At 49.0% G+C, this 57,671-nt stretch carries 55 protein-coding genes (1 of these 55 running past the window's edge); 25 read left to right on the plus strand and 30 right to left on the minus strand.

What is annotated here, in order from left to right; translation table 11 throughout:
- Nucleotides 1–299 precede the first annotated feature (299 nt).
- A complete protein-coding gene (locus BM359_RS11305) occupies nt 300–1,976 on the minus strand; it encodes a cyanophycinase (protein WP_054490264.1) in 1,677 nt (558 codons plus the stop codon).
- Between the two features lie 298 nt (nt 1,977–2,274).
- Here BM359_RS11305 and BM359_RS11310 point away from each other — a divergent pair, with 298 nt between their 5' ends.
- Complete coding sequence (locus tag BM359_RS11310) at nt 2,275–3,594, plus strand: hypothetical protein (RefSeq protein WP_054490265.1); 1,320 nt, start codon at nt 2,275–2,277, stop codon at nt 3,592–3,594.
- Nucleotide 3,595: 1 nt separating this feature from the next.
- Here the strand turns inward: BM359_RS11310 and trmL are convergent, their stop codons facing one another.
- Entirely contained in the window at nt 3,596–4,060 is a 465-nt protein-coding gene (gene trmL, locus BM359_RS11315) for a tRNA (uridine(34)/cytosine(34)/5-carboxymethylaminomethyluridine(34)-2'-O)-methyltransferase TrmL (RefSeq protein WP_054490267.1), read from the minus strand.
- Nucleotides 4,061–4,114: 54 nt separating this feature from the next.
- Between trmL and fieF the strand changes: the two genes are divergently transcribed.
- On the plus strand, nt 4,115–5,044 hold the full coding sequence (fieF, locus tag BM359_RS11320) for a cation efflux pump FieF (RefSeq protein ID WP_054490268.1): 930 nt from the start codon (nt 4,115–4,117) through the stop codon (nt 5,042–5,044).
- Here fieF and BM359_RS11325 read toward each other — a convergent pair.
- From BM359_RS11325 to glnA, 6 genes are all read right to left on the minus strand, one after another.
- Nucleotides 5,034–6,038, minus strand: a complete 1,005-nt coding sequence (locus BM359_RS11325; protein ID WP_054490270.1) for an alpha/beta fold hydrolase — start codon at nt 6,036–6,038, stop codon at nt 5,034–5,036. The genes fieF and BM359_RS11325 overlap by 11 nt on opposite strands.
- Complete coding sequence (locus tag BM359_RS11330; RefSeq protein ID WP_054490272.1) at nt 6,035–7,396, minus strand: sensor histidine kinase; 1,362 nt, start codon at nt 7,394–7,396, stop codon at nt 6,035–6,037. Before BM359_RS11330 ends, BM359_RS11325 begins: the two co-directional genes overlap by 4 nt.
- The gene (locus BM359_RS11335) at nt 7,393–8,073 is read right to left on the minus strand and encodes a response regulator transcription factor (protein ID WP_054490274.1); all 681 of its coding nucleotides are present in this window, start codon (nt 8,071–8,073) and stop codon (nt 7,393–7,395) included. The genes BM359_RS11330 and BM359_RS11335 overlap by 4 nt, the downstream gene beginning before the upstream one ends.
- 75 nt (nt 8,074–8,148) lie before the next feature.
- A complete protein-coding gene (gene ntrC, locus BM359_RS11340; protein ID WP_054490276.1) occupies nt 8,149–9,555 on the minus strand; it encodes a nitrogen regulation protein NR(I) in 1,407 nt (468 codons plus the stop codon).
- A complete protein-coding gene (glnL, locus tag BM359_RS11345) occupies nt 9,545–10,618 on the minus strand; it encodes a nitrogen regulation protein NR(II) (protein WP_054490278.1) in 1,074 nt (357 codons plus the stop codon). Before glnL ends, ntrC begins: the two co-directional genes overlap by 11 nt.
- Before the next feature lie 73 nt (nt 10,619–10,691).
- On the minus strand, nt 10,692–12,101 hold the full coding sequence (gene glnA / locus BM359_RS11350; RefSeq protein WP_054490281.1) for a glutamate--ammonia ligase: 1,410 nt from the start codon (nt 12,099–12,101) through the stop codon (nt 10,692–10,694).
- Nucleotides 12,102–12,404: 303 nt separating this feature from the next.
- Between glnA and typA the strand changes: the two genes are divergently transcribed.
- A complete protein-coding gene (gene typA, locus BM359_RS11355; protein WP_054490284.1) occupies nt 12,405–14,246 on the plus strand; it encodes a translational GTPase TypA in 1,842 nt (613 codons plus the stop codon).
- Nucleotides 14,247–14,320: 74 nt separating this feature from the next.
- Here the strand turns inward: typA and trhA are convergent, their stop codons facing one another.
- Nucleotides 14,321–14,989, minus strand: a complete 669-nt coding sequence (trhA, locus tag BM359_RS11360; RefSeq protein ID WP_054490286.1) for a PAQR family membrane homeostasis protein TrhA — start codon at nt 14,987–14,989, stop codon at nt 14,321–14,323.
- Nucleotides 14,986–15,267: a DUF3081 domain-containing protein gene (locus tag BM359_RS11365; protein ID WP_054490288.1), complete on the minus strand. Its 282-nt coding sequence runs from the start codon at nt 15,265–15,267 to the stop codon at nt 14,986–14,988. The genes trhA and BM359_RS11365 overlap by 4 nt, the downstream gene beginning before the upstream one ends.
- 177 nt (nt 15,268–15,444) lie before the next feature.
- On the opposite strand from BM359_RS11365, the gene BM359_RS11370 reads away from it, so the two are divergent.
- Nucleotides 15,445–16,059: a TetR family transcriptional regulator gene (locus BM359_RS11370; protein ID WP_054490291.1), complete on the plus strand. Its 615-nt coding sequence runs from the start codon at nt 15,445–15,447 to the stop codon at nt 16,057–16,059.
- Here the strand turns inward: BM359_RS11370 and BM359_RS11375 are convergent.
- From BM359_RS11375 to BM359_RS11395, 5 genes are all read right to left on the minus strand, one after another.
- Complete coding sequence (locus tag BM359_RS11375; RefSeq protein WP_054490293.1) at nt 16,056–16,556, minus strand: MgtC/SapB family protein; 501 nt, start codon at nt 16,554–16,556, stop codon at nt 16,056–16,058. The two genes, BM359_RS11370 and BM359_RS11375, sit on opposite strands and share 4 nt — an antisense overlap.
- Before the next feature lie 3 nt (nt 16,557–16,559).
- Nucleotides 16,560–17,075, minus strand: coding sequence for an NADPH-dependent FMN reductase (locus BM359_RS11380; protein WP_054490296.1), 516 nt, complete (start codon nt 17,073–17,075; stop codon nt 16,560–16,562).
- A gap of 15 nt (nt 17,076–17,090) precedes the next feature.
- A complete protein-coding gene (locus BM359_RS11385) occupies nt 17,091–17,738 on the minus strand; it encodes a DUF2959 domain-containing protein (RefSeq protein WP_054490298.1) in 648 nt (215 codons plus the stop codon).
- Nucleotides 17,735–17,974 carry a hypothetical protein gene (locus tag BM359_RS11390; RefSeq protein ID WP_054490299.1) on the minus strand — a complete coding sequence of 80 codons (240 nt, stop codon included), beginning with the start codon at nt 17,972–17,974 and terminating at the stop codon, nt 17,735–17,737. The genes BM359_RS11385 and BM359_RS11390 overlap by 4 nt, the downstream gene beginning before the upstream one ends.
- 70 nt (nt 17,975–18,044) lie before the next feature.
- The gene (locus BM359_RS11395; RefSeq protein WP_054490301.1) at nt 18,045–18,767 is read right to left on the minus strand and encodes an SDR family NAD(P)-dependent oxidoreductase; all 723 of its coding nucleotides are present in this window, start codon (nt 18,765–18,767) and stop codon (nt 18,045–18,047) included.
- Nucleotides 18,768–18,836: 69 nt separating this feature from the next.
- Here BM359_RS11395 and BM359_RS11400 point away from each other — a divergent pair, with 69 nt between their 5' ends.
- The 3 genes from BM359_RS11400 to BM359_RS11410 are packed head-to-tail and all read left to right on the plus strand — an operon-like array spanning nt 18,837 to nt 21,092.
- Nucleotides 18,837–19,691: a virulence factor BrkB family protein gene (locus BM359_RS11400; protein WP_054490303.1), complete on the plus strand. Its 855-nt coding sequence runs from the start codon at nt 18,837–18,839 to the stop codon at nt 19,689–19,691.
- Nucleotides 19,692–19,746: 55 nt separating this feature from the next.
- The gene (dtd, locus tag BM359_RS11405; RefSeq protein WP_054490304.1) at nt 19,747–20,184 is read left to right on the plus strand and encodes a D-aminoacyl-tRNA deacylase; all 438 of its coding nucleotides are present in this window, start codon (nt 19,747–19,749) and stop codon (nt 20,182–20,184) included.
- A gap of 5 nt (nt 20,185–20,189) precedes the next feature.
- Nucleotides 20,190–21,092, plus strand: a complete 903-nt coding sequence (locus tag BM359_RS11410; RefSeq protein ID WP_054490306.1) for a bifunctional GNAT family N-acetyltransferase/hotdog fold thioesterase — start codon at nt 20,190–20,192, stop codon at nt 21,090–21,092.
- A 9-nt stretch (nt 21,093–21,101) separates the two neighbouring features.
- Here the strand turns inward: BM359_RS11410 and hutH are convergent, their stop codons facing one another.
- Genes hutH through hutC form a run of 3 tightly spaced genes read right to left on the minus strand, consistent with a single transcriptional unit; the run spans nt 21,102 to nt 25,028 of the window.
- Nucleotides 21,102–22,637 (minus strand): histidine ammonia-lyase, encoded by a 1,536-nt coding sequence (hutH, locus tag BM359_RS11415; protein ID WP_054490308.1) that lies wholly within the window; start codon nt 22,635–22,637, stop codon nt 21,102–21,104.
- Nucleotides 22,638–22,646: 9 nt separating this feature from the next.
- Entirely contained in the window at nt 22,647–24,323 is a 1,677-nt protein-coding gene (gene hutU / locus BM359_RS11420; RefSeq protein WP_054490310.1) for a urocanate hydratase, read from the minus strand.
- Nucleotides 24,324–24,326: 3 nt separating this feature from the next.
- Nucleotides 24,327–25,028 carry a histidine utilization repressor gene (hutC, locus tag BM359_RS11425; protein ID WP_054490313.1) on the minus strand — a complete coding sequence of 234 codons (702 nt, stop codon included), beginning with the start codon at nt 25,026–25,028 and terminating at the stop codon, nt 24,327–24,329.
- Between the two features lie 122 nt (nt 25,029–25,150).
- Between hutC and hutI the strand changes: the two genes are divergently transcribed.
- Nucleotides 25,151–26,377: an imidazolonepropionase gene (gene hutI, locus BM359_RS11430; RefSeq protein WP_054490314.1), complete on the plus strand. Its 1,227-nt coding sequence runs from the start codon at nt 25,151–25,153 to the stop codon at nt 26,375–26,377.
- Here hutI and BM359_RS11435 read toward each other — a convergent pair.
- Together BM359_RS11435 and rraA are read right to left on the minus strand one after the other, a co-directional pair.
- The gene (locus BM359_RS11435) at nt 26,328–27,374 is read right to left on the minus strand and encodes a formimidoylglutamase (RefSeq protein WP_054490316.1); all 1,047 of its coding nucleotides are present in this window, start codon (nt 27,372–27,374) and stop codon (nt 26,328–26,330) included. The genes hutI and BM359_RS11435 overlap by 50 nt on opposite strands.
- Nucleotides 27,375–27,376: 2 nt before the next feature.
- Nucleotides 27,377–27,862, minus strand: coding sequence for a ribonuclease E activity regulator RraA (gene rraA, locus BM359_RS11440; protein ID WP_054490318.1), 486 nt, complete (start codon nt 27,860–27,862; stop codon nt 27,377–27,379).
- Nucleotides 27,863–28,020: 158 nt separating this feature from the next.
- Between rraA and BM359_RS11445 the strand changes: the two genes are divergently transcribed.
- Nucleotides 28,021–30,093: a putative bifunctional diguanylate cyclase/phosphodiesterase gene (locus BM359_RS11445; RefSeq protein WP_054490320.1), complete on the plus strand. Its 2,073-nt coding sequence runs from the start codon at nt 28,021–28,023 to the stop codon at nt 30,091–30,093.
- 10 nt (nt 30,094–30,103) lie between these two features.
- On the opposite strand, the gene hslU is transcribed toward BM359_RS11445, so the two are convergent.
- The 5 genes from hslU to priA form a co-directional block, all read right to left on the minus strand.
- Nucleotides 30,104–31,456 (minus strand): ATP-dependent protease ATPase subunit HslU, encoded by a 1,353-nt coding sequence (gene hslU / locus BM359_RS11450; protein WP_054490322.1) that lies wholly within the window; start codon nt 31,454–31,456, stop codon nt 30,104–30,106.
- Nucleotide 31,457: 1 nt separating this feature from the next.
- On the minus strand, nt 31,458–32,015 hold the full coding sequence (gene hslV, locus BM359_RS11455; RefSeq protein WP_054490324.1) for an ATP-dependent protease subunit HslV: 558 nt from the start codon (nt 32,013–32,015) through the stop codon (nt 31,458–31,460).
- An 83-nt stretch (nt 32,016–32,098) separates the two neighbouring features.
- Complete coding sequence (locus BM359_RS11460) at nt 32,099–32,665, minus strand: SPOR domain-containing protein (protein WP_054490326.1); 567 nt, start codon at nt 32,663–32,665, stop codon at nt 32,099–32,101.
- A 6-nt stretch (nt 32,666–32,671) separates the two neighbouring features.
- Nucleotides 32,672–34,414 carry an arginine--tRNA ligase gene (gene argS / locus BM359_RS11465; protein ID WP_054490328.1) on the minus strand — a complete coding sequence of 581 codons (1,743 nt, stop codon included), beginning with the start codon at nt 34,412–34,414 and terminating at the stop codon, nt 32,672–32,674.
- 92 nt (nt 34,415–34,506) lie between these two features.
- Nucleotides 34,507–36,717: a primosomal protein N' gene (gene priA, locus BM359_RS11470; protein ID WP_054490331.1), complete on the minus strand. Its 2,211-nt coding sequence runs from the start codon at nt 36,715–36,717 to the stop codon at nt 34,507–34,509.
- A gap of 167 nt (nt 36,718–36,884) precedes the next feature.
- Between priA and rpmE the strand changes: the two genes are divergently transcribed.
- Both rpmE and BM359_RS11480 read left to right on the plus strand, forming a co-directional pair.
- The gene (rpmE, locus tag BM359_RS11475) at nt 36,885–37,097 is read left to right on the plus strand and encodes a 50S ribosomal protein L31 (RefSeq protein WP_054490333.1); all 213 of its coding nucleotides are present in this window, start codon (nt 36,885–36,887) and stop codon (nt 37,095–37,097) included.
- A gap of 247 nt (nt 37,098–37,344) precedes the next feature.
- Nucleotides 37,345–38,589, plus strand: a complete 1,245-nt coding sequence (locus BM359_RS11480) for a malic enzyme-like NAD(P)-binding protein (RefSeq protein ID WP_054490335.1) — start codon at nt 37,345–37,347, stop codon at nt 38,587–38,589.
- Here the strand turns inward: BM359_RS11480 and metJ are convergent.
- A complete protein-coding gene (metJ, locus tag BM359_RS11485; RefSeq protein ID WP_082332159.1) occupies nt 38,586–38,909 on the minus strand; it encodes a met regulon transcriptional regulator MetJ in 324 nt (107 codons plus the stop codon). The genes BM359_RS11480 and metJ overlap by 4 nt on opposite strands.
- Before the next feature lie 174 nt (nt 38,910–39,083).
- Here metJ and BM359_RS11490 point away from each other — a divergent pair, with 174 nt between their 5' ends.
- Nucleotides 39,084–41,525, plus strand: coding sequence for a bifunctional aspartate kinase/homoserine dehydrogenase II (locus BM359_RS11490; protein ID WP_054490338.1), 2,442 nt, complete (start codon nt 39,084–39,086; stop codon nt 41,523–41,525).
- A 30-nt stretch (nt 41,526–41,555) separates the two neighbouring features.
- Here the strand turns inward: BM359_RS11490 and BM359_RS11495 are convergent, their stop codons facing one another.
- Nucleotides 41,556–44,018: a penicillin-binding protein 1A gene (locus BM359_RS11495; RefSeq protein ID WP_054490340.1), complete on the minus strand. Its 2,463-nt coding sequence runs from the start codon at nt 44,016–44,018 to the stop codon at nt 41,556–41,558.
- Nucleotides 44,019–44,173: 155 nt separating this feature from the next.
- Here BM359_RS11495 and BM359_RS11500 point away from each other — a divergent pair, with 155 nt between their 5' ends.
- The 13 genes from BM359_RS11500 to BM359_RS11560 all read left to right on the plus strand — a co-directional run bounded on the left by BM359_RS11500 (nt 44,174) and on the right by BM359_RS11560 (nt 56,043).
- Nucleotides 44,174–44,992, plus strand: a complete 819-nt coding sequence (locus BM359_RS11500) for a hypothetical protein (RefSeq protein WP_054490342.1) — start codon at nt 44,174–44,176, stop codon at nt 44,990–44,992.
- Complete coding sequence (locus BM359_RS11505; protein WP_054490344.1) at nt 44,980–45,501, plus strand: hypothetical protein; 522 nt, start codon at nt 44,980–44,982, stop codon at nt 45,499–45,501. The genes BM359_RS11500 and BM359_RS11505 overlap by 13 nt, the downstream gene beginning before the upstream one ends.
- Complete coding sequence (locus tag BM359_RS11510; RefSeq protein WP_054490346.1) at nt 45,494–46,315, plus strand: hypothetical protein; 822 nt, start codon at nt 45,494–45,496, stop codon at nt 46,313–46,315. The genes BM359_RS11505 and BM359_RS11510 overlap by 8 nt, the downstream gene beginning before the upstream one ends.
- Nucleotides 46,315–47,589 carry a type IV pilus secretin PilQ gene (locus tag BM359_RS11515; protein WP_054490348.1) on the plus strand — a complete coding sequence of 425 codons (1,275 nt, stop codon included), beginning with the start codon at nt 46,315–46,317 and terminating at the stop codon, nt 47,587–47,589. Before BM359_RS11510 ends, BM359_RS11515 begins: the two co-directional genes overlap by 1 nt.
- Before the next feature lie 137 nt (nt 47,590–47,726).
- Nucleotides 47,727–48,260, plus strand: a complete 534-nt coding sequence (gene aroK / locus BM359_RS11520; RefSeq protein WP_054490350.1) for a shikimate kinase AroK — start codon at nt 47,727–47,729, stop codon at nt 48,258–48,260.
- 18 nt (nt 48,261–48,278) lie between these two features.
- Nucleotides 48,279–49,352, plus strand: a complete 1,074-nt coding sequence (gene aroB, locus BM359_RS11525) for a 3-dehydroquinate synthase (RefSeq protein ID WP_054490352.1) — start codon at nt 48,279–48,281, stop codon at nt 49,350–49,352.
- A 45-nt stretch (nt 49,353–49,397) separates the two neighbouring features.
- Nucleotides 49,398–50,993 carry an AAA family ATPase gene (locus BM359_RS11530; protein WP_054490354.1) on the plus strand — a complete coding sequence of 532 codons (1,596 nt, stop codon included), beginning with the start codon at nt 49,398–49,400 and terminating at the stop codon, nt 50,991–50,993.
- A gap of 81 nt (nt 50,994–51,074) precedes the next feature.
- On the plus strand, nt 51,075–51,947 hold the full coding sequence (locus BM359_RS11535) for a Dam family site-specific DNA-(adenine-N6)-methyltransferase (protein ID WP_054490356.1): 873 nt from the start codon (nt 51,075–51,077) through the stop codon (nt 51,945–51,947).
- On the plus strand, nt 51,944–52,396 hold the full coding sequence (locus tag BM359_RS11540; RefSeq protein ID WP_054490358.1) for a GNAT family N-acetyltransferase: 453 nt from the start codon (nt 51,944–51,946) through the stop codon (nt 52,394–52,396). The genes BM359_RS11535 and BM359_RS11540 overlap by 4 nt, the downstream gene beginning before the upstream one ends.
- Entirely contained in the window at nt 52,393–53,184 is a 792-nt protein-coding gene (locus tag BM359_RS11545) for a class I SAM-dependent methyltransferase (RefSeq protein ID WP_054490360.1), read from the plus strand. Before BM359_RS11540 ends, BM359_RS11545 begins: the two co-directional genes overlap by 4 nt.
- Nucleotides 53,168–53,659, plus strand: a complete 492-nt coding sequence (locus BM359_RS11550; RefSeq protein ID WP_054490362.1) for a peroxiredoxin — start codon at nt 53,168–53,170, stop codon at nt 53,657–53,659. The genes BM359_RS11545 and BM359_RS11550 overlap by 17 nt, the downstream gene beginning before the upstream one ends.
- Nucleotides 53,659–54,840, plus strand: coding sequence for a BaiN/RdsA family NAD(P)/FAD-dependent oxidoreductase (locus BM359_RS11555; RefSeq protein ID WP_054490364.1), 1,182 nt, complete (start codon nt 53,659–53,661; stop codon nt 54,838–54,840). Before BM359_RS11550 ends, BM359_RS11555 begins: the two co-directional genes overlap by 1 nt.
- A 177-nt stretch (nt 54,841–55,017) precedes the next feature.
- On the plus strand, nt 55,018–56,043 hold the full coding sequence (locus tag BM359_RS11560; protein ID WP_054490366.1) for a phospholipase A: 1,026 nt from the start codon (nt 55,018–55,020) through the stop codon (nt 56,041–56,043).
- A 60-nt stretch (nt 56,044–56,103) separates the two neighbouring features.
- On the opposite strand, the gene BM359_RS11565 is transcribed toward BM359_RS11560, so the two are convergent.
- From BM359_RS11565 to BM359_RS11575, 3 genes are all read right to left on the minus strand, one after another.
- A complete protein-coding gene (locus tag BM359_RS11565) occupies nt 56,104–56,763 on the minus strand; it encodes an SDR family oxidoreductase (protein ID WP_234972498.1) in 660 nt (219 codons plus the stop codon).
- Between the two features lie 132 nt (nt 56,764–56,895).
- Nucleotides 56,896–57,105 carry a cold-shock protein gene (locus tag BM359_RS11570; RefSeq protein ID WP_054490368.1) on the minus strand — a complete coding sequence of 70 codons (210 nt, stop codon included), beginning with the start codon at nt 57,103–57,105 and terminating at the stop codon, nt 56,896–56,898.
- 215 nt (nt 57,106–57,320) lie between these two features.
- On the minus strand, nt 57,321–57,671 hold the end of the coding sequence (locus BM359_RS11575) for a sensor domain-containing diguanylate cyclase (RefSeq protein WP_054490369.1). Its footprint extends 1,038 nt past the window's final position; only the last 351 of its 1,389 coding nucleotides appear in the window; its start codon lies off the right edge, out of view; its stop codon occupies nt 57,321–57,323.

Consider the following 57,671-nt stretch of genomic DNA (forward strand, 5'->3'; position numbering starts at 1 on the left):
AAAGCGCGCACCATAAACAGGCCGAATATATGCGAGCGCCCCGACATTTACCACGAGTTGCCGTTGCAAAACGGGAGGGGACCATATATGACGTTTACGTCAGGTCCAATATCTCACCTGACATGAATGTCAGGCTACCGCATCAGTTGGGATACCGGGGAAATAAGAGTGCGCCTGACGGTTGCAAGGGGTCTTATGGAGGTGTGCAGCGCCATGGATGGCGCTGCTCAAGCCCTACAGGGAGGTATTCACGGGCGGCCTCCAAAAGACCCCTTGTAACCTCAGCACTCGTTTTCCCGCTACAGCTGTTCCTGTGGCTGCCAGGCAATACCAATGCTGCCATTTATAACCTGACACTCACCACCTGAAGACTGTACCCGGCTGGATTCACCACGCTGGGCAATTAAACGGTAGTCCTTATTCAACAAGCTAAGCTGCTTACGCTCTCCACACAGAATGCGCATAGAATCAATTAAGCCACGGTCAGACAAGAAGTTTGTGGTTGGCTCTGTCTGTACTACGTCATCACCTTCAGCAAATTCTGCGGTTTGCAGGCCATAAGGGGAAATCACACCTGAAGCACCGGCAACCAGGTAATGGAAAGTACCGGCTACCGCTTTGTCGGTGCCCTGTGCATCTTCTACAAAGAAAGCACCGCGCTCGCCAATAATATCAAACGCCCCAGTTTCAAGATTCACTTCCATCGCGGTGTTTTCATCAATACCAATCGACAAAGGTGTTGAGCTTGCCGCAGCTAAGCGCATTAAGCGACCATGCCGGCCTCGCTCAGAAAAGTGCGTATCTAAGGTTGCATAATGGAACAGGCTCAAGCCACCTAACGGATGGTAAGTCAGGCTGTCCGGTCCGACATTCGGCGGACAAGTGGTGTCTAAATCACACCCAAACGGTGGTGGATCAGAAGCAATCGCCCCTTCTTTTATCGCCTGAGCGGTCGTACCGTTAGAGATCATCGGCTTAGAGGTCATGACCGCCGTACCTGCGCTGGTTCCACCAACAACCACTTCTTTTTGCTGAACAGCGGCAATAATCGTTTTCAGCACATCGCCAGGCTGATTATTCGCCTTAACAAAGGTCGAACGAGTTAAGTTCTGATCGCCACCATTAAAAAACAGTCCGTCGGCCTTCGCTATCATTTCTGCGGCGGCATCAGGGTCTTTGCAAAACGCGACCTGCTCTTTATAACGGTCTCTGTGCACACGGTCACGTTCGTAGGCACCCAGTTCTTCCTGCTGAATTTTTGCTAGTTCATCGCAACGGCCCTCACGCTGAGCTTTGACTAACGCCGAATCCAAAGGCAGCCAACGCGCTTCAGCTCCCAATTGCTCAAATACACTGCTGTAAAAATCAATAGCGTCATAAGGGTTACGTGATGCAGAGGTCAGAAAATAAATGGTCGGCTTCTGATCATTTCCGGCAACAGACTGAGCCATTTCAACAAACCGCTGAAAAATTGCTTTCGATTCACCTTTCAGGTTTTCATCCAAGTTAACGACTTCGCGGGCAGAGTCAGGAACAGGAAGCTCAATTAAATCGATAATCCGGTTCCATTCCGCGTCTGACAATGCGTTATAAAGCTGCTGTGTCGCACGACGGGTAAATTCACGCAGAAAAACACGTTCAGGAACAATGTCTTCTTTTAAACGCTCATGAATCAATTCCAGCGCATCAGCCACCTTCTTGCGAGTTTCTTCACGGTAAGTTGGCCAAGCCGACTCCGCCGTTGCTTTGGAGCGAAACTTTTTTGACAGATTGAGGTATCTGTCGGTGCGCATGGTGTCCTTATCTATCCAGTCAACGTTGTCGCAATTGTCCGACGCGAAACTGGAACAAGCCTCTAATCCGCCGCCGGCAAGTAATAGATGTCGATAGCTACCATCTTCCTCCGCATTTGAAGGCGCTGTAAAGAGAGACGCCAGCACCGCCAAAGAGAGCAAGGAAAACAACGACTTAACCATAAATAGAACCCCTTTTTACCGACGGCGTGCGCCGCTTAAGTATTTCAATTGACATAGTATAAGACTGCAACGCTAGAGTGTCTGCTACCCAACTGTCAAATTTAAGACAACAAATTAATGTATTTATTATAGATGCGTCTTGAATTCTCGTTGCACTAACTTATGTAATAGCCACTAGTGACACCGTTGTTAATGGCAGTAACCTTTTGAAAATAAATAGTTTTCAGGGCTCGTGATAGCCATTCTAACACTGCTATACTAACCCCTGATTCACGAAATAAGACCACACTTATAAGCTATGAATTCATCGCTACGTTTTTGCGTCCTGCTACTGTTTCTGGGGAGTCTCCTAACAACCAGTCTCGCGCTCGCTCAGGAGAAACTGGTCTTTCGTGCGCCTGACGAAGGCCCTTTTACGCAATACGTAACAGCAGTTCTTGAAGAAGCTTATGCCAAACTGGATATTAAGCTTGAATATATTGAGCTACCTCGCGCTCGTGGTGAGCAGCTAGCGACTGAAGGTACCATTGCTGGTGAGCTTGGAAGAACTGCCATGCTTGAGAACAAGCGTCGCGACCTTCGCCGTATCCCATTTCCATTATTCACTTTCGACATCATAGCTGTCGCTGACAGGCGCGACTGCGGTTACTGCCCATTGTCGAAAATAGAAAGTCTGGCATACGTCGATGGTATGGATTCCATTACTGACGTCGTTGAAAGTCTTCCTCACCAGCCGTCTATAGTAACGCCTATTGATCTCGAACAAGTACTAAAGTTGCTTGAATCGGGACGCATTCAGTTTGCTTTTATGGGGGACTTCCAGTTTCAAAGTTCGGAATTAAGCGATAACCCACACTTTATTACCCACAAACTGTCCACCGAAACTGGCTTCCATTATCTAAACGAAGAACACGCCCGACTTATTCCTCAGCTCACTTATCAGCTGCAAGAGATGCATGAGAATGGTCGTATGAAAGTGCTTCGTGAAAAGTATGGAATAAAGCCCGAGCCTGCGGTGGAGCCTATTAAACGTCCGGAGCAACTGACGGTTGTTGGCGCCATACACCCCGGCTTACTGAATGCCGACGGCACCGGTAAACTTTGGCAAATAGCAAAGTCAACGTTCCCGATGTTTACTTCTCAACTCAATACCGTTGTCAGTAGCTGGCAACGCAGTATTCAGCTGATCCAGGAAGGCCGTGCTGATGCCCTCATCGGTGTTCGTCCTGATCAAAGAATAGAGAATATTATTCTGTCAAAATACCATGTCGCTTATGACGACAGTGTTTTTCTCTTTACTCTGGAAGAGCCCAACGAAGGCCCTATTTGCATTGCAGGCCCTCGTTTTATGGAAAATTTAGTTGATACTGAGCGCCCTTTTTATCGCGCATCAAACTCTCTTGATTGTTTTGCGCTGCTCGATATGGAAAGGGTGAGTGCGGTTGTGGACTACAAGGATAACCTGCCAGACTGGACAGAGCAGCCTTACAAAAAACAAAAATTATCGGATCCTCTGCCACTGTTTGTGGCGTTTTCAGACACGCCACGAGGCCGCTCACTTAGAAGCTTATTCGACACCGTTCTGGCTCAGCAAAGCCCAATAGCCATTGATAAATAAGTTAACAGGCCCCTTTAAAACCATTTTGGCGCCACGCTTCATAGGCAAAGATAGCAACAGAATTTGACAGGTTAAGACTGCGGCTGCTGTCCGCCATAGGCAACCTCAACCAGTTCTCTTCTGGAAAGGTTCTCAGCACTTCCATAGGCAATCCACGGGTTTCAGGGCCAAAAAGCAGAACATCGCCCGCTTCATAATTTACCTCAGCATAGCTAGTCTTACCTTTTGTCGTGCAGGCAAATATACGATTAACCTTCGTGTTATCTAAAAAGCTTTGCCAGTCTTTGTGAATTTTCACAGAAGCCAGATCATGATAGTCCAAACCGGCACGCCGAACCTTTTTCTCTTCCAGCTCGAAACCCAGGGGCTCTATCAAATGCAGGGACATTCCGGTATTCGCCGCCAGACGAATCACATTGCCCGTATTAGGGGGGATTTCAGGCTCAAACAGTACAAGGTGCAACATGGTCGTTTTCATCGCTTCAGTAAAAGCGGTAGAATAGCAGAATATTTTTTAGAAATGTGTACCGGCGCTGTGGCAAATCAGAAAAATTACCAACAAAATTACGCTTTTTGGGTGCGTCTGGCCAGCACGGCATCCGTTGTTGTTGCAATAACCCTCATAAGCATTAAGCTTTTTGCCTGGTTTCAGACAGAATCGGCCAGTATGCTTGCCTCTCTGACAGACTCCATTCTGGACAGTGGCGCCTCAATTTTTAGTTTTTTTGCCATTCGCTATGCGTTACAACCCGCAGATGAAGAGCACCGCTTTGGTCATGGTAAAGCGGAATCACTGGCCGCTCTGGCGCAAAGCGCGTTTATTGCCGGTTCCAGCATGCTGCTTATTTTTCACAGTGTGCAGCAATTTATGCAGGGTGGTAGCGTTCCGAAAGTGGGTTACGGCATCGCTGTTTCTGGCATCGCCATTGTCATTACCTTTGTCCTGATTGTTATTCAGCGCATGGCCATTCAGCATACCAATTCTAAAGCCGTACAAGCCGACAACCTTCATTATCAATCGGACATACTGCTGAACTTAGCGGTTATTGTTGCCTTAATTCTCAGCAGTTACGGTTGGCTCTGGGCCGACAGTATTTTTGCCATTGGTATTGCCGTTTACTTAATTATTGGTGCTGTTCGCATTGGCTGGGATGCCTTTCAGGCACTAATGGACAGAGAGCTTTCAGAGGATCTGCAAGAGCAAATTGGTCGCATTACTATGGCGGTGGATGGTGTTAGAGGCTTTCACGGTTTGCGCACGCGCGAAGCCGGCCCGGTACGCTTTATTCAATTACACATTGAACTGGCTAACGAGTTGTCGTTATTGCGCGCCCACGCCATAGCTGACGATGTTGAGGCGCAGCTTATGAAAGCCTTCCCGGGAGCCGACATCATTGTGCATATGGATCCTGAAATTGTCGCCGTGGTGGAAGGTTCACTTAAGCGTTAACAAGCTCCCGAGTCTCTTCAATGATGGCATCCAACACTGGCTGGCGGAATCTGTCCGTTTCCATCATCAGCTCATGCGATGCGCCCTCAATGGTTTCAAACCGAAAATACTGCCGAGTGACTGCCGCGGCGACTTTTCTCTGCCCGGCAGCAGAAACAACCTGATCATTACCAGCCTGAAATAAAATGACCGGAATGTGAACATCACTCGCCAGTTGCTGCGCCTTCATGGCTGCACTAACCGCTTCGTAAAGCCAGTTAAAAGTTGGCCCGCCCAGCTGCACCTCAGCGACATTATCGTATACCCTGCGAAAGGTCTGGTAACGCTGTTTGCTGTGAGTAAGAACGTTTTCTTCAAAGGGTACCGCCTGGTAGTCACCCATACCAAAAAAATACCAGGGCTTAGCCAAGTACCGGTTAATACATGCGCCTGCGGCAACTACCCAGCGCGCCAGCCAATAAGGGACTTTACCGGTTTCGATAGAGAACATGGGAGCGGATAAAATCAGCTTATTGTATGGGTGGCTACAAGTCGCACAGTAAATTGTCGCAATGGTGCCACCCATTGAATGAGCAAATAAGGTTTTAGGGACATTACCAAATAGACTTGTTAATTGTTCGGTAAAATCTGAGAAATCGCGGACAAAATCGTCAAAGTTGTCGACATGTCCCTGATGATGATTGGCCGTCAACCGAGCCGATAAACCCTGGCCCCGATGGTCCAGCGCCGCCACGGAAAAGCCTTGCTGGGCCAACTCCCAAAACAGCTCCTGATATTTAAGAGCCGACTCTATCCGACCCGGAGCAATGACCACTAATGGTGCATCGGCGCTATGTTTATAGTAAGCGAAATGTAACTGGATACCGTCGAATGCCTTGAAGTATTCAGAGATAACCTGTTGTTCCCAAAAGGGTTCGACCTGATTTTTGAAAAACTCCGGCCACTCAGGGGTATCATCTGCAGGCCGCTGATGTTGTCTATCGGGTTGCTTCATGTATTTGGTTCAGGCTGACTTTTAGGTAAGTCTAACACGACTTCCAGTCCTCCTTCAGAGTGATTACTGGCTTTTAATTCGCCCCCTAACACAGCTGCAGCACGATGACTTAAGGCCAACCCAAGACCAACTCCGGCCTTATGGTGACGAGCCGGATCGCCGCGGTAAAAGGGTACAAACAGTTTTTCTAATGTACTTTCATCCACACCCGGGCCATGGTCACGAATACGAATGCGGCACCCTTCGCCATAATCATCATAAGAAAGTTCGACATTATCGTCAGTGTAATGCAACGCATTACGAACAATGTTTTCCAGCACCAGCCTGAGCAATTCAGAGTCAGTATCAATAATAGGCCAGTCGCCATCTTGCTGAATCAGGCGTCCACTAACCTCCGGGTTCTGATAGCACATATCACCAATAAGTTGTTGCACTAGCTCACCGCTGTCCAGATTCTCATGGTTAAGCTCTACCAGGCCGTTCTCTAACCGCGATAATGATAAAATACGTTCAATGATTACGCTGAGACGCTCAGTATCGCGACGTAACTGCTGCCAGTTTGGGTCATCCTCATTGCAGTCAGCTAAATCAAGGGCAACCTGCATACGTGCCATCGGTGAGCGTAGCTCATGCGATACATCACTCAGTAAACGCCGTTGGGCATCGCGCGATGTCGCTAAATCGACAGCACCCTGGGACAGCGCTCGCGCCAGTTCGCCAATTTCATCACCGCGTTTTGGTAGTCGCTTTAACTCAGGAGTTGCGCTACCGTCTGCTACCTCACGCATAGCCAAAATCATTCGTCGTATTGGGCGGATAAGCCAAATGCCCAGTAAAACCGCAAGTAAACCACTACCCACTAACAAGGTAAGTAAGCGCGCCCGGGTTGACTCTCTTTCTAACTGCTCCCGGTTAACTTGCTCATCAATACCCAGAGGTTTAGTGACCAATATTTTATTACCGTCCAGCTCAAACGGACCCATCAGTAAACGTTCGTCCAGAGGTATTTGTTGAGGTGAGGTTTGTCCCAGCATACGCAACAAGGTTGAGCCGTGACTGACTCTCAGCATTTCGTCCATCAACAGCTTTTCACTGCCTTCCACAGACAGCTGAGCAGCCACGCGGTAGTCGCCTGCGATTAAACGCCCAGGTTGCAAAGACTTAAAAGTTAAAGCATCGCTGAGTAGCGGTTGTAGAGTTTGATAAATATCCGGCTCCAGCGGCTTTAACTCTGCTTTCGGCTTATTCCAAACCGCTAACAGATAACCGCTGGCCGCTGTGACCGACAGCAACGCCCAGAAAATAAAAAGTAACCTTAGGGCTAGCGATCGATACCACCGCGTACGCCGGTTTCTCATAAGCTGGCGATCAGTCGATAGCCACGGCCGCGAATGGTTTGAATACGATCAGGTTTCGTTGGAAACTTTTTACGAATGTTACTGATATGAACATCCAGGCTGCGATCAAAAGGCTCCATTTTACGCCCCAGCGCTGCAACCGATAATTGATCTTTACTGACCATTTGACCCGCTTGCTGCATTAAGCAGCGCAGAATATCGAATTCAGTGGGGGTCAGTATCAGTTCAGCATCGTCGCATTTCACTTCCGTTGTGGCCGGATCTAATACAATACCGCACACGTTCAGGCTTTCGTTTTGCATGGTGGTGTTAGGTGTACGACGCAGTAAAGCTCTCACCCTGGCAACCAGCTCACGCGGGTTAAACGGTTTTGGAAGGTAGTCATCTGCACCCAGCTCCAGACCCATAACGCGGTCGTCGTCATCACCACGGGCCGTCAGCATAAGCACAGCAGTATCGCGGTGTTGTTGGCGCAAACGCTGCAACAACTGCATACCATCAATGCCGGGTAACATGACATCCAGCAAAATAAGCTCGTAGTCGCCGTTAAGTGCTTTGTCGAGGCCGGTCACGCCATCTTCGGCAACGCTTAAATCTACGGATTCACGTTTAAACAATTCTGTCAGCATGACAGACATTTCAGTATCGTCATCAATGAGTAGTACGGAATGTCTCATAACTTACTGTTCTCTCCAGAAATAAATCCATGATCCAAAATGCCGGGCATCGATACGACCCCCTTTACATAACTTTTACTTTAGCAGAGTTTTCAGCTTTCGGGTTAAGGTGTTTCGTCCCCAGCCCAGCCATGTCGCCGCTTTTTGCTTGTGGCCGGAAAAACGTTGTAAAGCAGTTTGCAAAGCAATTTTTTCCAACTGATGCTGATAACTTTGCAAAACATCCTGCGCCTCTAACGGGTGTTTTTCCAGTTCTCTTTTGAGCCAATGCAGCCAGGTAAGTTCCCCGGTAAAATTTTCAGGTTCTGAATCAGCCGGCACCAGAATGTCTTCTGGCAAGTCATTAACACCAATGCGCTGCCCGGGTGCCATAACAGTTAACCAGCGACAGGTATTTTCCAGCTGTCTTACATTACCGGGCCAAGAATAACCCATTAACTTGCTAAGTGTCTCATTTAACAACGTTTTTGGTGTAACATTCAACTCTTCAGCCGACTTTTTCAGAAAATGCTTTGCCAAAGTCGCTATATCTTCTGTTCGCTCGCGCAAAGGGGGTAAACGCAACCGGATAACATTAAGCCGGTGATATAAGTCATCACGGAATTGTCCTTTATCGACTAACTGCTCCAGCTCCCGGTGTGTCGCTGCAATAACGCGAACATCAACTTTAACTGGCTGATGCGCCCCGACTGGATAAAACTGCCCTTCGGCCAGAACTCGTAACAAACGTGTCTGAACCGGTAATGGCATGTCGCCAATTTCATCCAGAAACAAGGTTCCGCCATCGGCTTGCTGAAAACGGCCCACACGCTTTCTGTCAGCTCCGGTAAAAGCACCGCGTTCATGCCCGAACAACTCCGACTCAATTAAGTCAGCCGGTATGGCCGCCATGTTAAGTGCAATAAAAGGCTTTTCCGCGCGCGGACTGTGTTTATGCAAAGCTCGTGCAACCACCTCTTTACCGGTTCCGGTTTCACCGGTCAGCAAGACGCTGACACTGGAACTCGACAGCCGGCCAATGGCGCGGAAAACATCCTGCATGGGAGGTGCCTCACCGATAAGCTCCGGAACGCTATTATCAATAGGCTCATTCGACGCGGTTTCGCTTTGCCTTGCATGTTGCAGCGCCCGGTCCACTGCTGTTATCGCTTCATCAATATCGAAAGGCTTCGCTAAATACTCAAAAGCCCCACCTTGAAATGCCTTTACCGTGGTTTCAAGGTCTGAATGTGCGGTCATCACCACCACTGGCAATTGCGGCTGCTCACGGCCTAATTTTTCAAGCACGGCCAGACCGTTTTCGCCGGGCATTCGAATATCCGTCAGCACCACAGTCGGAGCATCGGCTTTTAATGCGGAAAAAAAGTCTTCTCCGTTAGCAAAACTGCGAACATGATAGCGACTGTCGGCAAAAGCTTTTTCCAAAACCCACCGAATTGAGTCATCGTCATCAATGATCCATAACTGAGCATTAGTGGTCATCTATTACCTCATTACCATTGTCTGCAGTAAGGTACGGCAAATAAACTGAGAACCGGGTTTTGCCCGGGCTTGAGTCAAATTCAATTTTGCCCTTATGCTGGTGCACAAGGTTTTGCGCCAATGAAAGACCCAGGCCGGTTCCCTCTGCACGTCCGCTAATTAAAGGGTAAAATAATGTATCGCGTAACTCCGCCGGTATGCCGGGTCCGTTATCGGTAACGGTCACCACCGCGCACTGCCGATAACGCAGACCAAACAACGTCAATTGGTGCTCGACCCGAGTCTTAATGACAATAGTGCCAGCACCAGACATAGCTTGCGCCGCATTCTGGGCAATATTCAGGAACACTTGCTCACAAGCTTCAGGCACCACTCGAATGTCCGGTAAAGAAGGGTCATAGTCCCTGGTCAGCTTCAGTGATTCGCCGTATTCATAAGTTAGTGTCCGGACCACACGCTCCAGTACTTCATGAATATTGGTCAGCTTTGATTCACCACGCTTGGTTGGCCCTAACAGCCTGTCCACCAGATACCGTAAACGGTCAGACTGACTGATAATCAAGTCGGTATACTCGGTCAGTTTCTCATCGGGAAGCTGTCTTGCCAGCAGCTGCGCAGCGCCGCGCAAACCACCTAACGGATTCTTTATTTCGTGAGCCATACCGCGTAGTAAATGCTGTGTCGCAAATAACTGATTACGCTGCTGATCTTCCTGGTTGATGCGTCGCAATTGATCAACTTGTTTGAGTTCCAGCAACAATGCCCGGCCAAATTCTTGATCAACTGTCTGAATACTGGTTTCCACACGAATATCGTGACCAGAATGCAGTGCAAAATGAACTTCCGCATTCAGCACAGTCTGCTCACTATTCAGGCATTCTATTAATGTTTCCGACGCCAGAGAACAATGATAAAACGCGGCGCTAAACAGTTCACCTAATAGTCGCTTGGCGCTGTGATCCAGCAACGATTCCGCGGATGAATTGACATAACGAATGGTCAGGCGGTCATCAAGGATGAGTATGCCTGTGAGTAATTGGTTAAGTAGCGCGTTGTTATTCACGAAGGCAGGAGAGGGTTATGCACCGTATTGGTGCAATCGGGCAAGGCTAAAAGCCTCACCCGATAATTCGCCATTAAACGCTGTAGTACATATCGAATTCTACCGGGTGGGTAGTCTTCTTCAATGTCTCTACTTCGTTATATTTCAGATCGATGTAAGCATCAATCATGTCGTCATCCATAACGCCGCCCTGTTTCAGGAAGTCACGGTCTTTATCCAGAGCTTCCAGAGCCATTTCCAGGGAGTGACAAACCGTCGGGATGTCTTTCGCTTCTTCAGGAGGCAGATTGTATAAATCTTTGTCCATTGCATCGCCCGGGTGGATCTTATTACGGATACCGTCAAGACCCGCCATTAGCAATGCAGTAAAGGCCAGGTAAGGGTTGGCACTTGGGTCAGGGAAGCGCACTTCAATACGACGACCTTTGGCGCTGGAAACCAATGGAATACGAATAGAAGCCGAGCGGTTACGCGCTGAGTAAGCCAGCATTACCGGAGCTTCAAAACCAGGAACCAGACGCTTGTACGAGTTAGTTGAAGCATTCGCAAAGGCGTTAATAGCACGAGCGTGCTTGATAATACCACCAATGTAATACAATGCCGTTTCGCTAAGCCCTGCATATTGGTCGCCGGCAAATAAGTTCTCGCCACCTTTATTCAGAGACATATGCACGTGCATACCAGAACCGTTATCACCAACCAGTGGCTTCGGCATAAAGGTTGCTGTCATGCCATAAGAGTGCGCTACGTTATGCACAACGTATTTGTAAACCTGCATCTCATCAGCTTTAGATGTCAGAGTATTAAAGCGAGTTGCTACTTCGTTTTGACCAGCAGTGGCTACTTCATGATGATGCGCTTCAACAACAAGGCCCATGTCTTCCATAACCAGGCTCATAGTGCCGCGGATGTCATGTGCAGAGTCAACCGGAGGTACCGGGAAATAACCGCCTTTTACGCCAGGACGGTGAGCCAGGTTACCTTCTGAATATTCACGACCAGAGTTCCATTTCGCTTCTTCTGCATCAATTTTGTAGAACGAACCACTCATATCGGTGTGGAAACGAACGTCATTGAACAGGAAAAATTCTGGTTCAGGGCCAAAGTAAGCTTCGTCGGCAATACCTGACGAGCGCAGGAATTCTTCTGCACGCTTAGCAATTGAACGAGGGTCACGGCTGTAACCTTGCATGGTTTCAGGCTCAAGAATGTCACAGCGGACATTCAGGGTGATTTCATCAGTAAACGGGTCCAGAACGGCAGACTCATTATCGGGCATTAGCACCATGTCCGATTCGTTAATCCCTTTCCAGCCGGAAATAGATGAACCATCAAACATTTTGCCTTCTTCAAAGAAGTCTTCATCGATTTGCGACACCGGAATAGTGACGTGCTGCTCTTTACCTTTGGTGTCGGTAAAGCGTAAGTCGACGAATTTTACGTCGTGTTCTTTAATGGTATCGAAAATCTTATTAGCTGACATGTTGTCCTCCGTAGACAGCGTCTAAAAATACAGCCTAAGTATAGCAAAGCCTGTGCCAACTGAACTTTCTCTTTATATTCATACTCTTAAGTTAAATTCAGTCTTCTTTTAAAAGTTTATATGCACCAGTATAGCGCATATCGCACATTTTTGGTGCAAAACAAAAAGAAAGGAAAAGAAAATATAATGGACAAAAAACAATCAGCCCTTTCTTAATCCAACTCAAAAAGGTAGAATACGCCGCTATTTTTCACAAAACCCCTTGGACGGGTTTCGCTCCCGGACAACTACAGGCAGTTCTTAATGACAATTCAGGTATTTGATATAGAAAAACTTCGCAACATCGCGATCATCGCGCACGTTGACCATGGTAAAACCACCCTAGTTGACAAGCTGTTGCAACAATCCGGCACCTTAGAAAGCCGTGGTGAGATAGAAGACCGTATTATGGATTCCAACGATCTTGAGAAAGAGCGTGGCATTACCATTCTGGCCAAAAATACCGCGGTTAACTGGCAAGATTACCGTATTAACATTCTGGATACTCCAGGACACGCCGACTTTGGCGGCGAGGTTGAACGCGTACTTTCTATGGCGGATTCTGTATTGTTAGTGGTTGACGCCGTTGACGGCCCTATGCCTCAAACTCGATTTGTCACGCAGAAAGCCTTCTCTCACGGTCTTAACCCAATTTTGGTTATCAACAAAGTTGACCGTCCTGGTGCGCGCCCAGACTGGGTTATGGATCAGGTCTTCGACTTGTTTGACAACCTCGGCGCTACCGACGAGCAGCTGGACTTCCCGGTTGTTTATGCATCAGCACTTAATGGCTGGGCATCACTAGACGCAGACGACCAGGATGGCGACATGACGCCATTGTTCGAAACTATCGTTAATAAGGTAAGTCACCCGGACGCAGACCCCGAAAGTGACCTGCAGATGCAGGTGTCACAGCTGGACTACTCAAGCTACTTAGGCGTTATCGGTATCGGCCGTGTTACCCGTGGTAGCGTTAAAGTTAACCAACCAGTTACTATTGTTGGTGCTGACGGCAAAGAACGCAGCGGCAAAATTGGTAAAGTCTTTAGTTACTTAGGTCTGGACCGAATTGAAGCCGACAAAGCAGCAGCAGGCGACATTTGCGCTATTACCGGTCTGGGCGAATTAAAAATCTCCGACACCGTTTGTGCGGTTGGTAAAGCCGAAGCAATGAAGCCGCTAACCGTCGATGAACCTACTGTAACCATGACCTTCCAGGTCAACACCTCACCTTTCGCGGGTAAAGAAGGTAAGTTTGTTACCTCTCGTCAAATTCTTGAGCGTTTGCAGCAAGAGTTGGTTCACAACGTCGCACTGCGCGTTGAAGAAACTGATAACCCGGACCGTTTCCGTGTATCAGGCCGTGGTGAGCTGCACTTAGGTGTTCTTATCGAAAACATGCGCCGTGAAGGCTTCGAGTTAGCCGTTTCTCGTCCGGAAGTTATTATCAAGCACGAAGATGGTAAGAAACTGGAACCTTACGAAACCATGACGGTTGATATTGAAGAACAGCATCAGGGTGCCGTTATGGAAAAATTAGGCTTACGTAAAGCCGAAATGACCAACATGACACCAGACGGTAAAGGTCGCGTTCGCGTCGACTTTGAAGTACCGAGCCGTGGTTTGATTGGCTTCCAGACAGAGTTTATGACATTAACCTCTGGTACTGGCCTGATGTACCATACGTTTGACCACTACGGCCCGCACAAAGGCGGCACCATTGGTCAGCGTAGTAACGGTGTACTGATTTCAAATGCCCAGGGTAAAGCTCTGACTTACTCACTGTTTAATCTGCAGGAACGCGGTAAGTTATTTGCGTCGCACGGTGATGAAGTTTATGAAGGCCAGATCATTGGTATTCATAACCGTTCAAACGACCTGACAGTAAACTGTCTGAAGGGTAAGCAGCTAACCAACGTTCGTGCCTCTGGTACGGATGAAGCGCAAACGCTGAGTACGCCTATTCGTTTAACACTGGAACAGGCGCTTGAGTTCATTAACGATGACGAACTGGTTGAGGTAACACCACAATCTATTCGTATCCGTAAGCGTGCTCTGACAGAAAACGATCGTAAACGTTTAGGTCGTGAACCGAAGAACGGCTAATTCATTTTAGTTAGATAGTAAAAAGCCCACTTCATCATAGTGGGCTTTTTTATTGTCTATTATCCGGCTCATGCTCATCCGTTCACTGACAATAAGTCCGGTTGAGGCAACACAAAGTAGAAAATAGAAAAGAAGTGAAAAACACTGCCGGCTAATACAAATAAATGCCAAACAGCATGATGGTACGGCAAGGTTTTCCAGACATAAAAAATAACACCAAAGGTGTATGCCAGACCACCGGCAACCAGTAGCATCAGACCTCCGGAATCCACATTATCAATCATGGGTTTAATCGCTATAAGTGCCATCCAACCCATGCCAAGATACAAACTCAACGACAGCCACTTTATTCGCTTTTTCATACCAAGTTCAAGAACGACACCCAAGAGCGCAATACCCCAGGCTACGCCTAACAGCGTCCAGCCCCAGGCTCCCCTCAGGTTAATTAATGCAAACGGCGTATAAGTACCGGCTATCAGTACATAAATAGCGGCATGATCTAACTGCTGAAACACCGCTTTAATTTTTGGCCAGGGAAATGCGTGATATAGCGTCGAGGCAGTATAAAGCAGAATAAGGCTCGCACCGTATATACTCACCGCCACAACATGAAAAGCATCGCCATGAGTTGAAGTCCACACCAACATGACAATCAAAGCAACGACACTTAGAACGGCCCCCACGCCATGAGTTAGCGCGTGAGCAACTTCTTCCATTGCCGTATAGGCTTTATGTTGAGTCATCCTCTCTCAAGCCCCGGTGTTTCATACCCTTTACTGATATTTTTAAGTGCCCGTATAAACTGGTCATATTGTCTTTCGTTGTCGTAGTCTAAGTGATACGAGTTATGGAATTGTAATGTCAGCTTAACGCCATGTCCTTCCAAAAAAACGGTATACCCATCATGGTCGGTATAAGCTTCAATTCCTTCTAAATAGTGACGCCCCTGACGAGCTTCACCATGAGTGTGGATTTTTTCGTACGCATCCAACATCAGTTTGTTATCGAGTTCGTTTTTCATCACACACCTCAGCGTTTTACTTAATGTATACCTTTATTATTAGGGCGGAAATCCCATTCCACAACCGCTTTTACCCAATTGTTTCGAAAACCTTGTATTAGAATATACATACATTGATGCATGATTAAACAAAAACCGTTATAATAATGAACGAATGTTAAGAAACTGGAGCCCCAAATGGTTCGACGCACAAAAGAAGACGCAATGGAGACCCGCGCCAAATTATTAGATGCTGCTGAAGCTCTATTTAGTGAAAACGGTGTAACCCATACGTCTATGATGCAAGTGGCTGAAAAAGCAGGTGTCACTCGCGGTGCTATCTATCACCACTTTGAGAACAAGATGGATCTCATTGAGTCGCTGATGGGACGCGTCAAACTCCCCATTGATGAAATGCGTGAGCAAATCGCTGAAGGCTCCGAGTTTGATCCTCTGGAGGAAATTAAAGGGCGCTCGAAGGAATTTATCAGCCGCGTTCAGGAGGACCCGCAAGTACGCTCACTGGCCAGTATTTTACTTCATAAATGCGAATACATTGACGAAGTAAACCCAATTAAACTACGACATGTAAGTGGTCGTAATGAGTGTATCTGCGATATCGAAAAGCTTTTTGAATCAGCTATTGAAAGAGGCGAATTAGCAACAACAGTGGATGCCCGAATTGCTGTAATTGGTCTTTTTTCTTTGGCAGACGGGCTCATTTACAACTGGTTGCTCGCGCCTGACTATTTTCCTTTAGTCGAGTACGGGAACCAGGCCATCGACAGTTACATCAATGGCTTAACTCGTTAAGGCTCATTACTGTCTCCACGACGGCGGCGCCAGCCGCTGTATTTTCGGTGTACGCCACGGGTTAGTGACTGAAAAGTGTCTTCAAGTAGGTCAACGCCAAGCAACACGCCAACAATAACCAACGACAACACAATACCCACACCGTACATTCCCAAGCCTACGGCAATACCAATGGCCGCCAAAGCCCAGATAGTCGCAGCGGATGTTACGCCAACCACCACGCCATCACGCGCCAGCATGACACCGGCGCCAAGAAAGCCAATACCAGTAATAATCTGACCTATCACTCGCGATGGATCGCCACCTTGGTTAACGACGGAAGAACCACCCACCAAAAACAAGTAAGTTCCCAGAATAATCAGGGCAGAAGTTCTTATACCCACTGGTTTACCACGAATTTGCCGTTCTAGCCCGACAATGGCACCGCACAACAGCGAGGTGCCAATGCCACTCCAGGAATATGGGCCCAACTCCTGAACAATTTGCCAGTCAATCACTAATCAGCCCTTTCCTTGTTCTAAAAAGCTCTTTAAAAAACTTTCATCCATTGCAGCAATAGCCTCATCACTGGCATTAGGACAGCTTGCGCACATAGGGGCCGTCCAGGCTTTCACATTCGCGAGAATGTCACGCAAGTGACTGACGGCGCGCAAGCCACCCAAACCACCAGGGGAAGCCGCAGCTAATAAAACCGTTTTACCTGACCATGCGCCCATATCAAGCCGTGACACCCAGTCGATGGCATTTTTCACTAACGGCGATACCGACGAGTTATATTCCGGGCTTACCAAAACTACTTTCGATGCAGCTTGGATTTTCTCACCCAGTCTTTTCATTGGCTCAGGTACGCCGTCGGCGGCTTCTAAGTCACCGTGGTAAATTGGAGCATCCAGCGCATCAGCATCAACCAGCTCATAGCGAATACCGTGTTTATCCGCCACTTCTGCTAAACGGTGCTTGAGCTTGGTATTAAGCGAGTCTTTACGGCGACTGCCACCAATAAATAAAACTGTCATATCATCTCCTGATCGTTAAGATTGGGAATCTTTCATAGCTTCGATAAAGCGGTTCGATTCAGCTACTGCCGCTTCCATGTCTTTTATGAGTACGGAAATATCATTTTGCAGATTACTGAACTCACCGCGAATGGCATCAATCGCCTTGGCGTTCAGGTTATGCTTCAGATAAAGCACATTGTCCTGCATTCTATCCAGAACCGGCTGCATCTTATCCGCCGCGCGCTCCATAACTCTCAGTAACTCAGCGTAACGCCGTTCAGTTTCGCGCAACTGACGCTCGCTTTCGCGACGCATATTGTCATTGCTGTACTCGCCTAACTCCTCACTCCATTCGTCGAACAAGTCATTCGCAACTTCATCAACTTCATCGATACGACTGCGAACTTTCTCAGCAGCGTCTTTACTGTCTTCATAGTCGTCCCGTAGCGCATTGTATTGCTGTTCCAACTCGCCACCATCAATGTTCAGCATGGTATCCAGACGCTCAAGCGCTGAACGGAACTCCTCCTGCGCATCAGACTGCGAGTCACGAGCGTCATCCACTCTGTCGACTAAAATGTCGCGCTTTTCTACACCAAACTTTTCCATGGTGCCGTAGTAAGCACTTTGGCAGGCTGACAGTATGAATACCGCAACAATTGGTAAAGTCCATTTCATCATTTGTCACCTCGTGCCGCTTTAATTAAGCGTTCGTCGCGTTTCGTCTGACGGTAATCATGCACGGCGATAATAGCGTGAATAATAGCGACCAGATAAATAACACCTAACGCACCGAAAGATACAATAAAAAGAACCACACCAATAATGGCGATGATCGCATTAAATATTGCCTGAAATATTTTCCCGGTGAAGAGAATTGCAATCGGCGGGAATAAAATCGCTAAAATATATAACATCGTGTTCTCCTTGCACTGCATTGTGCCCCATACCAATTAAGAGACATTCCTTAACGAAAAGCAAATTAAATCAATAAGGTAAAGCTGAGCCGTCCCAGTGCCATAACCCACCGGACTGCTCGGGTTTTAAGTTTTTCACGACTTCGACTATTCGTTTTGCTGACAATTCCGGCGAATACAACTTGTCGGCTGAAATACGCTGCTGAAAAGGTTTCGATAAGTCGGTATCTGTTGTCCCCGGATGCACCGCTGCTATCGCTAATTTTTTATGGGTTCGTTTTAATTCTACAGACGCCGTTTTCAGTAGCATATTTAACGCCGCCTTGCTCGACCGGTATGCATACCAGCCACCCAGATAATTATCTTCGATGCTGCCCACTTTTGCCGACAACTGCACCCAAAACCGGGTGTTTTTACGGTCAAGAATAGGTAAAAAAGCCTTCAGCGCTAATAGCGGCTTTATTGCGTTAACAGAAAACAACTTAGTCAGATTGTCCGCAGTAATGTCTGACAACTTTTTCTCCGGAAACGTCTTTTCATCATGCAGCATACCAATAGTTGAAATGACTCCCGTCAGCTGCTTGTCGCCACTTTTAAAGTCACTCACCCACGCATTCAACGAGTCTTCACTGTAGTCATCAATTTGGCAATAGGTTATTTTACCCGAGTCAAATAGCCCTGTTTGAGGCTGACGAGACAACGCAATAATTTCTTCATCAGGAAACTGATTTTTTAATTCCAGTGTTAAGGCCTGGCCTAATCCACCACCGGCACCCAATACCACCATTGCCATTTGCGCTACTCTCTATCATGATAGTTTATACTTCCCTACGTTATTTAAACTGGATTAGCTCAGTACATCATGATGCAACTTGACTGGAAATCGTATTTCGAACATACCTTAGGCTTTCTCAAGTACTTTGGTAAGAGGTTTAACAGTGACAATACGAACATTACCGCTGGTCATTTAACATACGTCAGCATGCTGTCGTTAGTCCCTCTGTTAGTGGTCATGTTTACTGTTTTTTCCGCTTTCCCCATGTTTGAGGAGTTACAGGAAAACCTTGAACAGGCCTTGTTCGCCAACTTACTTCCCACTTCGGGCGAGCAACTTGAGCAATACCTGAATGAGTTTGTAACCAACGCCTCGAAAATGACAGCCATTGGCGTTGGCTTTCTGTTCATTGTGGCCATTATGCTCATGTCAGCCATTGATAAAGCACTGAATAATATCTGGCGAGACTCCAGCAGCAGACACTGGCTTGTCTCTTTTGCGGTTTACTGGATGCTGCTTACACTCGGCCCGGTACTGATCGGTTCCGGTCTGGCAGCGACGTCTTATTTGATATCACTCAGCCAGTTTGCTGATGAATATGTTTCCGGTGTACAAAACTTTGTCTTATGGTTCGTACCCATTGTCACCTCCTTTGTATTCTTTGTGCTCATGTATCAGCTGGTACCTAACCGTCAGGTTAAATTCCGCTATGCCGCCTTTGGTGCGGTTATCGCGGCACTTTTATTCGAGCTGAGTAAACAGCTATTTTCACTGTACATCACCTTCTTCCCAACCTATCAGGCCATTTACGGCGCGCTGGCCACTATTCCTATTCTTATTGTATGGATTTACCTTTCCTGGTTGATTGTACTCATTGGCGCTGTTTTAACCGTTAGCTTAGAGGAATATCAGTTACAGCTGCCTGAGCCGAAGTCTGATTGACCTGCTGTGAATTTTCACCGACCATAGCGGTTCTCTTTTTTAAAGGTAAGTACTCATGATCGGACTGATTCAGCGCGTTAGCCGTGCCAAGGTCACCGTTGCCGATGAAGTCGTCGGTGCCATTGACCATGGGCTGCTAGTTTTGCTGGGAGTGGAACACCAGGACGACGAAACCAGTGCCGAAAAGCTGGCAAAACGCATTGCTCATTATCGGATTTTTAGTGACGCCGACGACAAAATGAATAACAGTGTCATTGATCAACAAGGCAAAGCCCTGGTTGTTTCTCAATTCACCCTGGCAGCAGATACCCGTAAAGGCCGTCGCCCCAGCTTTTCATCTGCAGCAACACCCGACCAGGCTCAACACTTATATCAGGTGTTTTGTGAAAAGCTGAAAGCTCAGGGCGTTCCGGTAGAAACCGGTCGTTTTGCGGCCGATATGCAGGTTGAACTGGTCAATGACGGCCCGGTTACATTTGAATTGAAGGTATAACTGTCATGTATCGCGTTATTACTCCTGAAACCGACGAGCAACTCGAGCGTTATTATTACCTTCGCTGGCGGGTTCTGCGTGAGCCCTTTCAACGGCCACTGGGCTCTGAACAAGACGAATACGATCAAGTGGGTCATCACCGAATGGTCGTGAATGAAGCTGACGAAGCCGTTGCCGTTGGCAGGCTTCATTTTAATAGCCCGGAAGAAGCTCAAATACGCTTTATGGCCGTTGCACCTGAATACCGTGGCGAAGGCCATGGGGTTGCTATTATCTACGCACTGGAACTTGCTGCGCGTAAAGAAGGCGCAACTCATGTCGTGATCAACTCACGCGACAATACCATCGGCTTTTACAAGAAGTGTGGTTACGAAGTATCAGAAGAGGCCGATACCGTGAATAACCCGATGGCAGAACATCACTTACGTAAGTCCTTTACTGAATATAACCGCATAATTTATCGACCCGAGTGGTGTACTGAGCTACAGAAAACCTGGCAGGAAGACATTCCGATTTCCGATGCCATGGGCATTAAGATTCATCAATACACAGGGCGTGTTTTCGAAACCCGCGCGGTTCTATCACGGAACATTAATGTACACGGCACCATGTTTGCAGGCAGCATTTATTCACTGGGCACCTTAACCTGCTGGGGGTTGTTGCATTTGCAATTGTTGGAGCGGGAACTTGAAGGGTCAGTCGTACTGGGCGATGGCAACATCCATTACCACAAACCGGTGACTCAGGAGCCTCGGGCAGTAGCACGGTTAAGTGATGTTACCGGTGACTTTTCTGCGTTAAAACAAGGCAAAAATGCCCGGTTAACACTAAAAGCTCAAATACTTGACGAAGAGCAGCCGGTAGCAGAATTTACCGGCCGCTTCGTGGTTCTTGCTAAACGGGATTAACCCGTAGATTTAAGCTTCAGATAAAATATGCGGTAGTTGCACCACTGCCGCTAACTCGCCATTTTGAATCAGGTCACTGGCGGCTTTAATATCCGGCGCAAAGAAGCGGTCTTCCGCATAATACGCCACTTGCTCACGCAGGCAGTTAAAAGCCGTTTCAACCGCAGCCGCACCTTTTAAAGGACGACGGAAATCCAGACCCTGCGCCGCTTCTAACCACTCAATAGCAATAATATCGCTGACGTTCTTAGCAATGTCCGTTAACCGGCGTGCTGCAAAGGTTGCCATCGACACATGGTCTTCCTGGTTAGCAGAGGTTGGCAGGCTATCCACCGAGGCCGGGTGCGCGAGAGTTTTATTCTCTGACGCCAATGCCGCGGCAGTAACCTGCGCCAGCATAAAGCCCGAATTAACCCCACCGTCATTCACCAGAAACGCCGGCAATTTGCTTAAATGGCTGTCTATCAGCAGCGCACTCCGACGCTCTGACAAAGCGCCAATTTCGCTGGCCGCAATAGCCAGAATATCCGCCGCCATAGCAACAGGTTCGGCGTGGAAGTTACCACCGGAAATAATGTCCTGCTCTTCGCTGAATACCAGTGGGTTGTCAGTAACACCGTTAGCTTCGCGTACCAGAATGCCCGAGGCATGCTCAATTTGGTCTAATACTGCACCCATTACCTGAGGCTGACAACGCAGAGAATACGGATCCTGCACTTTCTCGCAGTCTTCGTGGTCTTTGGCAATTTCAGAACTGTCAGTCAGCACGTGACGCAGCATTTCCGCCGCTTTAATTTGCCCCGGCTGTCCGCGCACGGCGTGTACACGTTCGTCAAATGGCGCCCGAGAGCCCATAGCGGCTTCCACAGAAGTCGCACCCACCACAATGGCCGCATGGAAGTTACGTTCAATTCGGAACAAGCCTGCCAATGCCAGTGCAGTTGATGCCTGAGTGCCGTTTAATAAGGCCAGACCTTCTTTCGGTGCCAGTTCAAAGGGCTCAATACCGGCTATTTTTAAACCTTCCTCAGCGTTTAGTACCTCGCCATTATGGCGCACCGTACCTTCGCCTACTAACGGCAATACCATGTGCGCTAACGGGGCTAAATCACCAGATGCGCCTACGGAACCTTTTTCCGGTATGCAGGGATACACCTCGGCGTTCAACAGTTTAATCAACGCATCAACCAACACCGGACGCACACCGGAAAACCCGCGCGACAGAGAGTTAATTTTCAACAACAACATTAGACGCACCACGGCGTCTTCCATTAAGTCACCGGTGCCGGCGGCGTGCGACAACACAATGCGGCGCTGTAAATCAGTCAAACGTTCTGGTGGAATACGTGTATTCGCCAGTAGTCCAAAACCGGTATTAATCCCGTAAACCACTCGCCCTTGCTCCAGTACATCCGCAACGGTTTTTGCCGAAGTCGCAATGTTGTCTTTCGCTTCATCAGAAAGCTTTAGCGTCTGATGCTGATAAAACCAGTGGCGCAGTTCGCTTAACTGCAACTGTCCTGGCTGTAATTCAAAATGACTCATGCAACCTCCTTACTTCGTATCCAGCATCGGTAAATCAAGCCCTTGTTCGCGGGCGCAGTTTTTCGCAATATCGTATCCGGCATCAGCATGACGCATAACACCTGTGCCCGGGTCGTTCCACAGCACCCGGCTTAAGCGCTTGTCGGCTTCTTCGGTGCCATCGGCCACAATCACCACACCAGCGTGCTGTGAATAACCCATACCGACGCCACCACCATGGTGCAGGCTGACCCAGGTAGCACCGCCGGCTGTATTCAGTAACGCATTCAGCAGCGGCCAGTCAGAAACTGCGTCTGAACCGTCCTGCATCGCTTCGGTTTCGCGGTTAGGGCTGGCAACTGAGCCAGAATCCAAATGGTCACGACCAATAACCACAGGAGCTTTTAACTCACCACTTTTAACCATGTCGTTAAACGCGCGGGCAATGCGGGCACGGTCTTTCAGCCCTATCCAGCAAATACGTGACGGCAAGCCCTGGAAGCTAATGCGTTCTTTGGCCATATCCAGCCAGTTGTGTAAGTGCTCGTTGTCCGGAATCAGCTCTTTGACTTTCTGGTCGGTTTTGTAAATGTCTTCCGGGTCACCCGAAAGCGCCACCCAGCGGAATGGGCCAATACCTTCGCAGAACAGCGGACGGATATAAGCGGGGACAAAACCCGGGAAGTCAAAGGCGTCATCAACGCCAACGTCCTTGGCCATCTGACGAATGTTGTTGCCGTAATCCAGTACAGCTGCGCCTTTTTTCTGGAAGTGCAGCATAGCGCGAACCTGCACAGCCATAGATTCTTTCGCGGCGGCTACCGTGCCACTGGGATCGCTTTCCTGCTGCTCTTTGTACTCGTCCAGTGTCCAGCCTTGTGGCAAGTAACCGTGCAGAGGGTCGTGGGCAGACGTTTGGTCAGTCACCACATCTGGCGTCACACCGCGTTGCTGCAATTCAGAATAAACGTCAGCGGCGTTACCCAGTAAGCCCACTGAAATGGCTTCGCCCTTTTCCATGGCGTCGTTAATCAGCTTTAACGCATCGTCCAGGTTGGTGGCTTTATGATCCACATAGCCGGTGCGCGAACGGAAATCGATGCGCGACTCATCACACTCCACCGCTAACATGCAAAAGCCGGCCATGGTGGCCGCCAACGGCTGAGCGCCGCCCATGCCTCCAAGACCGCCAGTAAGTACCCACTTACCTTTAGCATCGCCGTCGAAGTGCTGACGCGAAACCGAGCCAAAGGTTTCGTAGGTACCCTGCACAATGCCTTGCGAGCCAATGTAAATCCATGAACCCGCGGTCATCTGCCCGTACATCATCAGGCCTTTTTTATCGAGCTCGTTAAAGTGCTCCCATGTTGCCCATTCGGGCACCAGGTTAGAGTTCGCGATCAATACACGCGGCGCGTCTTCATGAGTCGGAAATACACCCACCGGTTTACCCGACTGAATCAACAGAGATTCGTTTGGCTTCAGGCGCTCTAAAGTTTCAATAATTTTGTCATAGCATTCCCAGCTGCGCGCAGCACGCCCAATACCACCATAAACGACCAGTGCCTGTGGGTGTTCGGCAACTTCGTCATCCAGGTTGTTCATTAGCATCCGCTTTGCAGCTTCTACCTGCCAGTTACAGGTGGTTAGCTCGGTTCCATGAGGTGCGCTTATTTTGCGACTTTTATCCAAACGGGTGAATGACATGACTTACTCCTTAAAGGTTAAATGGCCGCCTAACTTAAACCGGGAGCCAGGGTGAGTCAGTGTGGCAAAGGTGACCACACCGCCTGAGCTCCAGGTACGGCGCAAAATTCTGAGACAAGGTTCGTGACGGTCGATATTTAAGTATTGGCATATCGTGCTGACCGGCAGAATGGCTTCAATTTGATGACTGGCTTCGGTTAGCGGACTGACTACGCATAAATATTCATGCGGAGTGACCTTACTGTAGTCCTGCTTAAGATAATCGGGTACCAGCTTCGGATTCACAAAACGCTCTTCAAGCTGAACCGGCTGGTCATTTTCATAGTGGGTGATCAACGAATGAAAAACCGGATTCCCTTCTTCCAGCTCCAGTGCTTCCGCAATTTGAGCGCTTGCCGGCTGTTCTTTTAGCAAATGCACTTTGGCGCGGTAGTCGTGTCCCCGCGAACGCACTTCGTCGGCTATGTTGCGAATGGCCATAAACGAGGTTTGCGACTTGATGGGGGCAACGTAAGTACCGGACCCCTGCGTTCTTATCACCAAACCTTCATCCGCAAGCTCCTGCAAGGCTCTGCGAGCCGTCATACGACTGACCGAGAACTGCGTCGATAATGCGTTTTCCGAACTGACAGGGTGGTTTTCAGGCCACTCACCGGACTCTATCTTCAGATAAATGTGCTGTTTTATCTTTGAGAATTTATTCATCCCGACCCCAACAATGAATGATATGACACGGTACTTTTGAGGGTAAAAGTCTAGTCCAGAATAATTGTCTATACAAGTTACTTTTGCTATTCTTTTATCAGAACTCACCTTTAAGGACTGCTATGCAACGTATAGAAAACATCAACGCAGCAACAATGAACGATGATCAGGGCTATGGTCTGATCCACGACGCTACAGTCATTATTAATAAGGGAAAAATTGAATTTGTAGGTGCAGCCTTTGACGCTCCCGCCACTCCCACGGCGGAAGTCATTGACGGTAACGGCGGTTTGCTGACCCCTGGATTAATCGACTGCCATACCCATCTGGTATGGGCAGGTTCACGGGCTAATGAATTTGCTCAACGTTTGCATGGCGCCAGCTATCAGGAAATTGCCGAGCAGGGCGGCGGCATTAAAAGTACCGTTAAGTCCACTCGCGAAGCTTCACAGGAGGAGCTGCTTAAATTAGCTTTAGAGCGAGCGGAAACCTTAATGTCACAAGGCGTTACCACCGTTGAAGTGAAATCCGGTTACGGGCTGGACCTAGAAAACGAGCGCAAACAGTTAACCGTAGCGCGTCAGTTAGCCGAACAGTTGCCGGTGAACATAAAGACCACGCTACTGGCAGCGCATGCCGTGCCGCCAGAGTTCAAGGATAACGCCGACGGCTATATTGATGAAATTATCCAAAACATTCTGCCGACTCTGGCGAACGAAGGGCTGGTCGATGCCGTTGATGCTTTTTGTGAAAGCATTGGGTTCAGCCCGGCACAAACTGAAAAAGTGTTTGAAGCAGCGAAGAAGTTAAGGCTTCCCATTAAGCTTCATGCTGAACAAATTACTAATCAGCAAGGCGCGAAGCTGGCCGCGGAATATCAGGCGTTATCGGCTGATCATCTTGAGCAGCTAGACGAAGACGGCGTTAAAGCCATGGCCGAAAATGGCACAGTAGCGGTGCTATTGCCGGGCGCATTCTATTTTCTGCGCGATACCCAAAAGCCGCCGGTTGAATTACTGCGAAGACACGGCGTTCCCATGGCCATTGCCACCGATGCAAACCCGGGCTCTTCGCCTATTCACAACCTACCGTTAATGCTGCAAATGGCCGCTACCTTCTTCCACATGACACCGGAAGAATGCTTGCGCGGGGTAACAGTTAATGCGGCCAAAGCCTTAGGTGAACAGAAGCGGGGCGTTATTGCCGAAGGCTGTTACGCAGATTTAGCGCTATGGAATTGTCAGGACGCCGCTGAGTTAACTTACCAATTTGGCGTAAACCCGCTAAAAACCTTGTGGTTTAACGGCGTCGCTCACGACCGTGTAAGTAAGCCGTGGTCAGCTCACTAAGCAGCTGTCCGCAAATTTTCATGCCTTCGTCGAAGCCCGCACTGCATAATGACGGTGCGGCTTCCGCAAGGTGCAGGTAACGTGCCTCGCTAACCTCTGCCAGGCGTTTAACGTACTGAAAGCCTTGTCCAAGGCTCAAGCCAACATAATTCACCGCACTGGCAGGCACAGCATTTAAGGCATCCACGTCAACCTCAATGCCCAGTGGACGCTGCCAGGACACTGCTTTTGCCACCACTTCGTCCATCACTTCATTAAATGGGCGCTCGTATAAGCGGTGCAGCGTATGGTAACGCATTCCTGCGTCCTGCAACTGGCGAAGACTGCTGGCGGAGTTTTTCCCCTGATGCAGACCAACAATATGATAAAACTCCAGCGCGCCTTCCATATAGGCATAGCTAAAGCCATTACCAGAGTGGCGACCTTCGCGCGGGCGAAAGTCTGCATGCGGGTCTAAATTCACGGCTCCACAGGCTTCACCGGTCACTTTATGCAGGCTCTTCAAGAGTGGATACGCGTTATTGTGACCACCACCAATAACAATGACTTCAAAGCCTTGCTCGAACAGCGGCGTCAGCACCTTTTCCACCCGCGCATCGACCTGTGCGCAAAGTTCGCGTAACGTCGCTAGTTCATGCGGGTTCGAAGTATCCAGCTCCTCAGCTTTTTCATTCAAATCATCACAATTAACAGCACCAATCAGCAACAATTCATGGGTAGAAAGCAAGCCGGTTTTCTGCAGGTTCAAAAAGCTCTTGAGAAAGGACTGCCAGCCATCGTCGGCACCTGCCCGCCCAAGATTCGCGCGCACGCCAATACTTTCCGGAACTCCCACTAAAGCTACGCGTTGGCCGTCTTCCCAGGCTGCAGCCAGGCTTTCTTCATAAGTTCCCTGCTCAGAAAGAACCCGAATAGCCTGACCAATTTTTGTTTCCTGCTCGCGCACCGTTACCCATTTAGCCGGATCGGTTAATTCTAAAAAAGAAATCTCACTCATAGTTATTCAATATCTAGTGGTTCCGGAGACAAGATGACACCCGTGGTATCAATGTAGAGATGATCATCGGGTAAAAAGGTGACGCCGCCAAAGTTAACAGGCACATTCACTTCACCCACACCTTCACTAATTGCCCCCACAGGAATAGAAGCTACGCCAAGAATACCAATGTCCAGTTCTTCCAGCGCATCAACTTCACGCACAGCCCCATAACAGACAATGCCTTCCCAGTCGTTATCCATAGCTTGTTCAGCTATAGCAGCATCAAGCAGAGCACGACGTGCCGAGCCACCACCATCTATCAGCAATACTTTGCCGCCACCGTCTGCCGCCACCGTTTCTTCAATGAGCCCTTTGTCTTCGTGGCATTTAATGATAACCAGACGACCGCCGAAAGAGCTACGGCCTCCATAAGACTCAAACATGGGCTCAACCACATCGACCATATCGGGGTATAAATCGCAAAGTTCTGAAGTGTTGTATTCCATGATTGTGTTCCTGACGTTGCTATAGCAGTGACTGGCAGTATACCTGCTATCCGGCAAGGACAAAAGTAAGCCCGACAGAGGTAACGAAACCCTTGAATTATAGAATAAAAACCCGTTTAATCTAACTAACTATAATAATAAAGTGAATCGCTATTTTCATGCCGCAGCTTGACCTAATGACAAGTCTGGCAATAGAGACCTTTGCGCACGCCATACAAGCCGTTTTTCTTATCGGTTTCGCGTCGCTGCTTATGTATTATCACCGTTATTATCGACGTGACTACTTAAGTTACTGGTCTTTTGCCTGCTTTGCCTTTGGCCCCAGTGAGTTAATTCGCGCCTTTCTTGCAGGCAGCGCAATGGTTGCACCCGAGTCTGCGCTTAACTGGTCCGGCGGCTTACAAGGCATTGCCTTAACCTTCCAGTACCTGGCAATTTGCTTTATTGCTTTGGGGGCGTCCTGTGCCGCCTTTAACAGCAAACCACAAAAATACTGGCAGTATATTGCTTACGCCGTTTCACTCATTGGTGGGGTTATCTCCTACTTCTGGCTGGAGCCAACTATCAGCTCTGTCGGCAGCACCCCCAATGCCGGGTTTATGCGCTTTTTAGTCACAGGCTTAGCGCTTATTGCTATCGGCTTTTTCATGTGGCGTAGGCTAGGCGCAGGTATCGGCCCCAAGTTAGTATCAGGTGGTTTTCTGAGTATTGGCATTAAAAACTTTCTGGTGCTGGCCGGAATGTTCTCGTTGTCAGCCAACGCCATCGACTGGGTTTTAAGCTTCCAGGCTCTGTTAACGGTTATTATCATTGCCGTTGTTATTGTTGGCGTCATTATTTGGCTGCTGGAGTCAGAGCGCAATACCGCAGTGCGCGCTATTCAACGCGCCGAATATCTTCACACTCATGACGCTCTGACAGGGGTTTCTAACCGCGATCAACTGGTCAGTAAAATTCCGTTGTTTATTGAATATTGCCGTAGCAACAATCGCCACTTAACCATGATGCTAATTGGTGTCAGCCGTTTTAAAGTGGTGAACGAAAATATCGGTATTCGCGGCGGTGACCAGGTTCTCAAGGAAATAGCCAGACGCCTGCAAAATTTTACAAAGCAACCTCTGACCGTTTCGCGTATCAGCGGTGACGTTTTTGCTATTGCTTTTGACCATTTAAAAAACCGAAGCCTGATACAAGACTTAGCCACAGAACTTCAGGAAGCATTGACCCTGCCCATTGATATTGGTGAGAAAACCGTAAATATTGCAGTAGGCATTGGTATTTCGCGCTACCCTCAGCACGGCAGCCGATCGGAAGTCTTGCTCAATAAGGCAACCATAGGTTTAACTCAGGCCAAGCAGTCGCACCAGCCCACCATAACCTTTTATGAGCGCGGCATGGACGAAATGTACTCCTATCTGGTTGATATGGAGCCAGTGCTTCGTAAGGCAATGCAAGAAAATGAATTCACTTTATACCTTCAGCCTCAGTTCGACTTCGACCATCAACAGCTTTGTGGGTTTGAAGCACTCATACGCTGGCAACATCCCGAACGGGGCTTGCTGAGTCCGGCAGAGTTCCTGCCTTACATAGAACAACTCGGCCTTTCTACCGATTTAGATGACTGGGTGCTGAATCAGGCCGCTGCGATTCTTAGCTCCTGGCAACAAAAGTTTGGCGTATGCTGGCCAATTGCGGTAAACCTCTCTGCACCTCAGTTTCAGCATTTCCAGTTGATTGAAAAAATGCAGCGGCTGCAGGAAGACTACGGTATATCGCCGGAATGGCTGGAATTAGAAATTACTGAAAATGTCGCTATGTCTGACTTGCATAATGGCATGAGTGTCATTCAACGTTTGCGGGAGATGGGCTTTGGTATATCCATCGACGACTTTGGTACAGGACATTCTTCTCTGGCTTATTTACGGTCCTTGCCTATTAACAAAATTAAAATTGACCGGAGTTTCATCAGTGAACTTCAGCAAAATAATAACGATGCGACCATTTTAAAAGCCATGATCCGGCTGTCTCATGGTTTAGGGAAACGCGTTATTGCTGAAGGAATTGAAACCGAAGAACAGCAGGATATGTTGCAAAAACTTGGCTGTGACATGATGCAGGGTTATTTCTATTCACCGCCAATGCGCCTGCAATTCGCCGAACAATTTATTGAACGCCAAATTAAGAGCAATAAAAAGCCGCTGCCTCCCGGGGAGTTTGCAACGGCTTTTTAACGGTAATGTATTACAGGATAAAGCGACTTAAGTCTTCGTCCTGCGACAACTCACCAACATGTTCGTTGACATAATCTGCGTCTACGGTCAGCTTCTCACCGTTGTGGTCTGTTGCATGGAAGGAAATTTCTTCCATCAAGCGCTCAAGCACGGTGTGCAGCCGGCGGGCTCCGATATTCTCGGTCGTCTCATTCACATGGAATGCAACTTCAGCTATGCGCTGAATACCGTCTTCAGTAAAGTTAACCTCTACGCCTTCCGTGTTCAGTAACGCATGGTATTGCGTCGTCAGTGAAGCACTCGGCTCAGTCAGAATACGGACAAAGTCGCCGCTGGTCAGCGCTTCCAGTTCTACCCGAATCGGCAAACGACCCTGAAGCTCGGGAATAAGATCCGATGGCTTACTCATCTGGAATGCACCAGAGGCAATGAACAGAATATGGTCGGTCTTTATCATGCCATGCTTGGTGTTCACCGTTGTACCTTCAACTAAAGGCAGCAGGTCACGCTGTACACCTTCGCGTGAAACATCCGGCCCGCTGGTATCACCGCGCTTACAAATCTTGTCAATTTCATCTAAAAAGACAATGCCGTTTTGCTCAACCGATTCAATCGCTGCTTCTTTGACTTCATCTGGGTTCAGCAGTTTCGCCGCTTCTTCTTCGACCAGTTGTTTGTAGGCGTCTTTGATACGCATCTTACGGGCTTTGGTTTTATCGTTGCCCATGTTCTGGAACATGTTCTGCAATTGAGATGTCATCTCTTCCATGCCCGGCGGTGCCATAATTTCAACACCCATTTGTGGCATAGCTAAATCAATTTCAATTTCTTTGTCGTCTAACTGGCCTTCGCGCAGCTTCTTACGGAATACCTGACGTGTACCACGCTGGTCATCGTTTTCTGGTGTTTCTTCCTGTTGTTGAGCCCAACCGGAGGACGACTTCTTCGCCGGAGGCAACAGCACATCCAGAATACGCTCTTCCGCCGCTTCTTCAGCGCGGTAACGTACCTTTTGCATCATCTCTTCACGAGTTTGCTTCACTGCTACATCGGTCAAGTCTTTAACAATAGACTCAATTTCTTTACCCACATAGCCAACTTCGGTGAACTTAGTGGCTTCTACTTTAATGAACGGTGCCTTTGCCAATTTTGCCAGGCGACGGGCTATTTCCGTTTTACCAACACCCGTTGGGCCAATCATTAAGATATTCTTTGGCGTCACTTCCTGACGCAGTTCATCGTCCAGCTGCATGCGGCGCCAGCGATTACGCAAAGCAACGGCAACAGCGCGTTTGGCTTTATCCTGGCCAATAATGTGTCGGTTTAATTCGTCAACAATTTCTCTTGGGGTCATCTCAGACATCTTATTCTTTCCCCTGCTTTGTTTTGTCTTCAGCAATAGACTCTTCTTCTTCAATGGTCTGATTGCCGTTGGTGTATACGCAAATATCACCCGCAATAGTTAATGCTTTTTGCACAATGTCGCGGGCATTCAAGTCGGTGTTTTCCAGCAACGCTCTCGCCGCTGACTGAGCAAAAGGACCACCCGAGCCAATAGCTATAAGGTCATTCTCAGGCTGAACAACGTCGCCGTTACCCGTTATAATCAGTGAGGTTTCTTTATCAGCCACTGCCAACAGAGCTTCTAACCGGCGCAACGCCCGGTCAGTACGCCAGTCTTTTGCCAGTTCCACAGCAGCACGCATCAGGTTGCCCTGATGTTGCTCAAGTTTGGATTCAAAGCGTTCGAACAGTGTGAAAGCGTCAGCGGTTCCGCCGGCAAAACCTGCCAGCACTTTGTCGTGGTAAAGGCGACGCACTTTACGTGCATTGCCTTTCATTACGGTATTACCTAAGGAAACCTGGCCGTCTCCGCCAATTACAACTTTATCGCCGCGGCGAACAGATACGATAGTAGTCAAATCAAGACCCTCTTTTTTGTCTTTGTGACATCAATGACAAGTATTTGAGGGTCTATATCGTGTTTTTCAATGGTGGGTATGGATTAATCGATGTTCCAGTTCCAAATTGCGCAACCAAACACCTGATTCCGCTGCAGTTTATGGCGATCACGTTCGGCGTCACGTTTTGTTTCATAAGGCCCTAAAATAACCCGGTACCAAAGACCATTACTGCCGTCCGTTGCTCTAACCTGAGATTCCAGACCAGCCATAGCAATTTGCGCACGCAGCCTTTCTGCGTCAGCCTGCTGACGAAAAGAGCCACATTGCATAAGCTTAGGTGGACCCACTTCGCGTTCGGGTACATCCACTTCCACTTCTTTGCTTTCCAGCTCTTCAATATAACGCCAGCGTTCGGCCGACTTTTCCGGCAACAGATCGGCCGGTGGTTGCTGCACATGCGGTTGCTCAACTTCCTCGGACTTACCGCTAATTTGCACCAGAATATAAGTAAATAAGGCGATTAAGCCAATGGCAATAATAACCACGAACCAAGGGACAGCTTTACGTTCACCAACAGGTTTTGCTCCACGTTGCTGCTTTTTATTGCTTCCCTTTTTCTTAGCCGGCTTACGTTTCGGCGATTTTGGCTTACGATTCGCGTAATCCATAGTGCGTTACATCTTCTCCAGGGTTGGAATGCCCAGCAAATCCAGGCCTTGCTTCAACACGTTAGCCGTTAACATCGACAACTTAAGGCGGCTGTTACGAAGGGCTTCATCTTCCTGATTCAAAATAGGGCAGGCTTCATAAAAACTGGAAAAACGCCCGGCCAGATCAAACAGATAGCCGCATAAGAAGTGCGGCATGGCTTTATCCTGAACCTGATGCAGCACTTCATTAAAACGCACCAGCTGGTTCGCAAGCGCCAGCTCACGCTCGTCATTAAGAATAATGTCTGCATCACGGTCAAAAGCGGTATCGCCGAGTCGGTCAAAAATGCTGTTCACACGGGTGTAAGCATAAAGCAGGTAAGGCGCTGTATTACCTTCAAAGGTCAGCATGTGGTTCCAGTCAAAAATGTAGTCACTGGTGCGGTTTTTCGACAAGTCGGCATACTTCACCGAGCTAATACCCACCACTTCAGCAACGCGTTTCTGCTGCTCGTCTGTTAAGTCGGTCGTTTTCTGCTGAAGCAACTCGAGTGCGCGGCGTTCGGCTTCATCTAATAAATCAGCCAGTTTAGTCACACCCCCGTCACGGCTTTTGTAAGGTTTTCCGTCTTTGCCCATCACCGTACCAAAACCGTAATGGTCTAGCTGTATCTCACCCTCAACAAAGCCTGCTTTACGCGCCAGGGTAAAAATTTGGTCAAAATGCAGTGCCTGACGGGCGTCTACAAAATACATTAAGTGGTCACCGCCTAACACTTTCTGACGGTATTCAATGGCGGCTAAATCGGTGGTGGCATACAGATAACCACCGCCTTTTTTCTGCACAATAATTGGTAGCGGCTCGCCTTCTTTACCTTTGTACTCTTCCAGGAACACACACTGCGCGCCCTGATCTTCGGTCAGCAACCCTTTTTCACGCAGGTGTTCAATAACGCCCGGTAACTTGTCGTTGTAGGCACTTTCGGCCATAACGTCATCACGGGTCAGCTTAACACCCAGGCGATCATACACTTCCTGACAATGGCTGAGTGATACATCAATAAACTGGTTCCACAACTTCAGGCAGTATTCATCGCCCGACTGCAGTTTTACTACCAACTGTCGTGCACGGTCAGCGAACTCTTCGCTGTCGTCAAAACGCTGCTTGGCCGCTTTATAAAACGTTTCCAGGTTGCTCAGCTCATATTCTGCCGACTGGTTATCCAGCGCTTCCATGTAAGCCAAAAGCATACCGAACTGTGTACCCCAGTCACCCACGTGGTTTTGACGAACCACTTTATGACCTAAAAACTCGCACACGCGGGACACGGCATCACCAATAATGGCAGAACGTAGATGACCGACGTGCATTTCCTTCGCCAGGTTAGGCGACGAGTAATCAATGACAATGGTTTTGCTTTGGTCAGCAACATCGATATTCAGGCGGTCACTGTTCAGCATCGCCGTTAACTGGTCTTTCAGCTGGTCCTGCGAAATGGTGAAGTTAATAAAGCCCGGTCCGGCAATATCCATCTTCGACAGCAGAGAATTCTCCGGTACCGCATCAACAATGGCTTCAGCCAACTGACGCGGGTTCGACTTTGCCGGCTTTGCCAACATAAGTGCCAGGTTTGTCGCAAAGTCACCGTGCGACTTGTCGCGAGGGCGATCCAACTGAATCTTTACTGGGTGATCCGCAGGGATTTTTCCCTGTGCTTTAAGTTGACCAATGGCTTCGGCCAGTAACTGTTCAAGTTGTTCTTTCATTAATGCGACTACCTGTATGAAAAATCGAAGAGGAAATTCAAAGCGCTTAGTTTAATCGCTACGCCCGATAAAAAAAACCGCTTAGTTGTTAATCAGCTGAAGTCTTGCGGATCGATATCCAGCGACCAGCGTACTTTTTTCAATAACGGCAAGGCGTTAATCTGCGGCAGCAAGTGCTCAATTAACTGAAAACGTAGTTTCCGTGACTGACAATGTAACAGCAATTGATAGCGGTAACGACCAGCTTTACGCTCCATTAAGGCAGGCATTGGCCCCAATAAAAAAGCACCTTCTACTTGCGGCATCAACTGCTGAATTTGGGTCATGGCCTGCACCACAGAGTCTCTGTCTGTTGCCTCAGCCCTGAACAGAGCTAAATAAGAAAACGGCGGCAGCTCACTTTGCTGGCGTTCGGCTAAAGCCGTCAGTGCGAAATGCGAATAGCCGTTATTGAGCAAATCCTGAATTAAATCATGCTCCGGATGGTGGGTTTGCAGCACCACTTTACCGGCTTTGTGCTCACGCCCGGCGCGCCCGGCCACCTGAGTATAAAGCTGGCCTAAACGCTCTGCGGCCCGAAAGTCAGCGCTGTAGAGCGCGCCATCAACATCCAGCAGCGCCACTAAAGTCACGTTAGGAAAATGATGCCCTTTTGCCAGCATTTGCGTGCCGACCAGCAAGGGATACTCATTATTTGTGGCTTTTTGCAGGTAGTCGTCTAACTGGCCTTTGCGGCGGGTTGAGTCCCGGTCAATGCGCAGTACCCCGCGGCCGGGAAACATCTCTTTCAGACTATGCTCGAGCTGCTCAGTGCCCACACCATGAGAAATCATCTGCGGCGAACCGCAGGAACCGCATTGACGCGGTATCCGCTGCTGACTCCCGCAATGGTGACACTGCAACTGCTGATGGGTTTTATGCACTGTGTAATAAGCATCACAACGATGACATTGCGCCAGCCAGCCGCACTCATGACACATTAATGCCGGCGCAAACCCACGGCGGTTAAGAAACAGTAATACCTGGTTACCGCGTTCAATTTCTACCTGAATTTGTTCCTGCAGTATTTTAGAGATACCGGCTTTTATCGGTTGCTGCTTAAGGTCAATGAGCTCGTGTTTGACCATTTGTGCACCACCCGCACGTTGCCCCAGCTTAAGCCAGTGAAAACGCTTGCTGACTGCGTTGTTCAACGTTTCCAGCGAGGCCGTTGCACTACCTAATACCAGCGGTATGTTCAACAATGCTGCCCGTTTTATGGCAATGTCCCGGGCATGGTAGCGGAATCCGTCTTGTTGTTTGTAGGACAAGTCATGCTCTTCATCGACAACAATAAGCCCCAGCTTCTGGCAAGGCGTAAACACCGCAGAGCGGGTGCCGATAATAATCGCTGCATGCCCGTGTTTCGCATCCAGCCAGGTATTGAGCCGCTCTCTGTCGCTCATACCGGAGTGCAGCATCACCACCGGCGCGTCAAAGCGTTCTTTAAAGCGCTGCAGGGTTTGCGGGGTGAGGCCAATTTCAGGCACCAGCACTAAAACCTGTTCACCACGTTCCAGTACCGGTTGCATAGCCTGTAAGTAGACTTCAGTCTTACCACTGCCGGTAACGCCTTCCAGCAATAGCGTACTGTGCTTCTGTTGCTGGTTAATGGTTGAAACCGCTACTGCCTGCTCGGTATTTAATTCATGACCCTGTTCTCTTAATACCGATGGCTTCTGCTGCCAGCTTTGTGGCTTTGCCGGTGCCTGCTCACGCACCTCAATCCAGCCTTTATCCTGCAGGGTACGAAGCACGGCCGAGGTCACACCTATGTCGGTTAAGTCGCTGCGCCTGAGCGGCTTATGTTTCAGCGCCGCCAGCACTTGCTGTTGTCGCGCCGCCCCTTTCAAGTCGTTAATAGACTGAGCAAGGCCTAAGTCAGTCAACGCATAAAAAGTTTCAGTCAGGTATTCCGGCGCATCGCCTTTGCGCAACAAAACCGGCAGGCTATTGGCAGCAACATCCCCCAGCGAGTGGTGGTAATAATCGGAAGACCAGCGAACCAGTTGCCAAATATCATCCGGCCACAGTCGTTGCTCATCCAATACCGACGAAACCGACTTCAGCTCAAACGTTGGCGGCTCGTCATTGGCTTCAGTAACCACATAGCCGACTAACTGGCGCTGACCAAATGGCACGCGCACGCGCACTCCCTGCGGCAGCGGCTCAGCACTTTTGCACAGATAATCATAGGTTTGTCGAAGAGGTAACGGCAGAGCGACTTTATAACGTCGTTCATTGCCGGTGTTGGCTTGCTTCATGGCTCTATTCTGGAACGCTACCGCGCAGAATACAAGGCAGCAGATTCTGCTTGATCACAGGCTCAGGATCACATAAAATGCGCGGCTCTTAATTCATTGATGTTTTTTTGCGCATGGTGTTCGGCTTTGGATCGAATGGCGATGCGGCCCATAACTGAGGTAACCCCATGAAACAAGGTATTCATCCTAAGTACGAGACTTTAAAAGTCAGCTGTTCTTGCGGTCACACGTTCGAAACGCGTTCAACCCGCTCAGAAGATCTTCACCTGGACGTATGTTCAGAGTGCCACCCGTTCTACACTGGTAAGCAGCGTGTAATGGACACTGGTGGTCGTGTTGACAAATTTAAGAAGCGTTTTGGTGCTCTGGGCAAGAAATAAGCCTAAGAAAACTTATAGAAAACGCTGCTTAACAGCAGATTTTAAGAAAAAGGCGCTAAACAGTGCCTTTTTTTGTGCCTGTTTCGCTAAGCGGCCTATTGTTAAAGAAAAGTTAACTGGTGTACTTTTAAACACATTGGAAATTTCATTCACCTCATGACCCTCAAAGGCGGAGGTAAGATTTGTTTATTAGCACAAAAGCGATAGACTGATCGGCATTCTGATCACCAGACTCAGGTATCACCGCATGACAGACTTTCGCCAACAGGCACTGGATTACCATCAATACCCGACCCCGGGTAAAATTTCCGTTGAACTCACCACCCCTGCTGAAACCAGTAAAGATTTAGCGCTGGCCTACAGCCCGGGCGTAGCAGAGCCGGTTCGGGAAATCGCACAAGACCCGGACAACGCGTACAAGTACACGGCTAAAGGCAACATGGTTGCTGTTATTACTAACGGAACGGCTATTCTCGGTCTGGGTAATTTGGGGCCACTAGCGTCAAAACCGGTAATGGAAGGTAAAGCACTTTTGTTCAAACGCTTCGCCGGGCTGGATTCCATTGATATTGAAGTCAGTCACCGTACCACACAGGACTTTATCAATACGGTTGCCAACATTGCTGACACCTTTGGCGGTATTAACTTAGAAGACATTAAAGCACCTGAGTGTTTTGAAATTGAGCAGGCCTTAATAGAACGCTGCAATGTACCGGTATTCCATGACGACCAACACGGTACTGCCATTGTTACCGCAGCCGGTATGCTTAACGCGCTGGAAATTCAGGGCAAAAAACTGGCCGAGTCACGCGTTGTTTGTCTCGGTGCCGGCGCAGCAGCAATTGCCTGTATGGAGCTTCTGATTAAATGCGGTGCACAGCGCGAACACATTTACATGCTCGATTCTAAAGGCGTTATTCACACCCGCCGTGACGACTTAAACGAATACAAGCAACTGTTCGCTAACAATACCGATAAGCGCACGCTAAAAGATGTTATTGAGGGTGCTGATATCTTTGTTGGCGTTTCAGGCCCAGACCTGCTCAGCCCGGAAGAGCTGAAGCTAATGGCACCTAACCCGGTTATTTTTGCCTGCTCAAACCCTGATCCGGAAATTAAACCGGAAGTTGCTATGGCAGCACGGGACGACTTAATTATGGGAACTGGCCGTTCGGACTATCCGAACCAGGTGAACAATGTACTCTGTTTCCCTTTTATGTTCCGCGGAGCATTAGATGTGCGGGCAACAGCCATTAACGATGAAATGAAGGTGGCAGCGGTAGAGGCCATTCGCCAGTTGGCGAAAGAGCCCGTGCCCGACTCCGTGCTAAAAGCAGCCGATGTCAAAGAATTAAACTTCGGCCGCAACTACATTATTCCTAAGCCTATCGATCCACGCTTGTGCCAGCGTGTGGCTCGCGCGGTTGCTGAAGCCGCCGTGAAATCCGGCGCGGCGAAAATCGATTTACCAGAAAATTATATGCAGGATTAATCGTCCAATTCGTCATCCGTCGGGATGGGCAAGCCTCTGGCTTCCAGCTCTTCCCGCACGGCTTTGGGTATTTTATTCGAGTTCGATTTTTGCAAGTCTTCATCTTCGGGCAGCGGCTGACCGGTAAAAGCGTGTAAAAACGCCTCACACAGCAGTTCGCTGTTGGTAGCATGACGCAAATTATTGATTTGGCGACGGGTCCGCTCATCAGTCAGTACTTTTAATACCCGAGTAGGAATTGAGACCGTAACTTTCTTAACCTGCTGACTCTTACGACCGTGTTCAGCATACGGGTAAATGTATTCGCCGTTCCATTTCATATTCATTGCTCTGATGTCAGACAAAACCCTGTAAGTTGTAATGAATTGTACCCGACTGAGCGACCCCGTCAAATTTTATCCGTCTAGATGGCTAAAAGTTGCTGACATTTGTCTGACAATATTTTAGCCTTAGTAGCAGTAACCCAATCCATGCGAGTAGTTAAGGAAGGCGGAATGACAACAACACAGCTCACAGAGGAGCAAAAGCAGGCCGTTGCCGACAGTGTTCAGGTACACAAGTTTGGCGGAAGCAGTCTTGCCGACGCCTTTTGCTATCGACGTGTGGCCCGCATTGTAACGGAATACGCCGGCGCGAGCGATCTTGTCGTGGTTTCCGCCGCTGGTGATACGACCAATCGTATTCTGGCTATTATAAACGCCAAACCGCAGCCGGGCGATACCGCCAGTATTCTGCTCGATCAGCTGGAGAATTTTCAGCAAGGACTTATCACTGAGTTATTAAGTGGCGATTTACAACAGCAATTGCTGCAACAGTCACAACAGGACTTCACTCGCTGGCGTCGTTGGTTAGCCGGTGACGAAGACATTGCTCATAACGCCGAGCTGCTGTCCTACGGTGAACTTTGGTCGGCACGCTTATTATCTGCGCTGCTGCAAAAACAGGGCACCCGGGCCGACCACATTGATGCCCGCGACTTCTTACTGGCAGCGGATGCTCCAGAGCCTGTGATTCAGGTTGAGCACTCCCGTGAAAAGCTACTACTGCGGGTAGCTCCTCATTCCGGCACCCGCTTTATTGTTACCGGCTTTATTGCACGTGGCTTAAACGGCGAAAGCTTGACTCTGGGTCGCAACGGCAGTGACTACTCAGCTACGCTGGTGGGTAGCTTGCTCGATGCTCGCCAGGTCACTATATGGAAGGACGTTGCCGGTGTTTACTCGGCGGATCCTCGTAAAGTTGAACGTGTCGTCAGTTTGCCCACACTGGACTGGACCGAAGCCGAGGAACTGGCAAGACTTGGCAGCCCGGTTCTGCACCCAAGAACCTTTCAGCCGGTCGACCGTCAACGCATGGTCATATCGGTACGTTCCAGCTTAAAAGTAGAAAACCAGCAAACCCGCATTGGTCAGTTCCAGAATACGCAGCCCCGCGGCAAAGTCTTCACGTCTTTGTCCGAAGTGGTTCTGTTTAAAGTTGAGTTGCAGGACAAGGCTTTAGTAAAGCGCCTGGATGAACTGGAGTTAGAACCGCTGGTCAGTTGGACTGAGCCGGAAAATCATCAGCAATATCTGGTCTTTCACCAAAACCACTTAGACTATCTGACCGGCTGGCTGGACAGTCTGGGCGCGGGTGATGCCATCACTCAAATTCGCGGTTACTCCATGGTCGCTATTGTCGGTAACCGCATTCAGGAAACCGATCAGTTTTCGACCTTTAAGCTCCAGCTTTCAGAACAAAAAGTACGCCGCTTTGCCTTAACTCAGAACGGCGACTCCGCTGTGGCTATTTTAGAGCAGAAGCTTGATAACCGTTTACTGAACCGTTTACACAGTCAATTATTTAACTACCGCCGCAGTCTGGGTGTGCTGGTTATTGGCCGTGGCAATATTGGTACAGCCTGGTTGGAGCTGTTCAGACAACAGCGGGACCGCATTAACCAGGTGATGGACGTTCGCGTTATTGGCATAGCTAATTCCCGCCGTTTATGGCTGGATTACAACGGCGTTGAACTGACCCAGTGGGCAGATGACTTCGACCGCCTGGCGCGCCCTTACGTATTGACCGAACTGTTGCGCGAGCTGCCCAATGCGCCATACGACGAGCTGGTTGTGATTGATTTAACCGATGCCAAACAAGTGGCACAGTTATATCCGAGTCTGTTCGCAAACGGCCTGCATATCATCAGTGCCAACAAGCGCGCGGGCTCGGCTGACGAAGCGCTGTACCGCGAAATTCGTACCATCCAGCACGAATACGACCGTGAGTGGCTCTATAACACCACCGTTGGCGCCGGACTGCCTTTGAATTACGCCATTAATGACTTACGCAATTCCGGCGACGAAATCCGCAGTATCTCCGGTATTTTCTCCGGAACTATGTCCTGGTTGTTTGAGAATTTCACCAAAGGTGTGGCTTTCAGCTCGCTGGTACAAGAAGCCAAAGAAAGGGGTTACAGCGAACCCGACCCACGAGAAGATCTGTCCTGCCAGGATCTTGTCCGTAAACTGCTGATTCTTGCACGCGAAATTGGCTTGAATCTGGACTGGCAGGACATTCAGGTACAAAGCCTGGTGCCGGAGAACTTACGCGACATTCCGCTTAAGGACTTTATGCAACGCATATCTGAGCTTGATGAGCCCATGGCAGCTATGCTTAACGAAGCTGCCAAAGACGGTAAAGTACCGCGACTACTGGCCAGCTTCACCGTCAGTGATGAGCAGCGGGTTACCGCTCAGGTTGGTATTGAGTACATTCCGGAAGGGGATATGCTGGCAAACCTAATACCCGGCGAAAACATCTTTGTTATCTACACCGACTGGTATTCTGAAATGCCGCTCGTAATAAGTGGTCCCGGTGCAGGTAAACACGTTACCGCAGGTGGGGTTCAGTCCGATTTGAATCAGTTACTGGGTAAACTGGCAGTGGGAGCTTAACGCTCCCACTCATTTTTTCCTAATGCCTGACTAAAATAAATCGTCGTCATTGTCTTCAAAAATATCGCTGTCTGAGTTGCCATTATTACGGCTGTACTCTGTCGGCTCAGTTCCCCGAATGAAGTATTCAAAGCGTGTGGTGTAATCGCTCTTATGCGACAACTTACCACTTTCTAAGTCGATTCGAACATTCACCACGCCCGGTGGAATACCAAACTCACGTGACGGGAACAGGGGTAACGCCTTTTCCATAAACAGGATCCAGCCCGGCAATGCTGTTTTAGCTCCAGCCTCACCGCCGGTTATTGCCTGCTGACTGGAGTCCACTTCAGGATGCTTTGACGTACGCCCCAGCTTTCTGGAAACATCATCAAAACCTACCCAGACCGTGGTGGATAGACTAGAAGTAAAGCCCGAGAACCAAGTGTCTCGCACATCGTTTGTCGTACCGGTTTTACCGGCAATGTTACGACCTACCGCTTCGGTAATGGGTTTAGAACGTTGAATACGCCAGGAGGTACCATTCCAGCCGGTGCCATTAGGCCAGCTTCCACCACCCCAGACAGCAGAGTTCATTGCCTGTTCAACCAAAAATGCATTTTGCTCACTGATGACCTGCGGTGCCGGTTTATCGCAGTCGAAACAGGCGCGCGCCGGGTCGGTTTCGTCTAAAACGTTTCCGTCTGCATCTTCAATGCGTTCAATGAAATAAGGTTCGACCAAAAAGCCACCATTTGCGAAAACAGCAAATGCTCTGGCTACCTGCATCGGTGTCATTGACAGCGAACCCAACGAGAGCGATTCATTTTCAGGAATTTCAGAACGATCCAGCCCAAATTTCGCTAAATGGTCTGCCACTTGCTTTACGCCCACTTCGCGAATTAGCCGCACTGAAACCACGTTTTTCGACTTAGCCAGCGCTTTACGCAGGCGAATAGGCCCTTCGTAAACTTCAGGCGAGTTTTTGGGCCGCCAGGCAATACCGGAACCCGGATTCCACTGGTTAATCGGAGCATCATTAACCAGAGTCGCCAGCGTCAATCCTTCTTCAAAGGCTGCTGAATATATTAACGGTTTAATATTAGAACCAACCTGACGTTCCGCTTGTAGTGCGCGGTTGTACTGGCTCAGCTGGAAACTGTAACCACCAACCACAGCAGCTACAGCGCCGTCATCGGGCCTTAGCGACACAATGGCGGAACTTGGTTCAGGAATTTGAGCCAGACGCCATTCACTGCCGTCATTCACCCGACGCAACCAAATAACGTGCCCGGGCTGCATGATTTCTCCGGCTGTCTCCGGAGGCGGCCCCTGACGTTCTTCGTTCAGGTATTCGCGGGCCCAGTGCATGGCTTCCCAGGGTAAAGTGATTTTCCCCTCGTCTTTAACCATCACTTCCGCAGACTGCTCACCAACGGCTATCACCACAGCCGGTGTAACCGCACCAATAACGCGTAATTGTTCAAGGTATTGCCGAATAGCCGGTTCTTCCACCGGCTCCTCTTCTTTTTCTGCTGACCACAACAAGCTAACCGGACCGCGGTAACCATGGCGTTCGTCGTAACTGTGCAGGTTATCCCAGACGGCCTGACGCGCAGCCAGCTGCACATCGCTTCTTATCGTTGTGTAAACCTTGTAGCCTTCATTGTAAGCTTTGTCGTCTCCGTAGCGGTCTACCATTTCCTGGCGCACCATCTCGGCCAGATAAGGCGCATTGACCGTTACCTCCGCGCCATGACGACGAGCGGTGACCGGGGCATTAGCGGCTTCTTCAAACTCCGCCTGGCTGATTTTATTTTCATCCAGCATACGCAACAAAACCACACGTCGGCGCGCTTTCGAAGCAATCGGGTTTGAAATTGGGTTTAGATTCGACGGCGCTTTAGGCAAGCCTGCGATGGTTGCCATCTGCGCCAGAGTCAGGTCTTTTAGTGGCTTACCGTAATAAACCTGTGCTGCAGCCCCGACGCCATGAGCGCGATGCCCGAAGGTAATTTTATTGAGGTAAAGTTCCAGAATCTCATCTTTGCTTAAGAGCTGTTCAATGTGAACGGCAATAAAGGCTTCTTTTATCTTGCGCATCCACGCGCGTTCAAAGGTCAAAAAGAAGTTACGTGCCAGCTGCATGGTAATGGTACTGGCACCTTCCTGAATCTCACCGGTGGTCACCAACACACTAAAGGCACGCAAAACACCAATAGGGTCAACACCAAAATGCTGATAAAAACGACTGTCTTCGGTTGCCAGAAAAGCATCAATAAGCGGTTGCGGTACGTCTTGCAGCTCCACAGGTATACGCCGCTTTTCACCAAACTGTGAGATCAGTTCCCCGTCTGCTGTGAACACCTGCATTGGTGTCTGCAAACGCACATCGCGCAAAGCTTCCACGCTGGGTAATTCGGGCTTTACATACAAGTAAAGGCTGCCAACCGCTACCCCGCCAATAATAGTACACACCAGCAAGGTGTAAATTAGCCGCTTAAACCACTTCAATTATCTGCTCCATAACCGCATTTTCACTACGCCAGTCTGCTTAAACTACAAAAACCGACATAAATTAGCTCTAAATTCTTACTGACTATTATGGCGGATTTTTGTTCACAACACTACGCTTGCATCTGGCTTTTCTACAATAAGGATATTGTCTAATGTCATTACTTCGCCAGCAACCACTTGCTGTGCAAATGAATCGTGAAAGTTGTCTGGTTTTACAACTATCACGGCAGGGCCGGCACTTTGTCGTCGACCACTTTTCACAGCAACACAAAAACAGCCTCAGCGATAAAGGACTCAATAAAGATGGCATTGTCTCAGCGCTTGATTACACCGCAACTCACTATCAGAAAATTGCGCTGGACAACCATAGTCAGGTTGAAGAGCAGTTACTGGAAAAATTACCGCCACAATTAAAGACCAGTACCGGTATCAGTTACGACTATTTTACCCGAAATAACGAAGCTGAAGCGGTCATTGGTCAACGCTCAGCTCTGGAAGAATTACTGGCAATATTGGCACCACTACAAATGCCGGTACACGTGGTTGAACCGGCCTATCAGTCTGTTGTACGTGCAACCAACGCAGTACTTCCTTACCTTTGGCCCGACAACGCAGTATTTGAAAGCACAATGCAATGGGTCATTGTCGAGCTGAGACAGCCTCAGTCTATTCTTCTGTATTGCAAAGGCGGTGTTTTTCAGCGCTTAGAATACGTCGATACTTTCAATTTACTGCCTTATCTTTTGTCGGCTCAAATGTCCGGCAAATTCAGTTGGGTTATGAGCTTTGGCGATAAAGCGGTTCAGTCGTCGCTGGATAGGCAGCTTGAAGGGCAAACGCAACTCACGCACCTAGTGCTATCAACAACCCCCTTTTTCAAAAACAATCCAGCACCCATTGTTGCGGCATTAGATAATGAGCTGGTGTTATTAGGCTTAGCCTTGCGGGGGTTTAATCAATGGCATCGTTAAACCTTCTGCAATGGCGACAGCAAAGCTTATGGCAACGCCACCACACATTGCATAAAGTCGGTATTGCGCTGTTAATAACTGTTACCTTTTTCTCTTCACAGTGGGTTATTTCATACAGTGACTATCTGGCTCAGTTGCAGCAAAAAGTTAGCGCCCAGAATCAAACACTGGCTGAGCGCAAAGTTCACCAACAACGCTGGCAAGCCTACAAGCAACAGCAAGAGACCCAGCGTACTTTTACCCGGCTTAAACGCGCACATAAGCTGAGGCTTAACGCATTTTCGGCAATACTCGACAACACACCAAAAAGCTTTCACAACCGCCGGCTTACTTTTAACCATGAGCAGTTCAAGCTGGAAGCTGGCTATCGCCGTATTCAGGAAGTTAACGACCACTATTTATGGCTCAACAAACAACTTGCTCATGCCGGGCTAAGACAGCAGTTGTTGCCGCAAAAACGCGTTTCATTCCATTACTTAAATAGCCCGCGTGAGGCCAGCCGTGGCTAAATCATTACACAAAGCGCTTATAGCCTGGGGTATCGCTCTGCTTATCTTTACCCTGCTTGCTGTGCTCATTAGCTATTACTTCACCGGGTATCAGGCCGCGCAGCTTAGCAACACCTTGCGGAATCAGTATCAGCAGCTACAGGCACCTCTTCCTCCAGATCCGGCAGAGGACAGTATCGGCGTACCCGAACCCTCCTTCGTGGATGTTTCGTCATTACTAACCCAGGCGGCAAAGCAACAAAAGGTCGACTTGCATTACCAACAGGATCCAGAGCGTTCTGAGCAATGGTTGGTTGGAGTTAATGGCAGCTATCAGCGCGCTGTCCGTTTTGTTGCCTCTGTAATGCTGGCACAACAAGGCGCGACTCAGGCTTTTCCTTTTACTCAAACATTAAAGTGGCAAGACACAGACTTAACCAGCGGTAAACTCAGTTGGCAGTTTCTGTGGTTAAACGCCAATGATGCCGCTTCGGCAAGCATTGACGCCAACACGCTGTTTAAAACAAACTTTCCGCCGATTACCGTCGAACCTCCTAAATGCTTAGAGCGGCCTGCAATAAAGAGCAACATTCAAATCGGTGACTGGTCTTTAGTGAAGTTGCTGGCCACACAAACCTCACCACAAAGAAAAGCTCTGCTACAACTGCCGGACCGCGTAATAACCCTTGCTAACAACAGCTGGATAGAAAGCCCACTCATGCAATTGCGTGAAATTAACCCCGGGTACGCACTGTTCGAACGCTGGCAGCAATATGCAGGCTGTTGGTCGACAGAGACCGTCAAACTTCGTTTAACTAAGGACAAGAAACCGTAATGAAGCCAATTAAATTCTCTTTTTGTGTGCTCAGTCTGCTGCTGGTGCTTTGCTCTACATCTGGCTACGCAATGGAAAATTCCTGGAAAAGCCTGCTGAGCGAAGAGCAAAGACAACAACCTGTCTCGCTCAATACCGATAAAATGCCGCTAAGCCAACTCATACAATTACTGGCCGATCAGCATCAGTTAAATATATTGATTACCGACCAGGTCAGTGGTGAATCCAGTTTGAAACTCAACAAGGTTGCCTGGCAGGATGCCTTCGACACGCTGCTAACCAGTCATGGCTTAACGGTTCACACACAAGGTTCCATGCTCCGCATTGATGTCGCCGATGATGCTGTCGCAGACAATAGCCAGCACCGCTCTATTTTGCTTAGCGTAAACTTTGCTAAAGCCAGTGACTTAGCGTCGTTATTAAAAAATGAACAGCAAAGCTTTTTGTCACCCAACGGAGCGGTCAGTGTTGATGAGCGCACTAATACCCTCATTGTTCGGGACACACCGGAGCAGCTGGCCACCATTCGTCAGTTAGTCATTGATTTAGATGTCCCGGTGAAACAAGTTCTCATTGAAGCCCGTATGGTGACGGTAAAGGCCAACGTCAGTAAAGAACTGGGCATTCGTTGGGGCGCGTCGGAGTACGGACTGGCAATACCAGAGGACGCAGGGCGTTTTGTAAAAGGTATGCAAGTGGACTTACCGGCAACAAACCCCGCCGGAACCTTTTCCGCAAACCTAGCCAGGCTGAGCGATGACATTCTGCTGGACCTTGAATTAACGGCGCTGGAGCAGGAAAACAAAGCCGAAATTATTACCAGTCCGAAAATTTTTACGTCAAATCAGCAACCGGCCTACATAGAGCAAGGTACCGAAATACCTTATGTAGAAACAGCTGCGCACGGGGCTACTGCGGTGCAATTTAAAAAAGCAGTTATGGGTTTAAGTGTGACTCCGCAAATAACACCAAATAACCATGTACTAATGGAGCTCACCATTACCCAGAACACCCGCGGCGACACCGTTGCCACACCAACCGGACCAGCCGTTGCCATCGACACGCAGGAAATGTCGACGCGGGTACTGGCGAAAAATGGCGAAACTATCGTCTTAGGGGGAATCTTTCAGGAACATAGCTTGAATGATGACAGTCGTGTCCCCATCTTAGGTTCGCTGCCGTTACTCGGGAATTTGTTCTCTCATCAGCAGCAGCGCAATGAAAAGCGGGAGTTAATGATTTTCGTCACACCAACGATATTGCCCCAAACTTAGTCCAAAAGCCGATTACTATTGCTAAAGTGGGCTCAAGTTGCGATAATCGCGCTTCTTTTCGTTGGGTTGGGGGACGTCTCCAGACACTCCGGATTCGTGAGTTACAGCTAATTTTAACCAATGATGTAAGCAGGAATATGGCTGAGAAACGTAATATTTTTCTTGTTGGGCCCATGGGGGCTGGCAAAAGTACGATTGGCCGTCAAATCGCCAGACAATTACATTTAGAGTTCTACGACTCAGATTCTGAAATCGAGCGCCGCACAGGGGCTGATATCAGTTGGGTTTTTGAGCTTGAAGGTGAAGAAGGCTTTCGTGCACGCGAAGAAAAAGTAATCGAAGAGCTTACCGAAAACATGGGTATTGTCTTAGCGACAGGTGGCGGCTCGGTCATGAGCAAAGAAAGCCGTAACCGTCTGTCGGCTCGGGGTGTTGTTGTGTACTTGAAAACACCCATTGAGAAACAACTGGCGCGCACCCAGCGCGACAAACGCCGGCCTTTAATTGCAGAAGCTGACGACCCGCGTAAAGTGCTGGAGCAACTGGCGCAAGAACGCGACCCTTTATACGAAGAAATTGCAGACATCACGGTACAAACCGATGATCAAAGCGCAAAATTCGTCGTCAATGACATTATCGATCAACTCGAGTCGATTAACGGCCTCGGGTAAATAAAGGGAGCTGCGTTCATGGCTGAGGTTAACGTCTCTTTAGGTGAACGCAGCTACACCATCTACATTGGTAACGCCCTGTTATCAAACTACGTAGAAAACCTCCCGCATAAACTCAATCAACAGCTACTGGTCATCACTAACCCAACCATCAGCCAGCACTATTTAAAGCCATTATTAAGTGCGCTTGCCGGCCATCAGGTCGAAGTATTTGAAATGCGCGACGGCGAACAGTTTAAAAGCCTGGAAAGCTACAGCGAAGCCATGGATCTTCTTATTAACGCTGGCTTTAACCGCGACTGCGGCATTATTGCTTTAGGCGGAGGTGTGGTTGGTGACCTAGCGGGCTTTGTGGCGTCAACATTTCAACGGGGTGTCGACTTTTACCAAATTCCGACCACCCTATTGTCGCAGGTTGATTCTTCCGTGGGCGGAAAAACAGCGGTTAACCATCCGCAGGGGAAAAACCTGATTGGCGCTTTCTATCAGCCCAAATCGGTGGTTATCGACATAGACTGCTTGCAAACACTGACTGAACGGGACTACCGCAGCGGCCTGGCCGAAGTGGTTAAATACGGTGTTATCTACGATCCCGAGTTTTTCCACTGGCTGGAACAGCATACGACAGAGTTAAGTCAGCAAGACCCGGCAGCACTGACTTATGCTATTCAACGCAGCTGCGAAATTAAAGCGGAAGTTGTCGCCCAGGACGAGCGCGAAAAAGGCCTACGGGCATTACTCAATTTAGGCCACACTTTTGGACACGCCATTGAAGCCGCCACCGAATACGGCGCATGGACACACGGCGAAGCCGTAGCTGCTGGCATTATAATTGCATCTAAGCTGTCAGAAGTGACACAGCGGCTCGATTCGTCAGATTTTCGACGCATTAAAGATTTACTGCTGGCACTTGGCTTGCCAACGAAGGGCCCGCAAATGCCCTGGCAGGACTGGTTAGACTACATGCAGCGCGACAAAAAAGTAAAAGACGGTCAGCTGCACTTTGTTCTTCCAGTTGCTATTGGTAAAGCTGAAGTCGTCAGTACTGTAGAACACAATACCGTTGCTGCTGTGATCACTGAATGTTGCTAACGCCAACGCGTTATCTCTATTCGGCTGACAGACAGGAACAGACAGATGCAAGCACTTGCAACCACACAACACATTGTTGCCGCGCCGGTAAAAACCAAACCAAGCCAGCAACAGGTTATTGACCAGCTCCACCAAAATTGCCAGCAAAGCGTTTCGCTTATTATGCTGCACGGCAAAGAGGGCAGCGGTAAAACCACCATTGCAGAAGTGTTTCTGGAGCAGGCATCAGAATACGCGGAAGTCGCTTTTATCAGCGCCAATGAACGCTCCACCAACGACCGACTTCGCGCACAGATACTCAACCAGTTGTTCGGCACCATCAGCATTAACGACGAGTCACTAAGTCGTCAGATGCAACGCCAGCGTCCGCTTAACCACGCCATTATTGTTATCGATAACGGTGAGCTATTGTCAGAAAGCTTTTTAGCCGAGTGCATTTCCACCGTTACTCAGCTTAGCGCCATTGGTCAGCGCACCAGCATTATCATTACCGGCGACAGCCGCTGGGCACAGCAACAACGCCCGGCGCCGCACTTGCGTGTACAAGGGCCCACCATGATTGAGGTTCAGCCACTTAATCATGACGAACAGATTCGCTTTGTGCAGGCCTTACTGCCGGAGAAGCAGCGTAGCTTCTGGAACCTGGAACGCATTCAACAATTTTTAAACTCCATTCATGGGTTTCCCGGTGAAATTCAGCAGCGTTTGCAGTTAACCTTAACGACTCAGGCAGCACGCTACCGCGATACCAATGCCGAAGAAAATGCTGACAACAACGCCAGCGAACAGAGCAAAGCGAACCATAAAGCAGAACAGGGCAGCCGTCGCAAAATGCGTCTGTGGCCTATTCTTTTAATTGCAGCCATTATGAGTCTGGCCTTTGCTGGTTTTCTGAATAAAGAGCAGCTGACCGCCTACTGGCAACAAGTGAATCCGGAATCAGCGGCATCGGCAGAAGCCACGACCGAAGAAGGCGATGCAAACAGTGCCACGACAGCCGAAGATAAAACAGCAACAGAAGCTACCGAACAGACGACCAGTTTGCCCAGCTTTGAACCGCTCAATGAACGTTCTTTAGAACTGGTTCCTGCGGAACTGGCCGCCTCTTACCGCAATGCGTTAGGTACATTAAACACCGTAGCCGCCTCTGAAATTACAGAAGGCGAAATTTCGCTGGGCTTCATTAAGCAACAGCCGAAGCAACAAGAGCCGCAGGAAGCAGAGCCTGCAGGGCAGTCTAACGAGCAGTCGGCAGCCGAGGCAGGCATTGATACCGTTGTAGCCAAACCAGAGCCAGAAGTTAAAGCAGAACAACCTGAGCTACAACCACAACAGTCTCAGCCTCAAGCGCGGCCGTTCCAGACCCAGTGGGCACTGGATCAGAATTCAGGCAATTACACGCTGCAAATCAGCATTATTAGTGACCCGCAGCTACTGCGCAGTTTCCGTAATGACTACGGTATTGCCGCTAATACTCAGGTGTATCAGCGCGCTGATCAACGTTATGTGGTTATTTTTGGCAGCTATCCCAGCATTGAGCAAGCACGTGCAGCCGCCACTCAGCTGCCGACCGATGTGCAGCAAATGGAGCCCTGGGCTAAGTCGTTTGCCAGTGTGCAAAACGACATTACTAGCCAGTAGCCGGACGAATAGCGCAGTCAGCAATTTTCATCCCCCGGCCTTTGGGTTACAATCCCTTGAGGATCCACCAACGGCCGGCGCATGAAGAAGAATCGGGCATTTTTAAAATGGGCAGGCGGTAAGTACTCACTTATCGAGCCGATAACAGCACGCTTGCCGCAAGGTAAAAAGCTCATCGAACCTTTTGTGGGTGCCGGTTCAGTTTTTCTGAATACCGACTACGACAGCTACCTGCTTAACGACATTAATCAGGACCTCATTACCCTGTATCAGTTTGTGAAGCGCCGTCCGAAGACTTTTATTCAGGACGCCCGCAAGCTCTTCGTTAACCGTAACAACCAGGCCGACGCTTACTACGCACTGCGTGCCGCCTTTAATGCCAGCAGCGACCCTTACTTTCGTTCATTGCTTTTTTTATATATGAACCGCCACGGCTACAACGGCCTGTGTCGCTATAACAGCAAAGGCATTTTTAATGTGCCCTTTGGTGATTACCGCAAACCTTACTTCCCGGAAAAAGAGCTCGAGCATTTTGCCGAGAAAGCGCGCAAGGCCAAGTTTATTTGCCGCCCGTTTGAACAAGTGTTTCGACGTGCCCGACAAGGCGACGTGATTTATTGCGACCCGCCCTACGCACCGCTGGACCAGACCTCTAACTTTACCAGCTACGCCACTGGCGGCTTTGGCCTGACTGACCAGGACGAGCTAGCCCGTCGGGCAGTACAGGTTGCGAAAAAGCGCCACATTCCGGTACTGATAAGCAACCACGACACCGACCTCACCCGGGCTTTATACAAACACGCCGACATCAGCAGTTTGTCGGTCTCGCGCAGCATCAGTCAAAAAGGCGACGGTCGAAAGCCCGTAGCCGAGCTGCTCGCCTTATACGATAGCGAAGTCAATAGAAGCAACGTGGTTTCTCTTAGCAACTCATTGAAGAAAGTAGGCACATGAACTGGCACTTAAAAGCATTTAACGATCTTTCGCTGCACGATCTCTACGACTTGCTGAAACTTAGACAAGAAGTTTTCGTGGTGGAGCAAACTTGTCCCTACCTTGACGCCGACGGCGCAGACGAGCAGGCTTTACATTTGTACGCCCGCAACGACACCGGCGAAATGGTCGCCTACGCCCGGCTTTACCTGGCCACCGCCGATACCGGCTATTCTCGTATTGGCCGGGTAATAACCCATGAAAAAGTGCGCCGCCAGAAGCTAGGCAGAGAAGTCATGCAACGCAGTATCGACTATCTTGAAGAATATGCCCCCAAAGCCCCAATTCGGGTAGGCGCACAGGTTTATCTGCTGAAGTTCTACCAAAGCTTCGGCTTTGAAGCCATTAGCGACGAGTATCTGGAAGACGACATTCCGCACATTGATATGCAACGTAAGGCCGCACAGTGACAGCCGCGGTCCGGGTTCCCGTTCTTGCAGGCAGCGATGCTGAAACCGTTGAGGCAAAGGCGATCGCGAAGCGTTGGGGCCTCCCGTCTGAAGCCACCGATAATGACGTTTTTCAACTTTGGTTGAACGACGGTATATTGGCTCTGCATTGGCTGCAAAGCCCACAAAAAATGTCACCTTTAGTGGTCGACTTTCATCAGGGCAAAGCGGCCTACCGTGCTCAGAACACACAGTTAAAAAACGAAGCTATTGCTAAAGCAGTTGGTGTCACCGGGCAGTTTAAACCATCGGTTGTTGACGGCACGGCCGGCCTTGGGCGAGACGCCTTTGTACTAGCCGGACTGGGCTGCGACGTGCAGCTTATAGAACGTCACCCGGTTGTCGCTGCGCTGCTCGATAACGGCCTGCACAGAGCCCAGCAGGAAGCCGACTTCATTGGCGAAACCTGCCAGCGCATGCATTTAATCGGAACCGACAACTTATATACGGGTAAAGGCTTCACCCACGAGCCCGACGTGGTTTATTTAGACCCCATGTACCCAAAAACCGGCAAGCAAAAGGCACAAGTGAAAAAAGACATGCAAATGTTCCAGCAGTTAGTCGGCAGCGACGAAGACGCCGATTCATTGCTAGAGCCTGCGCTTAATAACGCTAAATTCCGAGTCGTGGTTAAGCGCCCCAACAGCGCACCTTTTCTGGCCGGGCGTGAACCAAACAGTCGAATTAAGAGTAAAAAGCATCGCTTTGATGTTTACATAAAACGAGGTTTTCATGAGTCAGCAAATTAAAGAAGGCGATAAAATTCCATCAGGTTCACTGACCAGCAAAGGTGATCTTGGCATTCAGAACTATGACCCGGCAGAAATATTCGCCAAAGGCACACACGTATTGTTCTCAGTGCCTGGCGCGTTTACTCCGACCTGTTCGGAGAAACACCTGCCCGGCTACGTAGAGCACGCCGAAGCGTTAAAAGAAGCGGGTGTTCTGAGTATTAATTGTGTCGCTGTAAACGATGCCTTTGTTATGAAGGCCTGGGGCGACGCATTAGGGATCGGAGAAAAGGTTCGGTTATTGTCCGACGGCAACGGCGCATACAACCAGACAATGGGCCTCAGCATGGACACCGGCAACTTCGGTGGCATCCGTTCTAAGCGCTACGCCATGATCATTACCGACGGCCAGGTAAAAGGTGTGTTTGTAGAAGAGGACAAGTCCTTTGAAGTGAGCAAAGCCGAATACATACTGGAGCAACTGCAAAAATAATGTCGAACTGGGATGTGATTATTATTGGTGCCGGTGCGGCGGGGTTGCATTGCGCCGCCCATGCTGCACAGCGCGGTAAGTCGGTGCTGGTATTGGATCACGCCAAGCAGGCAGGTAAGAAAATTCTGATTTCCGGCGGCGGCCGCTGCAACTTCACCAATATGTACGCTGGCCCGGAAAACTTTCTGTCTTCCAACCCGCATTTTTGCAAGTCGGCACTCAGCCGCTATACCCAATGGGACTTTATTGGCCTGGTGGCTGAGTACGGCATTGCCTACCACGAAAAAACCTTAGGCCAGTTGTTTTGCGACGACTCCGCCAAAGACATTGTGCGCATGTTAATGAGCGAATGCGACCGACACGGCGCCAAAGTTCAGTTACGCACCGAGATTGCGTCGGTAGACTACAACGGCAACTACCGCATTGAAACCAGCCGCGGCGACTATAGCTGCGACAAACTGGTTATTGCCTGCGGCGGGCTATCTATGCCCAAGTTGGGTGCCACCCCGCTGGGGTATCAAATTGCTGAGCAATTTGGGCATTCTATTGTGCCGGTACGCGCTGGTTTAGTGCCTTTTACCCTGCAAGAAGACGAAAAAGCCCGTTTTGCCGAGCTTTCAGGCGTAGCTGTGCCCGTCAGTGCAGAAGCCCATGGCGGATACTTCCGTGAAGCCATGCTGTTTACCCACCGCGGTGTCAGCGGCCCTGCCATTTTGCAGGTTTCCTCCTACTGGCAGCCCGGCGAAGCCGTGACCATTAACCTGCTACCCGATTTAGACGCTTTTGAATGGCTGAAAACGCAACAACAGCAACAACCCAAAACCCAGCTTAATACCGTATTGCAGCAACACTTCCCCAAACGGGTGGTCGCCGCACTAGCCGAGCACCACCAATGGCCACTCAGCAACAAACTGGCCGATACCTCTAACGCGCAGCTCCAGACCATAGCCGACAACCTTAACCGCTGGCAGCTAAAACCCAACGGCACCGAAGGCTACCGCACCGCCGAAGTCACCTTGGGTGGCGTAAACGTCGACGAAGTCAGCTCCAAAACCATGGAAAGCCAGAAACAACCGGGCCTGTACTTCATTGGCGAAGTGCTGGACGTAACCGGCTGGTTGGGGGGCTTTAACTTTCAGTGGGCATGGAGTAGTGGTTATGCTTGTGGGTCAGAGTTGTAGTCTTAGTCATTCTAATCAATCTATTCAAATAACCAAAACTCCAAAAACGGCTAAAGTGGATTTCCCCATAAGAGTCACTTCCCTCAACCCTTTACACTCAATTTCGAATGAGCGAGTGATCTAAAACCCTCTCTTACGCTATAGTACAAGGAGTCTTAGTAAAGGAGTATTGCGCTTATGAGAAAATGGATCTGGATATTTGCGACAGGAGTTTCCGCTGTAGCGGTTAATGTCCAGGCGCAAGAACTCTCAAATATGCAGCAATGCTTGCTGGGTAAAATGAATGACGCCAATGCTGAAGTCACTATTGCGGATGTTCGGGCTCAGTGTGAGGAAGAGCTTCGCTCTGCTGAGGACGAGGACATTGTTGAAGTCGATGCCGTTGAGCAGCCCGGTGCTTTAACCAACCGCATGAAAAGTGAGCAGGTTACTCAGTTTGACCCTTATGTTTTAACTCCGCACCGTCGCAATTATTTACTGCCGGTAATTACCAGTAACAACATTAACCGCGAGCAGTATGCGAGCGTAGATGGTTACGAGCAAAACCTTGAAGACTACGAAGCAAAGTTTCAGTTCAGCTTTAAAGTACCTTTCAATAGAGAAAGCTTGTTGTTTGAAGAAGATAAACTTTTCTTCGGTTTAACCGTGCAGTCGTGGTGGCAGGTGTACTCCGATGATATTTCCAAGCCGTTCCGTGAAACCAATTACATGCCTGAAATTTTCTATGCCACACCAACCGGCTGGCATCCTTTCGGTACAAATACCGGGATCGTTTTTGGTGCCGAACACTTATCAAACGGTCGCAGCCAACCTTTGTCGCGTAGCTGGAACCGATTTTATGCGCAGTTTTTTGTTGAAAAAGGCCGTTTTGTTTTCTCCCTAAAACCCTGGATACGCTTACAGGAAAATAGAAAAACCGACCCTATGCAGTCCAGCGGAGATGACAACCCGAACATTACCGACTACGTTGGCGACTACGAGTTCACCACGGCTTACAGCGACGGTGACTTTGAATACATTCTTCGCCTTCGCCATGCCATTGATACCGGCAGAGGGTCAGCAGAACTCAACTGGACCTTCCCTATTGGCGGTAAATTTATAGGTTATACCTCAATATTTACCGGTTACGGAGAGAGTCTCATTGATTACAACCATAAACAGACTCGCTTTGGTATCGGCATAGCTTTAAACAACATTCTATAACGCTTAAATGGATAAAAAACGGCTGGAGCAAGAAGATACTCCAGCCGTAACGCCAAGGTACTAAGCCATTCCTTTCATCGACTGTAGCGAACGCTCGACTTCGCTGTCGCCTGCCATTAAATCAAAAGCTTTATGCTCAGTTCCATTTTCGTCAAGGCAGCGGCGCAGAACGCTGGCGACATCTTCACGGGGCACAGAGCCCGGTGCCAGTGAATCACCGACAACCACTTTACCGGTCGCCTCTTCGTCCGTTAATGCCCCCGGGCGAACAATGGTCCAGTTAAGGTTTGTACGCATCAACTCCCGGTCTGCATAATGTTTTGCAGCATAATAGGGAAGTAAAGAATCGGCCCAGTTTTCCCGGTTGTTAGACTGCCACGCACTGACCATGACATAACGCTTAACTCCGGCTGCTTCTGCTGCCTCCATAGTTTTTACCGCACCGTCTAAATCAACCAACAATGTTTTATCGTCACCGGTACTTGCGCCGGAGCCAGCGGTGAAGACCACGGCATCGACGCCGTCAAACAGCTCCTGCCACTTTGAAACCGGTCCTTCTAAATCACCTAATTTGGCGGTAACACCTCGTTCCTGCCATGCCTTTTGCTGCGCTGCTTCACGCACCACCGCAATCACTTCATGTGTTTTTGCGTGCTGCATTTGCTCAACCAAATGCTGACCAATTTTTCCATTCGCTCCAATAACAGCTACTTTCATCATCCACCTCCATGAGTTTTTCTCTGTCTGATTCTACGTAACTTTTACTGAATTTAGATCGCCACTTTACACTTGAAAAACAGGCATAAAAAAAGGCAACCCGAGGGTTGCCTTTTTAGACTTCGAGGCGCGTAATTACAGCGCTACGATGTTCTCAGCCTGAGGACCTTTAGGGCCTTGAGTTACTGCGAACTCAACGCGCTGGCCTTCAGTTAAGGTTTTGAAACCGTCGCTAGAAATAGCACTGAAATGTGCGAAAACGTCTGCGCCGTTTTCACGTTCGATGAAACCGAAGCCTTTTGCTTCGTTAAACCATTTTACTGAACCAGTAATTTTATCAGACATAATATATCTTCCTGTAACTTTTAAGTATGTGGCCGTAAAGGCCGATGATGCGGGTAAAAATAAGAACTTAGAACTACAGGACGATGGTATTAATAATAATAGGTCAACGAAGTGGAGTTTTTTAACTAACTGTCTTTCTATCTATCCGACGCAGTGGAGTCTACGCCTATTGCACTGTGAGTCAAACGATTTATCACTTTATTTTGATAATAAATTTATGCATCAGTGTCATCCGCCCAGACAACACAGTTACGACCTGCCCGCTTAGCCTTATACAGCGCCTGATCAGCCCTTCTATAAATACTGGAAACGTCATCTTCCGCTCGGCTCTCCGAGGCGCCAATACTGACTGTTGGGTTAATAATTTCCCCTGAATCGAGCGTAATGACTGTCTCTTCTACCGCCTGACGCACTCTTTCCAGTACTTGCGTCGCACTCTCATGATCGGCGTAAGCCAATACCACCATAAACTCTTCACCACCCACCCGGACAACGCTGTCGCTGCTACGAACGGCTTCTGACATGGCTCCGGTGCCTGCAATTAGTACTTTATCACCCACATCGTG

The organism is Idiomarina abyssalis (assembly GCF_900116625.1).
GTDB classification, from domain to species: Bacteria; Pseudomonadota; Gammaproteobacteria; order Enterobacterales; family Alteromonadaceae; genus Idiomarina; species Idiomarina abyssalis.

Coding starts and splice junctions, on each gene's coding strand:
- BM359_RS11305 (WP_054490264.1), bottom strand. CDS start 1,976: ATGGTTAAGTCGTTGTTTTCCTTGCTCTCTTTGGCGGTGCTGGCGTCT.
- BM359_RS11310 (WP_054490265.1), top strand. CDS start 2,275: ATGAATTCATCGCTACGTTTTTGCGTCCTGCTACTGTTTCTGGGGAGT.
- trmL (WP_054490267.1), bottom strand. CDS start 4,060: ATGTTGCACCTTGTACTGTTTGAGCCTGAAATCCCCCCTAATACGGGC.
- fieF (WP_054490268.1), top strand. CDS start 4,115: ATGTGTACCGGCGCTGTGGCAAATCAGAAAAATTACCAACAAAATTAC.
- BM359_RS11325 (WP_054490270.1), bottom strand. CDS start 6,038: ATGAAGCAACCCGATAGACAACATCAGCGGCCTGCAGATGATACCCCT.
- BM359_RS11330 (WP_054490272.1), bottom strand. CDS start 7,396: ATGAGAAACCGGCGTACGCGGTGGTATCGATCGCTAGCCCTAAGGTTA.
- BM359_RS11335 (WP_054490274.1), bottom strand. CDS start 8,073: ATGAGACATTCCGTACTACTCATTGATGACGATACTGAAATGTCTGTC.
- ntrC (WP_054490276.1), bottom strand. CDS start 9,555: ATGACCACTAATGCTCAGTTATGGATCATTGATGACGATGACTCAATT.
- glnA (WP_054490281.1), bottom strand. CDS start 12,101: ATGTCAGCTAATAAGATTTTCGATACCATTAAAGAACACGACGTAAAA.
- typA (WP_054490284.1), top strand. CDS start 12,405: ATGACAATTCAGGTATTTGATATAGAAAAACTTCGCAACATCGCGATC.
- trhA (WP_054490286.1), bottom strand. CDS start 14,989: ATGACTCAACATAAAGCCTATACGGCAATGGAAGAAGTTGCTCACGCG.
- BM359_RS11365 (WP_054490288.1), bottom strand. CDS start 15,267: ATGAAAAACGAACTCGATAACAAACTGATGTTGGATGCGTACGAAAAA.
- BM359_RS11370 (WP_054490291.1), top strand. CDS start 15,445: ATGGTTCGACGCACAAAAGAAGACGCAATGGAGACCCGCGCCAAATTA.
- BM359_RS11380 (WP_054490296.1), bottom strand. CDS start 17,075: ATGACAGTTTTATTTATTGGTGGCAGTCGCCGTAAAGACTCGCTTAAT.
- BM359_RS11385 (WP_054490298.1), bottom strand. CDS start 17,738: ATGATGAAATGGACTTTACCAATTGTTGCGGTATTCATACTGTCAGCC.
- BM359_RS11390 (WP_054490299.1), bottom strand. CDS start 17,974: ATGTTATATATTTTAGCGATTTTATTCCCGCCGATTGCAATTCTCTTC.
- BM359_RS11395 (WP_054490301.1), bottom strand. CDS start 18,767: ATGGCAATGGTGGTATTGGGTGCCGGTGGTGGATTAGGCCAGGCCTTA.
- BM359_RS11400 (WP_054490303.1), top strand. CDS start 18,837: ATGATGCAACTTGACTGGAAATCGTATTTCGAACATACCTTAGGCTTT.
- dtd (WP_054490304.1), top strand. CDS start 19,747: ATGATCGGACTGATTCAGCGCGTTAGCCGTGCCAAGGTCACCGTTGCC.
- BM359_RS11410 (WP_054490306.1), top strand. CDS start 20,190: ATGTATCGCGTTATTACTCCTGAAACCGACGAGCAACTCGAGCGTTAT.
- hutH (WP_054490308.1), bottom strand. CDS start 22,637: ATGAGTCATTTTGAATTACAGCCAGGACAGTTGCAGTTAAGCGAACTG.
- hutU (WP_054490310.1), bottom strand. CDS start 24,323: ATGTCATTCACCCGTTTGGATAAAAGTCGCAAAATAAGCGCACCTCAT.
- hutC (WP_054490313.1), bottom strand. CDS start 25,028: ATGAATAAATTCTCAAAGATAAAACAGCACATTTATCTGAAGATAGAG.
- hutI (WP_054490314.1), top strand. CDS start 25,151: ATGCAACGTATAGAAAACATCAACGCAGCAACAATGAACGATGATCAG.
- BM359_RS11435 (WP_054490316.1), bottom strand. CDS start 27,374: ATGAGTGAGATTTCTTTTTTAGAATTAACCGATCCGGCTAAATGGGTA.
- rraA (WP_054490318.1), bottom strand. CDS start 27,862: ATGGAATACAACACTTCAGAACTTTGCGATTTATACCCCGATATGGTC.
- BM359_RS11445 (WP_054490320.1), top strand. CDS start 28,021: ATGCCGCAGCTTGACCTAATGACAAGTCTGGCAATAGAGACCTTTGCG.
- hslU (WP_054490322.1), bottom strand. CDS start 31,456: ATGTCTGAGATGACCCCAAGAGAAATTGTTGACGAATTAAACCGACAC.
- BM359_RS11460 (WP_054490326.1), bottom strand. CDS start 32,665: ATGGATTACGCGAATCGTAAGCCAAAATCGCCGAAACGTAAGCCGGCT.
- argS (WP_054490328.1), bottom strand. CDS start 34,414: ATGAAAGAACAACTTGAACAGTTACTGGCCGAAGCCATTGGTCAACTT.
- priA (WP_054490331.1), bottom strand. CDS start 36,717: ATGAAGCAAGCCAACACCGGCAATGAACGACGTTATAAAGTCGCTCTG.
- rpmE (WP_054490333.1), top strand. CDS start 36,885: ATGAAACAAGGTATTCATCCTAAGTACGAGACTTTAAAAGTCAGCTGT.
- BM359_RS11480 (WP_054490335.1), top strand. CDS start 37,345: ATGACAGACTTTCGCCAACAGGCACTGGATTACCATCAATACCCGACC.
- metJ (WP_082332159.1), bottom strand. CDS start 38,909: ATGAAATGGAACGGCGAATACATTTACCCGTATGCTGAACACGGTCGT.
- BM359_RS11490 (WP_054490338.1), top strand. CDS start 39,084: ATGACAACAACACAGCTCACAGAGGAGCAAAAGCAGGCCGTTGCCGAC.
- BM359_RS11500 (WP_054490342.1), top strand. CDS start 44,174: ATGTCATTACTTCGCCAGCAACCACTTGCTGTGCAAATGAATCGTGAA.
- BM359_RS11505 (WP_054490344.1), top strand. CDS start 44,980: ATGGCATCGTTAAACCTTCTGCAATGGCGACAGCAAAGCTTATGGCAA.
- BM359_RS11515 (WP_054490348.1), top strand. CDS start 46,315: ATGAAGCCAATTAAATTCTCTTTTTGTGTGCTCAGTCTGCTGCTGGTG.
- aroK (WP_054490350.1), top strand. CDS start 47,727: ATGGCTGAGAAACGTAATATTTTTCTTGTTGGGCCCATGGGGGCTGGC.
- aroB (WP_054490352.1), top strand. CDS start 48,279: ATGGCTGAGGTTAACGTCTCTTTAGGTGAACGCAGCTACACCATCTAC.
- BM359_RS11530 (WP_054490354.1), top strand. CDS start 49,398: ATGCAAGCACTTGCAACCACACAACACATTGTTGCCGCGCCGGTAAAA.
- BM359_RS11535 (WP_054490356.1), top strand. CDS start 51,075: ATGAAGAAGAATCGGGCATTTTTAAAATGGGCAGGCGGTAAGTACTCA.
- BM359_RS11540 (WP_054490358.1), top strand. CDS start 51,944: ATGAACTGGCACTTAAAAGCATTTAACGATCTTTCGCTGCACGATCTC.
- BM359_RS11550 (WP_054490362.1), top strand. CDS start 53,168: ATGAGTCAGCAAATTAAAGAAGGCGATAAAATTCCATCAGGTTCACTG.
- BM359_RS11555 (WP_054490364.1), top strand. CDS start 53,659: ATGTCGAACTGGGATGTGATTATTATTGGTGCCGGTGCGGCGGGGTTG.
- BM359_RS11560 (WP_054490366.1), top strand. CDS start 55,018: ATGAGAAAATGGATCTGGATATTTGCGACAGGAGTTTCCGCTGTAGCG.
- BM359_RS11565 (WP_234972498.1), bottom strand. CDS start 56,763: ATGATGAAAGTAGCTGTTATTGGAGCGAATGGAAAAATTGGTCAGCAT.
- BM359_RS11570 (WP_054490368.1), bottom strand. CDS start 57,105: ATGTCTGATAAAATTACTGGTTCAGTAAAATGGTTTAACGAAGCAAAA.